General features: G+C 46.8%; 38 protein-coding genes (1 of these 38 running past the window's edge). 15 read left to right on the top strand and 23 right to left on the bottom strand.

All coding sequences use genetic code 11. The features are described from left to right. The 16 genes from PBAL39_RS16275 to PBAL39_RS16350 form a co-directional block, all read right to left on the bottom strand. Positions 1 to 3216 (bottom strand): SusC/RagA family TonB-linked outer membrane protein (locus PBAL39_RS16275; protein ID WP_039866883.1); only part of this gene is annotated, 3216 nt, incomplete at its 3' end. A 132-nt stretch (positions 3217 to 3348) separates the two neighbouring features. Next, positions 3349 to 4335, bottom strand: coding sequence for a FecR family protein (locus PBAL39_RS16280; protein ID WP_008243456.1), 987 nt, complete (start codon positions 4333 to 4335; stop codon positions 3349 to 3351). A gap of 264 nt (positions 4336 to 4599) precedes the next feature. Next, positions 4600 to 5184, bottom strand: coding sequence for a sigma-70 family RNA polymerase sigma factor (locus PBAL39_RS16285; protein WP_008243457.1), 585 nt, complete (start codon positions 5182 to 5184; stop codon positions 4600 to 4602). 398 nt (positions 5185 to 5582) lie between these two features. After that, positions 5583 to 7649 carry a glycoside hydrolase domain-containing protein gene (locus PBAL39_RS16290; protein ID WP_232282972.1) on the bottom strand — a complete coding sequence of 689 codons (2067 nt, stop codon included), beginning with the start codon at positions 7647 to 7649 and terminating at the stop codon, positions 5583 to 5585. A gap of 143 nt (positions 7650 to 7792) precedes the next feature. Beyond that, positions 7793 to 9427, bottom strand: coding sequence for a RagB/SusD family nutrient uptake outer membrane protein (locus tag PBAL39_RS16295; protein WP_008243459.1), 1635 nt, complete (start codon positions 9425 to 9427; stop codon positions 7793 to 7795). A gap of 39 nt (positions 9428 to 9466) precedes the next feature. After that, the gene (locus tag PBAL39_RS16300; protein ID WP_008243460.1) at positions 9467 to 12715 is read right to left on the bottom strand and encodes a SusC/RagA family TonB-linked outer membrane protein; all 3249 of its coding nucleotides are present in this window, start codon (positions 12713 to 12715) and stop codon (positions 9467 to 9469) included. A 184-nt stretch (positions 12716 to 12899) separates the two neighbouring features. After that, positions 12900 to 13877 carry a FecR family protein gene (locus tag PBAL39_RS16305; protein WP_008243461.1) on the bottom strand — a complete coding sequence of 326 codons (978 nt, stop codon included), beginning with the start codon at positions 13875 to 13877 and terminating at the stop codon, positions 12900 to 12902. A gap of 71 nt (positions 13878 to 13948) precedes the next feature. Next, a complete protein-coding gene (locus PBAL39_RS16310; protein WP_157274060.1) occupies positions 13949 to 14551 on the bottom strand; it encodes an RNA polymerase sigma factor in 603 nt (200 codons plus the stop codon). 85 nt (positions 14552 to 14636) lie between these two features. After that, a complete protein-coding gene (locus tag PBAL39_RS16315) occupies positions 14637 to 17318 on the bottom strand; it encodes a glycoside hydrolase family 78 protein (protein WP_157274061.1) in 2682 nt (893 codons plus the stop codon). Positions 17319 to 17356: 38 nt separating this feature from the next. Next, positions 17357 to 20119 carry a glycoside hydrolase family 78 protein gene (locus PBAL39_RS16320; RefSeq protein ID WP_008243464.1) on the bottom strand — a complete coding sequence of 921 codons (2763 nt, stop codon included), beginning with the start codon at positions 20117 to 20119 and terminating at the stop codon, positions 17357 to 17359. 64 nt (positions 20120 to 20183) lie between these two features. Continuing rightward, the gene (locus tag PBAL39_RS16325; protein WP_008243465.1) at positions 20184 to 21539 is read right to left on the bottom strand and encodes an FGGY-family carbohydrate kinase; all 1356 of its coding nucleotides are present in this window, start codon (positions 21537 to 21539) and stop codon (positions 20184 to 20186) included. Further along, positions 21536 to 22810, bottom strand: coding sequence for a TIM barrel protein (locus tag PBAL39_RS16330; protein ID WP_039866860.1), 1275 nt, complete (start codon positions 22808 to 22810; stop codon positions 21536 to 21538). The genes PBAL39_RS16325 and PBAL39_RS16330 overlap by 4 nt, the downstream gene beginning before the upstream one ends. A 16-nt stretch (positions 22811 to 22826) precedes the next feature. Then, positions 22827 to 24947, bottom strand: a complete 2121-nt coding sequence (locus PBAL39_RS16335) for a bifunctional rhamnulose-1-phosphate aldolase/short-chain dehydrogenase (protein WP_008243467.1) — start codon at positions 24945 to 24947, stop codon at positions 22827 to 22829. Positions 24948 to 24966: 19 nt separating this feature from the next. After that, complete coding sequence (rhaT, locus tag PBAL39_RS16340; RefSeq protein ID WP_008243475.1) at positions 24967 to 26046, bottom strand: L-rhamnose/proton symporter RhaT; 1080 nt, start codon at positions 26044 to 26046, stop codon at positions 24967 to 24969. A 113-nt stretch (positions 26047 to 26159) separates the two neighbouring features. Further along, positions 26160 to 27191: a GntR family transcriptional regulator gene (locus tag PBAL39_RS16345; protein WP_008243477.1), complete on the bottom strand. Its 1032-nt coding sequence runs from the start codon at positions 27189 to 27191 to the stop codon at positions 26160 to 26162. A gap of 52 nt (positions 27192 to 27243) precedes the next feature. Beyond that, entirely contained in the window at positions 27244 to 27939 is a 696-nt protein-coding gene (locus tag PBAL39_RS16350) for a type 1 glutamine amidotransferase (RefSeq protein ID WP_008243479.1), read from the bottom strand. Between the two features lie 125 nt (positions 27940 to 28064). On the opposite strand from PBAL39_RS16350, the gene PBAL39_RS16355 reads away from it, so the two are divergent. The 3 genes from PBAL39_RS16355 (at position 28065) to PBAL39_RS16365 (ending at position 30711) form a co-directional block, all read left to right on the top strand. Next, complete coding sequence (locus PBAL39_RS16355) at positions 28065 to 28622, top strand: YceI family protein (protein WP_008243481.1); 558 nt, start codon at positions 28065 to 28067, stop codon at positions 28620 to 28622. 45 nt (positions 28623 to 28667) lie between these two features. Next, entirely contained in the window at positions 28668 to 30032 is a 1365-nt protein-coding gene (locus tag PBAL39_RS16360) for a hypothetical protein (protein ID WP_008243482.1), read from the top strand. Positions 30033 to 30099: 67 nt separating this feature from the next. Continuing rightward, positions 30100 to 30711: a YceI family protein gene (locus tag PBAL39_RS16365; RefSeq protein WP_008243484.1), complete on the top strand. Its 612-nt coding sequence runs from the start codon at positions 30100 to 30102 to the stop codon at positions 30709 to 30711. 158 nt (positions 30712 to 30869) lie between these two features. On the opposite strand, the gene PBAL39_RS16370 is transcribed toward PBAL39_RS16365, so the two are convergent. Further along, positions 30870 to 31556, bottom strand: coding sequence for a LytTR family DNA-binding domain-containing protein (locus PBAL39_RS16370; protein ID WP_008243488.1), 687 nt, complete (start codon positions 31554 to 31556; stop codon positions 30870 to 30872). 9 nt (positions 31557 to 31565) lie between these two features. Next, positions 31566 to 32981, bottom strand: coding sequence for a sensor histidine kinase (locus PBAL39_RS16375; protein WP_008243490.1), 1416 nt, complete (start codon positions 32979 to 32981; stop codon positions 31566 to 31568). A gap of 140 nt (positions 32982 to 33121) precedes the next feature. Here PBAL39_RS16375 and PBAL39_RS16380 point away from each other — a divergent pair, with 140 nt between their 5' ends. Then, entirely contained in the window at positions 33122 to 33697 is a 576-nt protein-coding gene (locus PBAL39_RS16380) for an RNA polymerase sigma-70 factor (protein WP_157274062.1), read from the top strand. 53 nt (positions 33698 to 33750) lie between these two features. Beyond that, complete coding sequence (locus PBAL39_RS16385) at positions 33751 to 34395, top strand: hypothetical protein (protein ID WP_008243493.1); 645 nt, start codon at positions 33751 to 33753, stop codon at positions 34393 to 34395. Between the two features lie 121 nt (positions 34396 to 34516). Here PBAL39_RS16385 and PBAL39_RS16390 read toward each other — a convergent pair whose 3' ends face one another. From PBAL39_RS16390 to PBAL39_RS16400, 3 genes are all read right to left on the bottom strand, one after another. Next, positions 34517 to 36349, bottom strand: a complete 1833-nt coding sequence (locus tag PBAL39_RS16390) for an alkaline phosphatase (RefSeq protein WP_008243495.1) — start codon at positions 36347 to 36349, stop codon at positions 34517 to 34519. A 67-nt stretch (positions 36350 to 36416) separates the two neighbouring features. Further along, positions 36417 to 37946, bottom strand: coding sequence for a SusD/RagB family nutrient-binding outer membrane lipoprotein (locus PBAL39_RS16395; RefSeq protein ID WP_039866862.1), 1530 nt, complete (start codon positions 37944 to 37946; stop codon positions 36417 to 36419). A 44-nt stretch (positions 37947 to 37990) separates the two neighbouring features. Beyond that, complete coding sequence (locus tag PBAL39_RS16400; RefSeq protein WP_008243501.1) at positions 37991 to 41242, bottom strand: SusC/RagA family TonB-linked outer membrane protein; 3252 nt, start codon at positions 41240 to 41242, stop codon at positions 37991 to 37993. Between the two features lie 387 nt (positions 41243 to 41629). On the opposite strand from PBAL39_RS16400, the gene PBAL39_RS16405 reads away from it, so the two are divergent. The 10 genes from PBAL39_RS16405 to PBAL39_RS16450 all read left to right on the top strand — a co-directional run bounded on the left by PBAL39_RS16405 (position 41630) and on the right by PBAL39_RS16450 (position 55171). After that, complete coding sequence (locus PBAL39_RS16405; protein ID WP_008243502.1) at positions 41630 to 41833, top strand: hypothetical protein; 204 nt, start codon at positions 41630 to 41632, stop codon at positions 41831 to 41833. A gap of 49 nt (positions 41834 to 41882) precedes the next feature. Further along, complete coding sequence (locus PBAL39_RS16410; RefSeq protein WP_083801766.1) at positions 41883 to 44312, top strand: outer membrane beta-barrel family protein; 2430 nt, start codon at positions 41883 to 41885, stop codon at positions 44310 to 44312. Next, the gene (locus tag PBAL39_RS16415; protein ID WP_008243504.1) at positions 44312 to 44551 is read left to right on the top strand and encodes a transcriptional repressor; all 240 of its coding nucleotides are present in this window, start codon (positions 44312 to 44314) and stop codon (positions 44549 to 44551) included. Before PBAL39_RS16410 ends, PBAL39_RS16415 begins: the two co-directional genes overlap by 1 nt. A 78-nt stretch (positions 44552 to 44629) precedes the next feature. After that, positions 44630 to 45058 carry a VOC family protein gene (locus PBAL39_RS16420; RefSeq protein ID WP_008243505.1) on the top strand — a complete coding sequence of 143 codons (429 nt, stop codon included), beginning with the start codon at positions 44630 to 44632 and terminating at the stop codon, positions 45056 to 45058. A 63-nt stretch (positions 45059 to 45121) separates the two neighbouring features. Beyond that, a complete protein-coding gene (locus PBAL39_RS16425; RefSeq protein ID WP_008243506.1) occupies positions 45122 to 46216 on the top strand; it encodes a serine hydrolase in 1095 nt (364 codons plus the stop codon). A 103-nt stretch (positions 46217 to 46319) separates the two neighbouring features. Beyond that, positions 46320 to 46895, top strand: coding sequence for a sigma-70 family RNA polymerase sigma factor (locus PBAL39_RS16430; RefSeq protein WP_008243507.1), 576 nt, complete (start codon positions 46320 to 46322; stop codon positions 46893 to 46895). Between the two features lie 121 nt (positions 46896 to 47016). Further along, positions 47017 to 48141, top strand: a complete 1125-nt coding sequence (locus tag PBAL39_RS16435) for a FecR family protein (RefSeq protein WP_008243509.1) — start codon at positions 47017 to 47019, stop codon at positions 48139 to 48141. A gap of 252 nt (positions 48142 to 48393) precedes the next feature. Then, on the top strand, positions 48394 to 51699 hold the full coding sequence (locus PBAL39_RS16440) for a TonB-dependent receptor (protein ID WP_008243511.1): 3306 nt from the start codon (positions 48394 to 48396) through the stop codon (positions 51697 to 51699). Positions 51700 to 51737: 38 nt separating this feature from the next. After that, the gene (locus PBAL39_RS16445) at positions 51738 to 53315 is read left to right on the top strand and encodes a RagB/SusD family nutrient uptake outer membrane protein (RefSeq protein ID WP_008243512.1); all 1578 of its coding nucleotides are present in this window, start codon (positions 51738 to 51740) and stop codon (positions 53313 to 53315) included. An 11-nt stretch (positions 53316 to 53326) separates the two neighbouring features. Next, entirely contained in the window at positions 53327 to 55171 is a 1845-nt protein-coding gene (locus PBAL39_RS16450; RefSeq protein WP_008243515.1) for an alkaline phosphatase, read from the top strand. 64 nt (positions 55172 to 55235) lie between these two features. Here PBAL39_RS16450 and PBAL39_RS16455 read toward each other — a convergent pair whose 3' ends face one another. Together PBAL39_RS16455 and PBAL39_RS16460 are read right to left on the bottom strand one after the other, a co-directional pair. Continuing rightward, the gene (locus PBAL39_RS16455; protein WP_008243518.1) at positions 55236 to 57530 is read right to left on the bottom strand and encodes a GH92 family glycosyl hydrolase; all 2295 of its coding nucleotides are present in this window, start codon (positions 57528 to 57530) and stop codon (positions 55236 to 55238) included. A gap of 117 nt (positions 57531 to 57647) precedes the next feature. Continuing rightward, a protein-coding gene (locus PBAL39_RS16460) for a hypothetical protein (RefSeq protein ID WP_008243519.1) crosses the window boundary here: on the bottom strand, positions 57648 to 57671 show its end. It continues 630 nt past the right edge of the window; 24 of the gene's 654 nt are visible here — the last part of the coding sequence; its start codon lies beyond the right edge, outside the window; it ends in the stop codon at positions 57648 to 57650.

Raw genomic sequence — 57671 nt, forward strand, 5'->3', positions numbered from 1 at the left:
ATTACGCCCCACAAAACTGAGTGTCGCTCCCTTCACTACATTGTTGAATAGCTTTCCAGGAAAGGTGTAACCCAGCATTACCTGACGAAACTTAATAAAATCAGCATTGTTCACAAAGGTTCCGGAAACATTGTCGGCCAATGTTCTATAATATTCAGATGCATCGGCACCCATGCTTTCCCTGTTGACGAGCGTGCCCTGGTGGAGTCCAAGTACATATCCGTAATAATCAGTTGCCGAGAAGATCTTTGCTCCAAACTTACTGTCGATCAGGAAAGAGAGATTCAATCCTTTGTAGCTAAACTCATTGTTCCAGCCGGCCACGTACTTCGCGTAAGCAGAGCCATAGGGCTTCAGCTCGCCGCGTGCAGGCCTTCCATTCGCTTCCAATACGACATCACCATTGGCATCATACTGGTAATCGAATGCCATCACCTGACCAAATGCTTTTCCGACAATGGTCTGTGTAAAGGCATTTCCAGACCTTGAAGTTGCTCCCGGCAACGAGGTCTGTCCTTCAGCAAGCGAAAGGACCTCATTGTTATTGATGGAGCCATTCAGTGAGGTCGTCCAGCTAAAGTTTTTAGTCTTCACTGGCGTACCTGAGATAAGGGCTTCAATACCTTTATTCTGTAGCTCACCGATGTTCAGGATGGCCCCTCCATAACCTGAGGTTGCCGAAGCCGGTGCCTGTACAATCTCGTCTTTCGACTTTTTATTGTACCAGGTAAGGTCCACAGAAATGCGGTTGTCGAGAAAGCGCAGCTCTGTACCAATCTCAAACTCGGACGCAATAGATGCCACCAGTGAACTATTGGGAATATACAGATTGGAGATTACTCCAAGAGGGAGCCCATTCAGGTTGGTGGTATTGAAGCCGTAAGCCAGCTGCGTCTGGTAAGGATCTGTAGCCTGGCCCACCTGTGCAAAACCCGCCCTCAGCTTACCAAAGCTCAGCCATTTCTCCTGCACCAGCTCTGAAAACACAAAGGATCCGTTCACCGATGGATAAACGGCATTCAGCGGGTTGTCCATTCCAGGGGTAGCCAGCGTTGAATACCAGTCGTTACGCACCGACCCGCTCAGGTACAGAAAGTTTTTATAACTCAGGTCCAGTGTACCATAGATGGAAAGCACCTCACTCTCGCTAGGGGTGAACACGGGCGTGGTCTGCACGGCCGCGTTTGAGATCGTATATACATAAGGAACCGAAAAATTACTGCCGTTAAGCTGGAACATTTCCGACTTTGTCCGCCTGTAACTACCTCCGATGTTGGGTGTGATGGTAAAGTCACTTACTGCAAAGGCCTTCCCCATCAGAACATCGGTATTGATGTCCGAGAATTTCGTAGTAGACTCCTGAATGGAGCCAAGCGGACGATAAGCGGTACCTGTAGGAACAATAGCTGTATACCTGTCATTGTATGCATCGCGTCCCGCACGCCCCTGCAGAAAGGCACCATTGTCGAAATTATAGCGCAGGCTGATGGACGACAGCAACCGTTCCCTTTTGGTATCGTTTACAAACTTCCGAGCAGCAAACCAGGGATTAGTGGCGAAGGTGTTACCGGAATAGGCATACTCTGTGCCATTGTCATTGACCGTTTTTTCCAGTGTGTTCACGTCCACGCTGGTGGGCAAGAGCGTCACATTGTAGTTGGAATTTCCTGCGCCATCGCTGAGGAAGGGCCGGTTATCCGCCTGCTCCAGGATGTAGTTGGCACGAGCATCTACTGTAAGGTGTTTGTTGATGTTGTAATTGCCGTTCAGCGCAAAAGACTGTCGTTTTAAACCCGACTCAGGTGTGATGGCCTTATTGCGCAAGTCGCTTCCGGAGAACCTGACAGAACCGCCGTCGAAACTCTTGTTAAAGGCCAATGTGTTGGTGGCGGTACTACCAGTGCGATAGAAATTTTCAATATTGTTTTTTTGCGCAGTGTATGGACGCGCAACTCCGTCGAACTGAACAACATCAGTTCCATCCAGCAATCCTCCCCAGCTGGACTGTCCCGCCTGGAAAGCAGCATTAGCTGTAGCTGGCTTAATGCCATTTGCACCATTTCCATAAACATACTGCCAGTCGGTCATGTCCATCACCGTCTCCATTACGTAGTTGGAATTGAACTCTATGGAGTTGCCTTTTCCGCTTTTTGTAGTGATCAGAATTACCCCCGCCTTGCCACGGTAGCCATATAAGGCTGATGCCGCAGCACCTTTCAGTACCGATATCGTCTCAATATCATCCGGGTTAAGGTTACCAATGGCATCACCAAGATCTGGAACATTGTCCCACTGACTGCCTAAAGAGCTGTTGGGCTTATTTTCCATCGGGATACCATTCACCACATAAAGCGGCTGGTTGGTCTGGGAGATGCTTGAAATTCCCCGGATCACGACATTGGAAGAGGCTCCGACCCCGCCGGCAGTAGCGTTCACATTCATACCCGCAACCTTTCCTACCAGTGCATTGGCAATGTTATTCTCCCTTGCCTGTGTCAGCTCGTCACCTTTCACTTCTGTCACCGCATATCCCAGAGCTCTTCGTTCCTTTTTAACACCGAGCGCAGTAACTACAACCTCGCTTAAGGCCCTGGAGTCTTCATCGAGGAGAATGCTGAGTTGCGCTGGATTGGTAATGGTGACCTGCTTCGTGGCATATCCCAGATAGCTCACCACTAAAATATCACCGATATTGGCCTCAATACTGAATCTGCCACTGCTGTTGGTGGTTGTCCCGACCTGTGTTCCTTTCAGCAGGATACTGACACCGATCAGTGGCTGTCCTGTTGCATCCCGTACTACACCATCGATCTTGATCCTGCTGAGTGCTGAGCCACCGGATAAATTCAGGTTGGGCATGCTCGCCGCATTTTCTGCCACGCCGATGTAGTTACCTACCATCTTAAATTCCAGCATGGTTTTCTCACGCAGTGTTTTCAAAACCTCTGTCAGCTGCTCTTTATTAAAATTCAGCGTCAGCACCGGTAGGCTGCCCAATACAGCCTCATCGTAAACAAAAGTCACATTTGCCTGTTGCTCGATCCGCTTAAAGACCTGCTTGACGCTCGCCTTCACTACTTTAAAACTCATTTCCTGGGCATTGGTGTGGTTCGCCATCAGGAGTGTGCTACAACACACTTGTATGCCAATGATAATTGTAGAAATGCGCATGCATTTTCGGAGTAAAGGCAATACTTTGCCGTAAAAATTCGTCATATTTGTTTTGGTTTAATGTTTTAAACTACAGCCAGCTGTGTATGGGTCTCAAGCATGTATACAGTGGCTAATCTAATGCCGGGAGCATTTCCTGTTCCCGGTGTTTTCTTCCCTAGCTGCTAAGGAGAAAGGTCATTTGCTGATCTTTATGCTGTCATTGTTTTTTTCATATTTGAAGTGTTTGGTAAAGGATAGGATGTTCATGACGTTATCCAGATGCTGATCTCCAAGGGTAATGGAGATGCGCTCCTCCAGTAATGCAGGATCTTCAGCGGTAATCCGGACCTTATATTTCTTCTCGAGCACCTGGAATACATTCCCGAGGGTCTCCTGTTCGAAAACAAGCTTGCTGTTACACCAGGCATTTACGGCAACCTCAGGAGCTTTTGCCTTGATCAGGGTATGTTTCAATTCCGCCAGCACCACCTGTTGTTTCGGAAGCAGCATGACTGCCGGCTGTTGTTTTTTGTCTTTCAGAGTAATACCCACCTTTCCTGTTACTACGCTGACTTTCGTTACCTTCTCTTTTCGATACGCGCGGACATCAAAAGAAGTACCTAGCACGACCACATTAAGACGGTTTGTTTTGACGATAAATGGATGTTTAACCCGATGAACCACCTCAAAGAAAGCACGCCCGTCCAGTAAAGTCACGGTTCGGTTTTTCTCATCAAACTTTTTTGGATATTTGAATACAGAACCCGCATGCAGCCATACCTTGCTGCCGTCAGGAAGGATAAGCTCCATAATTTTATCTGCAGATACGCTGACTTGCGCTACACTTGACTCAGCTACAGGTTTTGCAAAACGTAACCAGCCAAAAAACACTATACAGAGCACTGCCGCAACCGCAGCAGTCGACCTAATGACTGTCAGCCCCCCATACTTTCGCCACTCATTGGTTGTTCCGCCCTTCTCCTCAGCATACATGTTTTCCCTGAGCTTTCCAAGTATCCGTTGTTTGACATCGTCCTCCGTTTCGGGTACCCTGGTATACACATGCTCCACCCAGCCTTCTTCCGTAGTGTCGTACCAGCTATTGAGCAACTGCTGCTCTTCCAGACTAGCCTCGCCATCGAGGTATTTCTGTGCCAGCGCTTTTAGTTCTTCTTTTTCCATCTGCCTCTTAATATGCTCATTTTTTACATAGAGCCTATCCGGCACAAAACACCCTTAGTCGAAAATGAAAAAAGTTTTTCTTTTAGTCTTTTCATCATTTGCGATCTGCAATACATCTCCTTAAGGACTTTCATTACGCTGCAAAGGCATCGTATGATCATTACAATGGCCTTGCAAACAATACCGCAGTACATTATTGCCTCGTGAAAATGTAAAAATCAATAGCTACTGCCTTGTAAAAATCTCATAAAATCGCGAAATAGATTAAGACTTACGGGACAATTCCTCCAACAAGAGCATCAGCACCGTAACATCTCCAACGTTTGCACGGATAATGCGCAATGCCTTTGTCAGATGTGCTTCCGCAGTCTTTTCAGAAATGTTAAGTTTGATCGCTACATCAGCCAGAGACTGATCCATGAGTTTATTATACTGAAATACCAGGCGGCATTTCTCTGGAAGTCTGTTCGACAATCCGGTGATGATTTCCAGCAGGATTTTATTGTCGAGGTCACTTTCTTCCGTGGCAGTAGCCATCTTCAATGCCACAGCCTGCTCCCTTTTCCTCGACAGCTGCATTTTAGAAAGATGCCGATATACTGCATACCTCGTCATCGCCGCAAGATAGGCCTGAATGCAGGCAATATTCAGCTGTTCGCGCTTCTTCCACAAAACCAGGAATACTTCCTGCACAATCTCTTCTGCAGCATCAGTATCCTTCAGCAAACGGTGTGCAACATAATAAAGTTTATCCCAGTAACGGTTATAGAGTTCATTAAACGCCAGTTCCTCGCCGTCTTTGAGCAGCTGGATGAGATCTTCGTCCGGAGTTTGATGGTTAGCGTTCACGTTTTGGCAGATGGTTAGGTCTTAAAACGAATCTAACATAAAAATAACGAAAAGTTTATTTAAAAAATAAGTTTTTGTATCAAAGTAGACCGTTTGTCCATTTTTAACATTCGGGACTGGTTTTTATTTCCGAAAACCATATAAAACAGCAAAAATCAAAAGCATCACATCAACTTATTGCCTTAACACCGTTTCATGCATAATAAGAGATTTAAAAAGACAATGAGAAGAATACCGTTTTGGATGAAATCAGCTTCAATCCATAAAAAACTGCAGTCCAGAGGAATGGTTGGCCAAATATCTGGCTCAACACAAAAAACTACTTCCTTATAAAACAAAAAAAGCTGCTTCCTGATTAGGGATAGCAGCTTTCTGATGATAGGGATGGTAAGGATTATTTATTCCGCAGCGTTGATATCGGATACCCATTGGTTGCCGGCACCAAATTTTGCATCAGCAGTAGCTGCTGCTTTGATCACGAGTTGCCCGCCGGCTAGGATTTCCTGATGCGTCAGCCAGGTTCTGTCCAGGGCTTTCCCATTTAAGGAAACTGCTTCAATATATACGTTCTGGTCGCTGAAGTGCTCTACTTTGATCTGTAATGGCTTTGCTCCTGATTTGATGGTCACAGATTCAAAAAGAGGAACGTTGAGGTAATAGATCGGTGTTCCAACACAGGCAGGCTGGATTCCCATTGCAGTCAGCACAAACCAGCCGGACATTGCTCCTGCATCATCATCCATGGTGCGGACAAAGGCCTTCGGTTCATTTTTATAAATCCTGTCTATGAAAGAGCCGACCCCACGACTGTTGTCGTTGAAATAATGCTGGATCACGGTATCTAAAGCCAGCTTATGTACCAGCGACTGGTATTTCCAGGGTTTGGCACTGCCATTATACAGCTCCTGTGTCTGCAGATCGGGCTCATTCGCTTTATTAAAATAGTCATTGTCAAAAAAGTCGTCCAGCTGCTCCGTGAATGCCTGAGCACCACCCGTCAGCTCAACCAGCCCCTTCACATCAAAAGGAACTGCCCAGCGGTACTGTCTGATGGTCCCCTGGTACAGGCTGCGCGCACCCATACGGTCCACATCTTTCTTCGACAGATCTTTGAAGTCCTTGTCCCAATACTTCTTGTAATCCATCGCCATGGTCTTATATTTTTCGCTCATGGCCGCATCACCGGACAGTTTGAACATCCCCGAAACCGCCCAGAGGTCATATGAAGCTTCTAGTGATTTATCAGGTTTGCTGAAGTCCAGTCGCTGCACCTCGGCAAGTACAGAATCCTTGATGGCAGGGAAATCAATTTTATATCCTTTTTTCATGGCGTCATACAGGACTACCATGGCGTGCTCCGTCCTTACCGTATTGGAAGGTTCGTTAGGTCCTGCGTAATCTTTCTTTCCATAAGGATAAAGGTTAGCAATGGATCCTACGATATCGCCATAACGTTTAGGATACAATACCGATAACAGCGGAAGCTGTGTTTTGTAGTTGTCCCAGATTGCCCAGCCATTGTAACGCATTTCTTTGGATTTTTGCGTACTGCCATTGATGGCTTTGTAGGTTCCATCAGGCTCCGAGATCGTGTATGGCGACTGGATTGTACGGTACAACAGGGAATAAAAAAGTCTTTCACGCTCTGCATTACCCTTTACATCCACCGAGCTCAGCAGCTCATCCCAGGCCATTGCACTATTTTTCTTTGCCTCCTCAAAGCTGAGTTTCTTTTTTGATGCCTTTACTGCATATTCCGTTGAAACCGCAGAAATGTCTACACGCAGCTGAACAGCAGTTGCATCATCCGCAGGGACAGCCACCAGACGGTGCTCCCCAAGATCTTTCCATTTCACGGACTGGTTGAATGACAACTGATAGTAAATCCGGTAAGTACCAGCATGACAAGTGGTCTTCGCAGCCACCCATCCTTTGATCACATTGCCATCAATGGTATGCGACTCATCCACCAGGGCATTGTTAAAAGTATGCCCCAGATCAATGGAGAAGCCTTTTTTTCCGGCAGGCATGATATAGTCGTGCATAGCCGTCTGTTTATTCACCACAAAACCAGCTTTAATGCCATTAGTGAAAGCAATATCATAGTATCCGGGAGCTGCGGTTTCAGAAGCCTTGACTAGGGGAAGCTCGTCATTTTCCGCCCCCAGAAAAGGTTTAACCAGGATAATTCCACCGCTGCCCTGGCAGCCTACTCCCTCAAAGCGGTTGTGTGTGAATCCAAACACTTCTTTCGCCAGGTGTTCGTAACCGGTATGCGTCATCGGATAAGTCTGTGGGGCGATACTCAATGCACTGAAAGGATAAGAAGCCGCGGGCGACATCTGTCCGTGGTCCCCGGACGAACCGAGAAAGACGTTTACAAGCTTATCTTTCCCTGTTTGTTGTGCATAAATCGTTTTATTAACCAGCAACAATAAAAAAAAAGCCAGTAAACGTAAATTCATCTTTAACATAAAAAACATTTAAAATTTCATCTGTGTGTCAAAGAGAAGGGCCGTTCCTTCTTCACAGTAACGGCCCTTCATCTAATGAAACAAAAATCAGTATTTTAATGATAATACCTGATTATTTTTTGGTAACAAATGGGTTAATTAACATATCCCGGATTTTGTACCAGATTGGTGTTATTCGCCATCTGTCTGAATGGAATAGGATAGATTTCCTTATTCACATCATTGGTTGCAGTATTATGGTCCCACCATGTTCCTTTAATAAAACGGCCAAATCTGATGATGTCGGTACGTCTTTTACCTTCAAAGATAAACTCTCGGCCTTTCTCAGCGAGCAATTCATCCATGGTCAGGCTGGCTGCAGTATATTGTGCTGCTGGCCAATCTGCATCAGTAAAAGCTCTTTTACGACTTGTATTGATCAGGTCGACAGCCTCCTGAGTTGCTATGCCACCATTTTTGCGCATGATCGCTTCCGCTTTATCAAAGTAGATTTCTGTTAAACGGTAGATCATAAATTGATTTTCACGGTAATTAACGTCAGCAGTCCTTCCGGTTTTGTATTTATTAAAACGTGCCCCGCTATTCTCTTCTCCTTTAGTCATTCCTCCTTCAGAAGTAAGGTCACCTTCGCTTTCTCTTCTGATGGTATTCACATAGACAAAAGGTTTTCCATTGTATTCCTCGGAACCCAGGATTGGTGTGGTAGTGCCAAATTTGTACTGTGGACCAAACAAGAACCACTCTTTTTTGCGAAGGTCATTCTCTGGATAAGCATTGAATGCCGTAGGAATGACCACATAACCGTTGTTACCTACATAGGACACATCCAACGCCTCACTCATATTTGTGAAGCCCATAAGAACGATCCAATCCCACACGAAACCTCCCTTATTGCTATATGCATATTGAAACAAGGCTTCAGGAGCGGTTCTGTTGGTATTGGCAAAAGTTTCAGTAAGATTTGGAGCCAGTCGGGGAGTTCCTCCAAGTCCCCCTGCTGCACCGCTCATAATCTTATCGCAAGCAGCTATACATTGATCCCACATCGGCGTACCCGCCCACTTTTCTGCATTCAGGTATAATTCTGCAAGCATTGCATAGCCACCAGTCTGCCCGATACGTCCTACAAGTTTCGCTGAATATGGCGACAACTGTGGAACATAAGTTTCCAACTCCGTTTTTATGAATTCAAATACTTCCTTACGTGGTGCCGTCGGAGGATTCTGAGGAAGACCTACCTTGGTGACAATTGGAATATTACCCCATAGATCCATCAGTTTCATATAATGAAAACCTCTGAGCACATGCAGTTCTGCAAGAATTACTTTCAACTCGGCAGGATCCATACCGATGGCAGCAGCATCCAGCTTTTCAATATCTTCAATGGCGGCATTGGTGTACCCCAATCCGGTCCACATGCCTGCCCAGGCATTTGTCAACCTGTTTTCATTGATGGTCCAGCTATGGTAATGCTGTCTGATGTGATCACCATTGTCATAGGCGTGACGACCTTTCTGGGGCCATGCCAACTGATCTGCAGACATCTCAGCATGATAATAATAACCGTCCCCGCGAATTGGTGCCAGCCATGATTGAAGGTGTGTCATCGGGCGCATTGCACCCTGTAATACTTCAGTTCTGTTTTTATAAAAGTTGTCTTTGTACAACTCGCTATATAATGTTTCATCCAGCTTGGTGCAGGCATTCAATGTCGACAATAATGTAAACACGCTGAGCAGGTATGCTGTCTTCTTGATGTTGAATTTCATTTTAATTTTTTTATTTAGTTGTGCTAAAGAAAATGCTGATTAAAAGCCGATGCTTAAGCCGGCAGTCCATGATCTTGTTCTTGGATAAAAACCTCTAGAGTCTACACCAGTCTCAAAACCGGTGTCCTGAAGCTCCGGATCAAGACCATCATAACCTGTGATGGTGAGGATGTTACGTCCTGAAACATACAGTCTCATATTTCTAACGTAACTGGTTTTTAGCTTGAAATTATAGCCAAGTGTAAGGTTATCCAGTTTTACAAAATTTCCTTTTTCCAGATAATAATCGGAATATTGCGGAGCTGCATTCAAAGCACCGTTTTCATTAAAGGCACTGTTAAATACGTTGTTTGGCAAATAGCTTTTGTTTCCGTAAAAGATCTCCTGAAGATTCAGGATATCAAAAGAAAACTTACCTCTCAGCAAGATATTGAGGTCAAAGTTTTTATAACGGAAAGTCTGGTTTAAACCAACATTATATTTTGGAACACCATTTCCGATGATGGTCTTATCTTCCTCTGTCATTTGTGCTGCTTCAGCTACCGAGCCATCGGCTTTGTAGAACAACCATGCTCCGGCGTCGTTGAATCCAGCGAAACGCTTGCCATAGAAATTTCCGATTACACCATCTTCATCCACACGGATGGCAGGTCCCATAGCCCCTGGATTCGGAATGTCTGCATAATATAAGGTGGATGCTTTAAACACATCATTGGTTAATGACTGCAGTTTATTAAACTGTGAATTGGCCGTCAAATCAATACTCCATGTAAAATCCTGCTTTTTGATAGGAACACCGCTAATCAACAACTCCACACCGTGGTTCTCAATGGTACCCACATTGGTAAAAATTGTTGAACGTACATAACCCGGTTGTTGCGCAGTGTACTCAAGGAGCAGATCTTTGGTTTTTCTTTTGTAAACATCCACAGCTCCTGAAAGTCTATTGTCAAAAAGGCTGTAGTCCAAACCAAAGTTCCATTCCATTTTTTTCTCCCAGCGAAGGTTAGGATTAGGGTTTCTGCCGGCACCATAAGTCTGATAATAGACACCTTCCTGTGGATAAACCCCACCGGTACCAAGTGTAATCAGCGACATGTAGTTTCCAATCCCCTCATTTCCAGTCACGCCATAACCTACACGAAGTTTCAGGTTGTTAATCGCCTTGATGTCTTTCAGAAACGATTCTTCACTCAGTTGCCATCCTACTGATGCTGCCGGAAAGTTTCCCCATTTGTTGTTCGTTCCAAACCTTGAAGATCCCTCGCGACGTAGGATCACCTGTGCGAGGTACTTGCCCTTAAAGGCATAATTCGCACGACCAAAGAAGGCAATCAATGTATTGTCATCTTTAAAACTTCCAATACCTGGTCTTGGCAAGGCTATATTATTATTAGCTCCGCCAGCACCAAGGTTCCAGTCCAGGAAACCATCCGTTGTTAATCCATTATTGCTCACATTAAACCGCTCCGCAGTATTGTACTGATAGCTATAACCCAGCAAACCAGTTAAGTTGTGGTCGTTGTTAATTGTTTTTTTGAAATTGATAGTAGACTCAAAGGTTTTGGTCCAGGAAAGCGAATTTTCTTTGCTCGCGTATGCCATTCCCTGATAACTGCTCTGCGGACGTTGATCCCAATCATTTTTCGAACGGAACTGCCTGTCATTGTAGTTATTGCGTTGATACGACCCAAAGGCAGATACCGAGATTTCATCAATGACGTCCACTGTGACACGTGCATCTCCCGAAAAAGTCTGCTGATTTCGTTCATTGATGCGATTGGCAAAACGTGCAATAGGATTATAGCGGTCATTCAGTTCATTCCATGTCCCATCAGGCTTTACTAAAGGAGATGTTGGATTCCAGATCACGGCCTGTTCAAAGTCGCCGCCACCTCCACCTAAAAGATTGGCTTTATTAAAGTTAGCTACCATATTCACCTGAAGGGTCAACCTGTCTTTCAACCCTTTTTGATTCACGTTAATACGTGCACCAAACTGGTTTCTGCTATTTTCTTTTGCAATACCCTGAAAATCGTTGATATATCCTGAAGCCCTGTAGTTTGTTTTATCAGTTCCGCCGGATACCGCAAGGTTATGGTACTGACTAAGGTTGTCTTTGTTGATGAGTTCATCATAAAGATCTGTAGATCCACCAAAATCCTGAGCTGCATTAATCTGCCCTGAAGCAATCCTGCTTCTCCATTCATCAGCAGAAAGGAAATCTGGTTTTTTATCTACAAAATCTTTCTGGAAATAGTTGTTGTAGTCGAATTTACCTTCCCCAGCCTGTCCTTTTTTAGTGGTAATCAAAATAACACCCGCATTACCCCTGGTACCGTAAATCGCGGCAGCGGACCCATCTTTCAGCACATCGATCGACTCAATATCATCCTGTTGAAGCAGATCCAGGTTACCGCCCGGAATACCATCAATGATGATTAAAGGTGTTGTTGTTCCCTTAATGGAAGTAATCCCGCGAAGCTGGATTGCAGCACTGGAATTCGGATTGTTCCCTTGAGTTCTGGTGATGTTCAGACCAGCTACTTTACCCTGGATCAGGTCCATTGGCGACCTTGCCGACCCCTTGTTGAAGTCCTCGGCTTTTAATGTAGCAACCGAAGAAGTTACCTCTTTACGCTTCTGCGTACCGTAACCAACTACAACGACCTCATCCAGCTTGCTCAGCTCATCTTTCATTGAAAATGCAATCTGTACAGTTTGCCCTTCAGCAACGACTACACCCGTTTTACGCTGTGTCGCAAATGAAATGTAAGTAACTTCAACCGTATAGGTACCCGGAGTAACGCTGATGCTAAACTTACCATCAGCATCTGCACTTGCCGTCCTGTTCAGTTCCACAATCTTTACACCTGCACCTACCAATGGCATCCCCTGTTCATCGACAATGCGTCCGTTAATTTTTCCCGGAGCCTGCAACTTGAACAAAGTAATGACACCATTGCTCTCCTGAAAACCGATCTGGTTTGGCGTAAGCAGTGTAGACAAGATATCTTTTAATGTTGCCTTCTCAAATTGTACTTTGTTCAAAACAATTTTGTCAAGTTTCAGGTTGTCTGTAAAAGCGAAATAGATTTTCTCTTTAGACTGTATTTCCTGGATCAGGTCATACAGATCTGTTTTCTGATAGGATACATTCAGGCGCTTTTGAAGGAGCTGACCCCTGGATATCCCGGCCCATAAAAATTGGGAAGCTGCAACAGTGATTAAACTGATGATGAGTGTAATACGCATAAGCTTCTGCAATAGCAGTAATTTGTGTTTCATTTATAAATTTGGTTGCATCCACATCTATTTCAAGCCTTTGATTTGAGGCTGGTGTTTCATAGATTTGAATAATTAGTGATTAAGTCATTTTCATTGCTAATGTTGGCAACAGTACAGCGTCCAAACTTAATGCTGCCATCACAAGCATCCGGCGCGAGCATACAGCTTCGCCGGATGTTTTTTTTTAATAGATATTTATACCATCCGGGTCCTCCTGTATATATTTCTTGTTTAAGATTTTCATCAGCATTTCCAACGCCTCTTCTGCAGGCTGACGGGAGCGTAATGTCACGTTGTATTTGAAAGATTTTACTTTATGATCTTTGGTATGGAGGGTCAGTCCATAGATATTTTTTATGTTTTGCGCCAGCTCCTCGAAGCTCGCCTTTTGCAGTACAATACGTCCTTCTGTCCATCCTGTGGTCATGGCTGGGACCATTTCCCCCAGCTCGTACTTTCCTGAATTTTTATGGTAAGTGACACCACGGCCCTTTGTGAGCAAGGCGAGCTGATGTCCCTTGCTGCTGACCTGCACCTTGCCGGAGTTGACACTTACATTCATATCGTTCAGCGTGGCATAAGCACGCACATTAAATACCGTACCGAGTACCCTTACATGAATCTCTCCTGCATCAATAATAAATGGCCTGATCGTATCTCTGCTGACTTCAAAGTGGGCTTCACCTCTTAGGCGTACACGGCGGTCCTGCTTACCAAATCCCTTCAGCAGGCTCAGGCTTGAGTTGGCATTCAGTAAGATGCTGGTGTTGTCTTTAAGATAAATGCGTTTGATCTCCTTCGGTTTCGTGGTATATACCTGCTCTTGCTGCAGGCCGACTAGGGCTTCGCTTTTGACCTGTTCCCGATCACTGAGATAGAAAAATAATGAGACAGCGGAAATCAGGATCAGAGATGCTGCCAGTTGAATCCATGACCGGCGGAGCCAGGATGGCTGTTTCAGCTCTTTTTCAGGAGTAATCAAACGACCGAGAATCCGTTGCCGTGTAGCCTCAGCTTCCGGCGCATTAGCAGCTCCAGGGATACGTTCCAGCTGATCTTCATCAAAAGAGTCGTACCATGCCTCTACCAGGTAGCGTTCGGCACTCGTTGCCGTTCCATTTTCGTACTTCCTTAACAGTCTTTTAAAAATTGAGTATCTCACTATAAGCCTTATTACAAACACATAGTGCTGTGAACAAGCCAATAGTACTTCAACAAACCGTTATTTAATTGTTAATTTAATATTAACAGCGCCAGGGCAGTGAGGAAAGATTTGTGCAGATGTGGATGTTTGGCCGACAGGATAACTTTCAGCCTTCTTAAGGCTTCCACATTATTGTTTTTTACCGTTTGTTCGGCGAGCCCTAATGCTTCGGCAATTTCGGCAACAGTATAATTTTCAGCTCGAAGCGTAAATATCCGTCGCATATTTTCCGGAAAAGTCTGTACTGCATCCTCAAAGCTTTTCTTTAGGTCGTTTGCAGCCATCGCATCTAAAATGGTATCCTCCATCTCTTCCATGCGATACAGCAAATGGGATAAAGCTTCCTTATGAAGCGTGTCGCGCCCCGCCCATTTGATGATCTTATATTTTAATGAGGTGCGCAGATAGCCTTGTAAAGAACCGGTAATTTCCAGCTGATACCGGCGGTCCCAGATGCTGGCAAAAATATCCTGGACCATATCTTCCGCTTCCGACTGATCGCGTAGGCGTTTATAGGCACGTGTATAAAGGTCCTGCCAGTGTTTGTTGAACAGATTTTCAAAGGCGCCGGGCTGGTCGGTCCGTAGTCCCTCCAGCAGCCCGGCGTCTGTATAATGTTGATCTGTTTCCATTTGATTAATTCCCTGGCCAAAGATAGGGAGTTCATTCAGCAATGCAAAGGCAACAATGTTAAGTTTTTATGAGCTGTTTATCGATTTAGTTCAGTTCAAAGGTATGCTTACCCGCGGTCAGTAAAATGCCCTTGGCAGCAAGCTCCTGCCCTTCCTGCCGCACCTTCTGCCCCTCCTTTACCGGCAGGTTCAGCGTCGCCGTTGCATTTGCGGGAATGATGACCGAATAGCTGATGCCATTACCTGTACGTTTCCAGGAAGAGGTAATCTTGCCATAAGGACCATCATGACTCGCCTCAAAATGGTCCAGACCCGTCACAAAATTCGGGTTCAGCAATACATTCTTAAAACCCGGCTGTTGCTCATCAGGCTTGATGCCCCCCAGTCCTTTAAAGAACCAGCCACCGATTTCACCAAACATCATGTGGTTTAGAGAGATGTCACGTTCGGCCTGTATGTTCCAGTTTTCATAGAGGGTAGTTGCGCCGTTGACGATCCACCAGCCCCAGCTTGGATAAGTATCCTGTGCTGCCAGCCGGTAAGCGATATCTGCCTGTCCATTTTCACTCAGTGCATTCAGCACAGCCTTTGCACCAAGAACACCCACATCCAGGTGCATATTGTCGGCCACCACTCTTCTCGCCAGGTTTTCAGCCACCTTGTTTTCCATTCCGTCCGGCACAACACCCCATTGAAGCGGCATGCTCAACTCAGTCTGTACGCCTGAGGCATAAATACCGGTTTCAGCATTGAAGTATTTTTTATTAACGGCATTTTTGATCTTAGCAGCCAGAGCAGTATAGTATTTTACATCTGCCTCTTTGCCGAACAGATGGGCAGCCTTCGCCAGGATGGTTGCATCTACATAATAGTAGATCGAAGAAGTGTATTCCAGCGAAGATGGAGATTTCACCGGAACCCAGTCGCCGCGCCCAAATGTAGTCAGGCCTTCAGGGCTGATGGACTCCACATAACCCACATACTTTTTAATATTGTCATAGCAGTCCGCCAGCAGCTTGCTGTCGCCGTAGAACAGATAAATGTTCCATGGGATAATGGCAATGGTGCTGGTCCAGTCGGTACCATTGGCGGTGCCATAACCCCATCCACCTGTAGGAATGATATCCGGCAATACGCCATTTGGCTTTTGCTCATCCCTGTGATCTGCGAGCCATTTTTCATAGACGGTGATGCCATCAAAATTATAAAGACCGGTTTCGATGGCGAAATGTCCGTCACCCGTCCAGCCGTTTTTCTCTCGCTGCGGGCAATCTGTAGGATAGCCCATTAAGTTCGACAGGTAAGAATTGTTTGTTGCCCACCATAACTTATTGATCAGCGGGTTGGAGCTGTCGAGGTTGCCCGTTGCAGGCACATCGCTGTGCATAAAGTAACCCGTAAGGCTTTCTTTTGTGAGCGTTACAGGCTGGCTGCTGCTCACTTCCACATATTGGAAGCCTTTGTAATTGAATTTAGGCATAAACTCTTCCAGGCCATTTCCGGCAAGCGTAAAGATGTCCGTTGCAAAAGGATCATTTTTATCTTTCGGCCGATAGTACACATCAATATTGGAGAGGTCCAGGCGGCCATTGGGATATAGGCGCTCACCATGCTTGATGCGCAACACGGTACCATTAGGTCCTTTCACCTTAATTTTTGTCACACCTGAAATGTTCTGCCCCAAGTCAAACAAGTAGGTTGTATCGTTGAACTTTTTGACGGACTTCACATCCAGCGTCTGCACATTGCGGATGGGATGCATCAGCTGGGTGGTAACATTTTTTGATGGCGCAGTTCTTTTCATCACCGCTTTCCATTTGGAATCATTGAACCCGGCGGTATTCCAGCCTTTTTGCTCCAGACGGGCATCATAATGCTCGGCGGTGTAGATGCTGTTCAGCGTAATCGGGCTGGCATCTGTTTTCCAATCTTTCCCCGAGGTCACCAGGGCCGTTGTGCCATCGTCGTAGGTGATCCTGATGTTCAGGCAAAAGGTTGGTCGGCCTCTCCAGGGTGCTTTGTCAAAATTCCATACTGCAATCGACTGATGGTTATACCATCCGTTGCCCAGCAATACGCCAACAGCATTCTGTCCTTTCTGGAGCTGCGTAGTTACATCGTAAGTGACATATAGGTTTCTTCTGTCGAAACGTGTGTACATAGGGTCCAGCCGGTGGTCGCCTACTTTTTTGCCATTCAGGTACAGTTCATACAATCCGGCAGCGGCAACATACGCGCGTGCTGATTTGATCTTTTTTGAGGTCGCAAAAGCCTTCCTGAAATAGGGGGCAGGCAACGCATTGATATCTTCACTGTCGCTGATCCAGTCGCCCTTCCAGTTTTCCATGCCCATCATTCCGGTTTCAAAAGAAGAAATCTGCTTTGAGGCTGCAGGCTGACCGTCCTTATCCCATAGTTCTACCTTCCAGTAATATTTTGTAAACGGCTGCAGGGCTTTACCCTGATAGGTGGTGAGGCTCAGTCCTGAGCTGGTTTTTCCAGAATCCCATGTTCCGCCCTGTCCTTTCAGGACAGCCATTGAATCGGTGTCGACCGTAATCCGGTAAGCACGTTGTGCTGCACCCTGGCTTTTATCATCCATCATCCAGCTCAGACGCGGGTGTGCTGCATCAACGCCAAGTGGCCTCACCAGATGCTCACACTGCAAGGCTACCGGCTGCTGTGCATAGGCGCTGCTGAGCAGTGATGCGCCTGTAAGCGTCAGCAAACAACATGCGTAAAAGCTATTCTTTAAGTGATCTTTCATATATGTTTCTTTCTTGTGGTTCATTGTGTTTAGCTAAATTACATTTTGTATTCAAAGTGATAAGTTCCTGAGCCTGTTTTCAGTGATAAATCTTTGCTCGCATTGGTGATGGCGGAGATGCCTGCGACCTTAATCAGCTCCATGCCTGTTTCCCGTACCTGTTTTCCTGCAGCCTTTGGCAACACAATGGTGGCCGTGGTATTCACGGGCACGACAACTTCCATCTTCATCAGTCCGTCTTCTAAACGCCAGGAAGATTTTACCAGGCCATAAGGTGTGTCAAGCCCTCCAGCCACCCTACGGATATTCCCTCCGGGCTGGGGCGCAATGACAATGGATTTATATCCCGCAGTACCTTCCGCAGGTTTGATGCCCGCCATATTTCGGTACATCCAGTCGCCAATAGCACCATAAGCATAATGATTAAAAGAGTTCATAGAAACCGTCTGGAAGGTACCATCTTCTTTAATGCCATCCCAGCGTTCCCAGATCGTCGTTGCACCTTTTTTAACAGGATACAACCATGAAGGATAGCTTTCCTGCAGCAGCAGCTGATAGGCCACATCGGTATATCCGAAGCGGCTCAGCACATGGCAGAGGTATGGCGTCCCCAAAAAACCCGTCGTCAGGTGGTTGCCGTAATCGTGTACATTATTCGCCAGCCGCTCTGCCGCCTGCGCCCTTAGGTTTTCGGGAAAGAGGTCGAACTGCAATGCCAGCACATAAGCTGTTTGTGTTCCCGATACCAGACGTCCGTTAGGTGTGGCATATTCCTTCATGAATGCGGCTTTGATACCGCTCAGCAATGCGCTGTACTTCGCAGCATCGTCTTTTTTGCCCAGCAATGTAGCCGTGCTGACCAGGATCTGCGTAGAGTGGGCGTAGAAAGTCTGTGCAATGAGATGTTTATCTGTTACCGCTGCCCTTCCGTCATTGTCATCCTCCGGACGGTAGAACAGCCAGTCGCCAAAATGAGAACCTGTATTCCAGAGCTGATCTTTTGTATGTGCAGTCATGTAATCTACCCATCCCTTCATGCTGTCATATTGTTCCTCAAGAATGCGCTGGTCACCGTAGGCGGTGTACATTCCCCAAGGGATGATCGTTGATACATCCCCCCATCCGGCAGCACCAGACCATCCCTGGCCAAGCACATTGGGGACAACATGCGTGACCGCTCCGCTCTTCAGCTGCTCTGCGCTGACATCCTTCATCCATTTGCTGAAGAAAGCAGAAACATCCATGTTGTAGGCTGCTGTCTGATAAAAAGCCTGCGCATCACCAGTCCAGCCGAGGCGTTCATCGCGTTGCGGACAATCAGTGGGCACATCCAGAAAATTGCCTTTCTGCCCCCACTGGATGTTGTGCTGCAGTTGGTTTAACAGCGGATGATCGGTGGTCAGCGTACCTGTTTCCGGCATATCAGAATAGAGTGCCACCGCGTTCAGATCGGCCAGGGCCGGTTCTTTCTCCATTCCCTCCAGCTTGATATAACGGAAGCCCTGAAAGGTAAAATGAGGTTCAAATACCTGCTCCGGGCGCCCATCAAGAATATAACTGTTCTGTTGCTTTGCAGACCTCAGGTTGGCGGTATAAAAATTACCCTCCTTGTCCAATACCTCAGCGTGACTGACCTTAATGGTCGTTCCTGCAGCACCATGGGTCTTAATCTGCAGCCATCCGACAAGGTTTTGTCCAAAGTCGGCAACCAGTTCACCTTTGGGGGTCCTGAAGATTTTCAGGGCTTTAAATACCTCATGTTTTTTTACCGGCGGACCGAGGGTGCTCGTCAGCTCGCCTTTGCTCTCATCCAGCACAGTTACGTTTTTCCAACTGGCATCTTCTACATAGGCCGCGGTTGCCCAGCCTTTTTTCTCCAGCCTGGAGTCGTACTGCTCACCGCCGTAGATGTCAGAAGAGATGATAGGTCCATAACTGGTATGCCAGCTCTCATCGGTCTGGACAAGCGCTGTGGTTCCATCCGTATATTCAATAGACAGCTGCAATAAGAGCGATCTTTTGGTACCATAAAAATTAAACTGGTTTGCAAATCCGATGTTCCCACGGTACCATCCGTCGCCCAGCACGGCACCTACAACATTGTCGCCCTTTTTTAGCAGGCTGGTAACATCATATACCTGATATTGTAGCCTTTTTGCATAACTCGTCCATCCAGGTGCAAAATAACGGTCGCCAATCTTCTGCCCATTGATGGAGGCCTCATAAAGTCCTTTGGCTGTAATGTATGCCGTTGCAGCCTTTACGGTTTTGGTGTTGCTGAAGGTCTTCCTGAATAGGGGACTATTGTGGAGCGTATCTCCATCAACTGCAGAGATCCACTTTGCCGTCCAGGAGGAAGCCTTCATTCCCATTTGCCAGAAATTTATGGCCGACCATTTGGAGGTCCTGCCGTAGTTGTCCCTCACCCGCACCTGCCAGTAATACCTACTGCCGTCCTGTAAAGGTGTTCCAGAATAGGGTATCTGTATCGATTGGCTGTCCTGCTGCAGCGTACTGTTCCAGCTGATGTTTTTGCCGGTACTCAATGTTCTTATCTCTTCCGCAACGCGAATTTCGTACGCGCGCTGTACTGTATTTCTTTTGCTAGACTGGATCTTCCAGCTTAATCTCGGCTGACGTGTTTCCAGTCCGAGCGGATTTTCAAGATACTCCACACGCAGGTCTGCAACGCTAAGCTGCGCAAAAACACTCCGCACCGAACCAAAAGTCATTAATGCAACCAGCAAAATGGAGAAAAGCACCTGAGCGCGCAGTGAAACGGAAGGGTAAGGGTTGGTCATTATAAAATTGGGGTTTAACTGATGAATGTCTGATAATTATCTGTTGCGCTGAGTGATCATATCCTTACTTTGAATAATATTTTAGTTCTATGGCATCATTTGCCATAGGGTGCATGTTCCATGATTTATGGATCGCCATGGCAGCACCAATGGCACTAGCCTGGGGCATGGAGGCTGCAAACACCTCGATGTCCGGGAATACCTGGGCCAGCATACTCATGAATACTGCATTTTTACCGAATCCTCCGGTGACGAAGATCCGCTTTACCATAGCGTCTTTCAAGACAATGCTCGTAGCGAGGTATTGTTGGTGGATCAGGCGCACCATCAATTCATAGTAGGCCTCAATGTCGTCTTTGAACTGTCCTAAATCCACCGATTCGAAGCCTGAGGCCTTACCCAGTGACTGGAACCTCTCCGGCTGGTAATACTGATGAAAATGTTCGAGATCAAAAGCGATGTTCCTGTATTTGGGCACATCCTGACCAAAATGTTGTGCAATCCGTTTCACCTGCTGTTCGTATTCCCATCCCGCAAAGAGACGCGAAGACTTTACGGGTTCGCCCCGGTACTGAAGGTAACAGAGGCAATCGTTCAACAGCTCCTCGGTAGTCAGCGGTGTGTGGTTAAAAGGATTCATGCTGATGCACCAGGTACCTGTCGACAGCAGCACAAAAGGATCTGCAAAGTTGGCCTGATAGGGAATGAGCGCCGCAGAGCTATCGTGCAGCCCGATGCCCACCACATAGTCGCCCTCCGGCGAAGCACATGGGATCACCGTATCTGCCGTCGCCAGGGGCGGAAGGCGGTCAATTACCGATTCCTTTGTGAGCCAATGATGATAATCATTGTTATTGAAATCCCACAGTCCCGTATGGCAGCCGATACTGGTGACGTCAGAGTAAAATTGCCCCGTAATCAGCGAGCTGAGGTACTGCGGGAGGTGCATTACATACTTGATCTTCGCAAAAAGCTGTGGTTTTTCATGCTTGATGCGGTAGAGCTGCAGGCCGGAATTGAGACTGCCCATTGCGGGTGAGGCGGTCTCGAGTGCAAACTGTTCTTCAGGGCCGTAGGCTTCATAAAAACGGGAGCGCAGGCCCTCAGGATATTCTTTCAGGTAGTTGTACAAGGGTGCCAGGGGTTTTCCCTGCTCATTGAGGTACACCATACTGGCCCCATAGGTAGAGAAGTTGATTGCCTTGATCTCATACTTCTCCATCGCCAGCACCTGCTGCAGAGAGTTGTAAACGGAGAACCTCAGGCTGTCGAGGTTCTCACAAGGATCATGGTCCTCATCTACGGTTTCCCTGAAACGCGCGGTCTTCTCAAAAACAATCTTATACTGCTCATCAAAGAGCAGCAGCTTCTTGTTGGTCTTACCTACATCAAAAATCGCTATGACAGGAATCTTTCTCACAATCCTGCCACTGCTGTTTTTAACCCGCGGTTACTGATCAGTTGTTTTCTAATTTCCAGGCCACGGTAACATTTTAGCGGATCCAATGCACCTCCGGCCCGTAAGCGGGCTTCGGCAACAATCGGGCGCACATCGGTACGGAAAGCATGCTGCAGGATTTCCTGGCAACGCACCACATCATTGTCGTCCTGTGCCGCCTTCAGCGCGTCCCGGTCGATGATCAGTGCCTGGGTATAAGCAATCATGATGCCCTCCACCGACTGCAACAGATCTTCCAGTGGGTCTTTTACATTATGCGAAGCATCAATCATCCAGCCCAGGTCCGTAGCATGGTTCATGCCTTTGCTGTCCATACCTTCCACCAGTTCATTGAAGATCAGGAAGAGCTGATAAGGCTTGATGCTACCTGCCGTGAGGTCATCATCAGCATATTTAGAGTCGTTGAAGTGGAAACCACCCAGTTTATCTTCCATGAGGAGGATGGACACAATCTGCTCGATGTTGGCATTCGGCAGGTGGTGGCCCAGGTCTACCAGTGTTTTGGCCTGCGGCCCCAATTTTGTTGCCGCCAGAAAAGACTGGCCCCAGTCGCCCATCGTGGTAGAATAAAAATTAGGTTCAAAAGCTTTATACTCTACAAACAGCTGCCAGTCCGATGGTAAAGCGCTATAGATTTCCCTAAGGCTCTCCAATGTATTTTCAAATGCCTTGCGGAAGTTCAGCTGCCCCGGGAAGCAGGAGCCGTCAGCGAGCCATACGGTCATGGACTTCGAGCCCAGCGCCACGCCGTGTTCAATCACTTCAATGTTGTGGTTTACCGCCTGTTTCCTCACCCGGGGGTCTACATGCTGCAGGGAACCAAACTTATAACTGTATTCCTGGTTGGCCTGATCCTGAAAAGTATTGGAATTCATGGCGTCAAAGCGAAGGCCGAAGTCCTGCGCATGGCGCTTAATGCTTTCATAGTTCTGTGGGATGTCCCATGGTATGTGCAGGGAAATGGCACCGCAGGATTTGTTCAGCGCATGCAGCAATCCAACATCTTCAATTTTTTCTTCGATGGCCACGGGCTCCCCACCTCCGGAAAAACGGCCAAAGCGGGTGCCTCCGGTTCCAAGCGCCCAGCTGGGAATCGCAATCTGAAAGTCGGTCAGCTTGCGCAGTACGCCCTCAAGGTCATGTATATCGCCGGTAAGGGCATCTAGTTTACGGGAATGAGCAGCGTGTAATTCGTCGTTGTATTCAGCTATTAAAGTTTCTTGCAATTTCATGGTTTCAAGTTTAGGTTTAACGTACAAATGCCATGGCCACACCGCCATCCACATTGATCACATTACCGGTTGATTTGTTGAGCAATCCGCCGGTTACCGCAAAACATGCATTTGCGATATCTTCAGGGAGGATCACTTCGTTCAGCAAGGTACGTTTTGCGTAAAACGATGGCAACTCTTCTACGGTAATTCCGTAGGCTTTAGCCCTTCCTTCTGCCCATGCGCCTGCCCATATTTTACTGTCAGAGATCACGGCATCAGGATTCACAACATTCACACGGATGTGATCCGCACCGAGCTCGGCAGCATTAAGCCTGCTTAAATGCAGTTGTGCGGCTTTTGCTGAGCCATAACCAGCATTATTGGGGCCCGACACGAGGGCATTTTTGCTAACGATATTGATCACATCTCCACCCAATCCCTGTTTGCGCATCACGGCCACACCAGCTTGCGTAACAAAAAACTGACCTTTCACGAGTACGTCATACAGCAGGTCCCAGTCTTTTTCGGTATGCTCCGCAATAGGTTTGGAGATGCTAAGTCCGGCGCAGTTGACAACAATATCAACTCCACCGAAGGCCAGCGCAGCTTCCGCGAAAGCAGCGTCGATATTGCCGCTACTGGTCACGTCCAGCAATGTCGACTGGTAACTGTCCTTGCCGTAGGTTGTCGCAAACCACTCGTCAGCCTCCTGCAGGCGGGCGGCATCGTTGTCGTTCACGATCACAACAGCCCCTTCATCGATAAACTTGCTGGCAATGGCTTTCCCTATCCCTCCGGCACTGCCGGTCACCAGGGCAATCCTGCCTGATAAAGCTTTTGGCTTTGGCATCCGCTGTAACTTCGCTTCTTCGAGCAGCCAGTATTCGATATTAAACGCTTCCTGTCTTGGCAGTGAGCTGTAGGATGAAATGGCTTCTGCCCCTTTCATGACATTGATGGCATTGATGTAAAACTCTGAAGCTACCCTTGTCGTCTGTTTGTCTTTAGAGAAAGAGAACATACCTACACCCGGGTAAAGGATGATGACCGGATTGGTATCCCTGATAGCAGGGCTGTTCGGGTGTTTACAGGTTTCATAATATTCGGTGTACATGGCACGATAGGCCTCAAATGCAGGTAGCAACCGTTCTTTGATGGCTGAGGCATCCGACAGGTCTTCGTCGGCAGCAAGGTCCAGTACCAAGGGGCTGATCTTCGTGCGCAGGAAGTGATCCGGGCAGCTGGTGCCCAGGGGTGCCAGGCGCTCAAGGTCATTGGAATTGATGAACTCCAGCACACGGCTATCGTCTGTAAAATGACCAATCATGGATTGTTTGCTGGAACATAAACCCCTCAATACGGGGGCAAGTGCCGCAGCCTGCTTTTTGCGGTCTGCAGCTTCCAGGCTGCCCATCTTCTGGCCACCAAATACAGGGCCCTTCTTGCTATAGTTTTCTTCGAGGTACTGCGCACACCGCTCCACCACCTCCAGGGTATTCAGATAACTTTCATAAGCCGTGTCTCCCCAGGTGAACAAACCATGGGCCCCCAGCATGATGCCTTTGATCCCAGGATTTTCATCCAGGCATTGTTTCAGCTGCAGTCCAAGGTCGAAACCTGGCTTTTGCCATTCTACCCACCCGATCTCACCATTGAACAGGTCGGCAGTGATCTGCTTTCCATCTTTCGCTGCCGCGATGGCGATGGCTGCATCAGGATGCAGGTGGTCAATATGTTTGAAGGGAAGGAACCCATGTAATGGCGTATCAATTGAAGGCGCTTTCGACTGCAGGTCGTAGATGCAGTGGTTGAAGAGCTCGACCATTTCATCTTCATGTTCAATGCCGCGGTATACCTGTTTCAGGCTACGCAGGCGGTCCACATATAGGGCAGCAAGACCACTTTTCTTCAACGTTCCGATATCGCCTCCGGATCCTTTCACCCACATTACCTCTGTCTCTTCACCTGTAAGCGGGTGGTTAGCCATGGCTTTGCAAGAAGTATTTCCACCACCGTAGTTGGTCAGCCTGAGGTCGGCACCAAGCAGGTTGGAACGATAAATTAAAAGCGCCACCTCATCACCGGCAAGTTTTGCGGCTTCCGCCTCATCCCACAGGTAGCTGACATGTTTAAATTGAATATTGGTATTCGACATATATTTGAGATTTCTATTGTTATCTTATTCCGTTGCCATAACCTACCACCATTACCGACACCATAATGATGGCAATACCGGCGATGACCGTGGCCAGCGACTTCCTTTGCACCCCCCTCCATTCACCAAGGAACAATCCCCATACATTGGCGATGAGCATGATAAATGCCATATGGAGGATCCACGAACTCGGCCCGTTGCCCAGCTTGCTCTCCCCCATTCCGTAAAAGAAAAACTGCAGAAACCAGGTAGTGCCGGCAAGCGCACAGAAGATGTAGTTTTTTAACAGAGGGGTCTGTTTATTCGTGTAGTCGCCGAAGGTTTTATTTTTCTTATTGAGGATCATGCACCAGATCAGGTTGGTGGTCAGCCCGCCCCACAACACCACCACGTAAATGACATTGTTACGGAACAGAAACTCACCTGCACCAGGGTTCGCGGCCTTCCAGATCTCGTTGGCAGTATCGGCCATCGACTTACCTGCCTCCAGTCCGAAGTTGAAACAGGCGCTCAGGATGCCGGAGACGATGGCTACCGTCAGGCCGATTTTCAGGTTATATTCCTTGTTTCCTGCGGACTGCTCGGTGCCACTGCTCAGGTCTTTCTCTTTCATCGCACCTGCTTTTCCGCAGAGGATCAATCCCAGGATGCAGAGTGCCAGTCCCATTAGTACCATTCGGCCCCAGTCGGTGCTGAGCAGCAGCGTAAAGGTATCCTTGCCTGCTTCAGGAAAAAAGTTGTAATATACAGAAGGAATCAGTGCACCAAATACCGCACAGAGTCCCAGGATGATGGTGCTGCCGAGGGAAACGCCGAGGTAGCGTACGCCAAGACCGTAGGTAAGTCCGCCGATGCCCCAGAGGACACCCAATATATAAGTCCAGGTCAGGGTAGTGCCACTGGTCTGGCTGATGATCTGCTCAAAACCCGGGATCGTGATCCAGGCGGCAAGCGGTGGAACGATCAACCAGGAGAATAGCCCTCCAACAATCCAGAAGCTTTCCCAGGACCAGCCCTTTACCTGCTTATAGGGTATATAAAAACTTCCGGAGGCAAATCCGCCGATAAAATGAAAAATGACACCTAGTATTACATGCATACGATTAAACTTTATAAATGGTTAGATTATAATTGCCTAATTTATGCAAGTTGTTTTGCTCAACTGTCATGTACCATCATGGTCTGACCCGCAAAAATGAAAAATGGGGAAGACTAGATCGAGGGCCTTCTGGTGTAGTAGAAAGGAATTTCTACATGTTTCCTTGAGTTTTCAAGGATGAGGTTTGCCGCCATCGTCCCCATAAACCTAAAGTCCGTCGAGATGGTGGTGATGCCATTGAGGATGATCTTCTTCAAGGGGGTCTCATTGTAGGAGATGACCCCTACCTCCTTGCCAATCATGAGCTTGAGCCCGATAAGCCGTTCCAAAAGCACCACAAGATCATCTTCCATCAGGCTGATGTATACCTCTCCTTTGTCGATGGGTTCCGTGGCAATACTACTGATCACCTTATGGTTGAACGCATATTGCTGACAAAAGCGGCCAAAGCCTTCCACGATTTCTTTTGGGAAATAACTTTTCCTGGGAAATATAAGTTTCAGGGTATGGTATTTACTGAGTTGCTTTCGGGCTTGTTCCAGAGCATCATAGATGTTTTGCTCAAAGTTCTCATAAGCGGCGGCATATTCCCCGTCAATGCCGGGGATCTTCTTATCCAGCAGGATCAGCTTTTCTTTGGGAAGCGCATTGATCACATCCCTGGCGTACTCTTCTCCTTCGATAAAGTGTGGAATGATGACGTAGTGACTATACTCCTCCTTCGCATTGCTGAGGAATCTTTTGAAGAGTGTAAAATCATTGTTATAAATGTAAAAGTCTACAGAAACATCATCACCGAGAGCAGCGATAAAGGAATCGTATACGATCTTTTTGTGTGCGCTGAGTTTGTTGAAGAGCAGGAAAATTTTAAGGCGCGGTTTGTAATCACTGTTGGTAATGTAGTATCCTTTACCAGGTACAGAATTGATCATGCCCACACTTTTAAGGTACTTATATCCTTTCTCTGCGGTGTCCCTGGAGATTTCAAGCTGGTAACTCAGCTCATTAATAGACGGAAGGAGGTCATCACGTTTCAGCTTTCCCAGTTCTACCGCTTTAATAATGGCGCTGGACAGCTGCAGGTATTTAGGCGTGGCAGAATAGCCATCAATATGAATAAAACTAAAAAAACTATTCTTTTTCATTTTCCGGGTGCGCTATTGTGCGGCTAAATGCTAAATATAGAACAATACGCGGTTACTGTGTTAAAAAATCATCCAGCAACTGGTGCATGGCGACATTCAGTTCCTGTACAGGCTGCTCCGGGGAGCATATGGATGTGGCATCTTGTATAAAAGCAGAGCTGACCAGCTCATGCGCCCCATTGGCGACAAAACCCTCCAATGCATCTGCCGTCACTTCTGCATGAAACTGCAGTCCCAATATACGTTTGTTCAAAAGAAATGCCTGGTGATCGTTGGCTGCCGTCCTCGCCAGGTCAACAGCTCCGATAGGAAGCTCAAAGCGGTCGCCATGCCAGTGGAAGCACATCAGGCCATCTGCAAACCATCGCTCAAACCAGGGCACCTCAGCACTCTCCCTTGTCGCGTATACCGGGAACCAGCCGATCTCCTTGTGAGGAGCGGCCCTTACTTCAGCGCCAGCGCAATGTGCAATCAGCTGGGCACCAAGGCAGATCCCCAACACATGTATACCGCTACCCATTGCTTTCCGGATAAAGTTCTTTTCCTCTGACAGCCATGGATAGTAATGTTCGTCGTAGACGCCCATTGGGCCACCCATCACTAAAAGAAAGTCTACCTCTGCCAGTTCGGGCAACTTTTCATGCTGATAAAAACGAGTATAAGTCAGCGTATGCCCCCTGGTTGCCGCCCAGAAAGCGATATCTGCGGGTCCTTCAAATTCGACGTGCTGAAAACAGTGGATCTTCATAAAAATTATTAACACACAATAATAATGAATTAGTGATCAACATCACCATTTCCGATAAGTTGTGTCATACCCCAGCCTTCCAAACCTCCCTACTTTTGGGGTATAAACAATTAATAATTACCACCATGAAACGAATAGCTCAACTCTTCACCATCGCATTAATATTTGTTGCTGCGAATTTGTCTGCACAGACTTATAAAGTCGCTGCCGGCTCAGAAATAAAAGTTCTAGGTACTTCCAACATCCACGATTGGGTGATGACTGCAACGCAACTTTCCGGAGATGCACAGTTGGTCCTTAAAGGTAATGCCTTACAAGATGTAAGCGCGTTAAACTTCAGCCTTGCAGTAAAAAACCTGAAAGCAAAAGAAAACTCAATGACCGGACGTGCGCACAAAGCAATGGACGCAGATAAATATCCAAACATCTCCTTTAAGCTGGCCAAAGCAGACGTTGCTGACCAACAGGTAAAAGCTAACGGTACCCTGACCATCGGTGGAACCAGTAAAGCGGTAGACCTGCAAGGCAAAATAACAGCCAATGCGGACGGCAGCTTCCTAATTAAAGGATCACGCAAGATCAAGATGAGCGAATATGGCATCAAACCTCCATCATACATGCTGGGTGCGATGAAAGTCTATGACGACCTGACCATTGAATACACTTTGAAACTGCAAAAATAACTCAACATTACTCATAGTACCATACATACTTAACACCATAAAATCATGAAAACGAATTACTTTACCTGGATAAAAAGAGCTACACTAGTCGTGTTACTGGCAAGCCCTGCCCTGGCACAAGCCCAGGAGGCAACAGAATTAGGCAACATCCGCCCTTACGATAAAAGAGGTATCAATGTGTTCGAAGCACCTAAAGACAGTGTCAACAAACCATTTGATAAAATCAAAGTAAACTTCGGTGCAGGTTTCACCCAGTCCTTCCAAAGTTTAAAACATGAAAACACTGCGGGTGGCCTGTACAGGATCTCACCAGGATTTAACACCGCCAATGCCAATCTGTTCATGGATGTACAATTGGGCGAAGGTATCAGGATGAACTTAACCAGCTATCTTGCAGCACGTCACCATACTGAAACATGGGTAAAAGGCGGATACATTCAATTCGATAAACTTCCATTCGAAGGACAAATCTGGGATGAGATCATGAAATATGCGACCATCAAAATTGGCCACTCTGAGATCAACTACGGTGATCAGCACTTCCGCAGAACAGATGGCGGTCAGTCACTGTACAACCCCTTTGTAGAAAACTACATCATGGATGCATTCACAACTGAGATTGGTGGTGAGGTTTACTTAAGAAAAGGCGCCCTGTTCGGTATGCTGGGAGTTGGAAGTGGTATGATCAAAGGTAACATTGACAGCCTGATTGCTACTCCTCAGGATGACAACATCCACAAATCTCCGTCTATCTATTTAAAAGGTGGTATTGACAAACAAGTGAATACAGATTTGAGAGTACGTGTTGCAGCATCTTACTATACCAACAAAAGCTCTGGCAGCAACACCCTTTATGGTGGCGACCGTACCGGTTCCAACTACTACATGGTGATGGAAAAACTAGGTGGCACTTACGCAGCCAATGCATTCTCAGGACGTTTCAACCCTGGTTTCACTAAGAAAATCGATGCCGTGATGCTGAATGGTTTCCTGAAATACAAAGGAATGGAGGTCTTCGGTACTTACGAAACTTCTAAAGGAAGGACTGCCAGAGAAATAGACACCAGAAAAGCAGAACAGATTGCGATCGAAGGTGTGTACAGATTCAGCCTTGGCAGCAAAAAATCTGAAAACCTGTTCATCGCTGCACGTTACAACACCGTATCCGCAAGACTGGCAGATGTCGCCGCTGTACCTGCAACAGGTACAACAGCAGCTATCCCTGCGATAATTTATACTGATGATGTTAAAATTGAACGTACCTCATTTGGTGCCGGCTGGTTCTTAACGAACAACATCCTTTTGAAAGGAGAGTTGGTAAATCAGAAATACAAAGACTACCCTACAACGAACTACCTCTCAGGTGGTGAATTTAAAGGATTTATGATCCAAGCCGTTGTAGGCTTTTAGGTTGATTGATGGTTAAGCCGGGGCGCGACGGATGTTGACCCGGCTTATTTTTTAAAACTCAATTGTTATGAAACACCCTATTCTATATACGCTAATTTTACTTGCTTTATATGGGTTTACACCTTCAGAAGGTCCAGGCCCCAAAACAAGTTCCACAAAATGGTTAGTATCCAAAGGTGGCTCATTAAAGGTAAACGGCAGTACCAACGTAAACAAGTTCAGCTGCGCAATTCCTAGTTATACCAGCCCAGACACACTCGTTCTTAAAAATTGTGGATCGAACGGAACCATCTCCCTGACAGGAGAGGTAAGCCTTCCGGTCAATGCTTTCAACTGCGGACGTGCCATGATGACCTCCGACCTGAGAAAGACCCTTAAGGCCACAGCGTTCCCTCACTTGAAAATCCGTTTTATATCACTCAGTGCTAACCCGATAACTGTAGTGAAACAGGACGAGTTCAAAGGAATGGTAGAGATAGAACTTGCAGGAGTTACTAAACAATTCGAGATCAGTTATACCTTCACCAGAACCAGCAAAAATGTCATCAGGATGGTCGGAGAACGCAGCATCAACTTCTCAGACTTTAACCTCACTCCTCCGAAAAGATTGGGAGGAATGGTCAAAGCAAACAACCAGCTTAGCGTTGAGTTTCAGCTCAACCTGCTTGACATCAGCTAGTCAGACAACAACAAAATTGAAATTATCAATCCTGTTTTTTATAGATTAATTGAGAAAGAACCTGCGCCAAGGTTCTTTTTTCATTTTTAGGCTGGTTATTTCGGGGAGCGCAATTGCCGAATTCAGCTTCAGGACCCTGATATAAGGGAAATATCCAATCAATGCAATTCCTGGAGGGCATTTACGTAGGTCATGCCGACAGGAATGCTGCGCTGGCCAATCTGGACCTGCGATTTATCGTACCTGCTCACTTTATCCTTAGCGACGATAAATGCACGGTGCACGCGGACAAACCTGCCTGGAGGGAGCATGGACAACATTTCGTTCAGCGGAACACGTGTACTCAGCAGCCGGTTTCCGTTGAGATGCAGCTGGGTGTAGTTACCGGAAGCCTCGATATAAAGCAGCTCATCCAGCATGACCTTGACTTGCTCATAGCCATCTTTGATAAAAATTGAGCTGATCACCCCCTCTCCTGAAGCCTGATGTCTCAGCTGAAAGAGTTCCTGTGCTTTATTGCAAGCTTTCAAAAACCGCGACAATGAGAAGGGTTTCAGGAGGTAGTCTACCGCATCCAGCTCAAAGCTCCTCACCGCATGTTCCGAATAGGCAGTGGTAAAAATCACCATCGGTGGATTCTGAAGGCTGTTTAAGAAGTCCATCCCACTGATGTCGGGCATCTTGATGTCCAGAAAGATGAGGTCCGTCTTCTGCTGCTGCAGGAAGGTAATTGCCTCAAAAGCATTCGTAAAACATGCTTTTAACTCTACAAAGGGCACTCTGGAGGCGTGGGATTTCACCACGTCAAGCGCAATAGGCTCATCATCAATAGCTATGGCAATCATATGCTAAAACTACTGATTTCCCTCCAGCTGTAAAATCAGATGGATAAAAAACTCCTTGGCATTCTGCCTGATGATGAGCTCATGCTTTTCAGGATAAAGCAGCGCCAGGCGCTGTTTGACATTCTGAAGACCAATGCCACTCTGCAGGCGCTCAGGATCGTTCTCCAACTTCAGGTGAAGGCTATTGTGTACATCGAAATAGAGTTTGTTCTCAGTTAGCTGTAATGTAATCTTAATGTGTGAAGGATTATTCAGACTGATGCCATGTTTAAAGGCATTTTCAACAAAAGGGATCAGGATCATAGGGGCAATCTGCAGGCCCTGACCATCCTGTTCGATCTGTGTTTCAATGCTGATGTCTGGGGATACAGAGGTGCGCAGCTTCTGCAGGGCGATGTAGTTATTGAGGTACTCAATGTCGCGGGACAACAGGATCTTGTCTTCAATATTCTCCTGCAGCATGAACCGCATCATGTCTCCCAGCATCTGGATGCCTTCGCCGGTCCGTTCGGCACGCTCCTGTAAGGCAGTGCCGTAAAGTGTATTCAGGGCATTGAATAGAAAATGAGGGTTAATTTGCGATTTGAGGAAGTTCAGGCTGGCATCCGATTTACCCAGCTCCGTCTGAAGTACTTTGATTTCTTCATTTCTCTTTCTGTTCCTGGTTTTGTAAATCTCCCAGGTTAGGATAGGCAGGACGACGAGTGCTGTAGCCAGGTTGAGCAGCATTGTAAAAGCGACCATCTCCTCATCCATATTGTGCTTCGTACTCAACAATAAAAACACGATCCCTAACAGCATGGAAGAAATCAGGGTGTATAATAATGAGGTACCAAATAAACTCCAGCGGCGGTTTTTCTTCATCATCACACGTGGCATCACTACATATAAAAGCTGAAGGTACATCAGGATGGCCATTGGCGCGACCAACATCAGATAGGAACGTGCCAATGCCGGCATGTCCGTCAGCAGTGCGATAGCATAAAGCAATAACCAGCCTGCAAAAAGTCTTGTGGCCTCGCCATCATAGCCCAGCTCCTTTCTTTCTTTTGCTGACCTGAAATAAATCACAAAGATCCTCATGGCCATCAGGATAGCAAAATAAACATTGACCATGCCCAGTAATAGAAACAAGCCAATCATGAAATAAATGAAATATACCGCTCCTGATCCACGTTGGTTGTCATGGACATGAATCCGCTCTACAAACAATACCAGGCTGAAATAAAGGATACAGGTGATGATGTAACTGAAGAAGAGGTTCACCCATGGCCCCATTCCCGTAAAAAAGTGAGGGATCAGGTTTTCAATATGGGGTGCATAGCTGAATGAAAAAATCAATGACAGGGAGATGACCCCTGTAAATGCCCAGAGCTCAATCTTAGTGACCTCGTTTAGTTGTTTTATTGCGGAATGTTCTTTCATGTCTGATGATTGTATTCGTAATAGAATTGATGCTGCAATAGTACTAAGCATTTTTCAGCTCTGTTTTAAAATGTGATCAACCCCTAAAAAAATGTGATGAACAGCTAATCTATTTGGATCGATTATAAATAAAACTATCTTTGCAGCTCCACGCAAGCGATAATTTGTCTGAATTACCTTCATATTCCAACGAGCCTTCACTCAAGATAGATGAAAATACATTTTTTCAGCTATATGAAAGCTATTGGGATAAACTCTATCAGATTGCATTCAAGTATCTGAATGATGGCTTTCAGGCAGAAGAGGTGGTGCAGGATTTATTCACCTCACTCTGGCAGCGTAAGGATAGCCTGTTGCTAACCGAGTCCACCATAGAAAATTACCTGGTCCGGGCAGTGCGCTTCAAGATTTCCAGAATTTACAGCGATGAAATCCGGAAAACACAGAAAATCGATGAATATAAACTGCGCCAGTCGGCCTCCAGCCACCACACGGAAAAACAGGTCTTATACAGATTTCTCAAAGAAGATGTAGACAAACTGGTCGGGATGCTGCCGGAAAGATGTAAGGATGTATATCAATTGAGCCGTATAAAGGGCATGAATAACAAGGAGATCGCGGTTAATTTGTTGATTTCCGAGAAAACGGTGGAGAATCAGCTGACAAAAGCGCTTAATTTTTTAAGGAAGGGTTTAAAAAAATACCCAAGATCTTAAATGTCGCATAGGGGAAAGGAACGTATTATGATAATATATAGTTAAAACAGGTCATGAATCCGGAATTATTGAAAAAGTGTTTGTCGGGAAATGCCTCTGATGCAGAATGGGAACGTTATCTGGTCTGGATGAGCGGAAACTCCATTGAAAACGATCTGGAGGGTACCATGCCTGCAGAAGGATCGGTGAAGATCCGTGCCTGGCAAAATATTTCACATCAGAATCTACAGGCCGACCGCAGTAAAAGAAGGCGAAAAATTGCCTTATTTACAGGCATTGCGGCCAGCATCCTGTGTGTCTGCTACTTTTCATTTATGGCACTGAGTCAAAATCGCCATCAGGCTGCGGGTGTATACACCTATGCTCCTGGTGAAGAGCAGGAAAATAACTTCAATGGCATTCTGATTAAACTGGCCAAAGACAGTCGGGTAAGCATGCATCAAAAAAAGGAAACTGCAATTGACCTGCACTTCAAAGGATCAGTAATGTTGAACAATACTACTGATGAAGACTGCTACATTGATGTCAAATCAGGTACTGGCGAAGGTGTCAAGAAAATGTGCCTGCGCAAAGGCCATTCCTACTTCCTCAGCTATTTCAATTTTAAATTTGAAGAAGTCATTATGATTGACAAGCAAAGCTTGCTCGATATCCCTCCAGCCCTTGCCATGAACATCAGTCAAAAGTTCGACCTCTAGACCGTCTCCCCCGGCGCTTTAGCTGAGACGGATTTCAGTCCGGGTTAAATCCTAAAAAAAAAATCGCCAGCATGAAATCATTTCAAGCTGACGACTCTTAATTGAGGAGCGCAATCAGGAGTTATTTTTTCAGCATTGCTTTTACTTTGTTTGGAATATCCGAGTTCTGGATAAAACCAGTGAACTGGTCTGCACCAGGACCATAACTCAGCAGTGGAACTGGCAGCCCTGTGTGGTCATTTGTGGTAAATGTCCCTGTTACCGAACCTGTCTTATAATTCCCATCATAGAGGATCAGGCCTCCGGTCTCGTGATCAGAAGTCACCAGCACCAGTGTTTCGCCATCCTGATCGGCAAACTGCAATGCCTCACCCAGCACCTTATCGAAGCTCAGGTATTCATCAATACACTGTTTGATTTTGTTGCCATGGCCACCGCCATCAATTTTAGCACCTTCGATCATCAGGAAGAATCCTTTCTTTGCATCGGTACCTAAAAATTTCACACTGGCTTCAAAGGCATGTTCAATCATGTGGAACTGTTCATCAGGACGGTCGCCATCAAAACAAATTACTTGTTTCTTTGAAGAAAGGCCATTCAGCGAGGCCAGGCCATCACCAAACTCAAAACCTTTTGCTTTCAGCTTATTGGTCAGAGCCTGGTTGTTGTCGTCAAATGTTTTATGTTTGCCAGCGATGACCAGTGCGATGGGGCTTTTCAACAGGTCGGCCGCAATGCTGTCTGCCTGATCTCTTTCCTTACGGTGTGCAAAGAATGAAGAGGGAGTAGCACCGGTAACACGGTCATTGCTCACCACCCCGCAGCGCATACCAAGGGCGGAGAGTTCCTCAACCAGTGTAGGGATCGCCTTACCTGCACTGTCCATTCCGATATACCTGTTGTTGGTTTTCTCCCCTGTGCTCATTGCCGTAGCACCAGCAGCGGAGTCAGTATTGTAATCATTCGCCGGGGCAGTATTGGAGAATCCGAGATGTCTGAAGTTTGTCGCATTCAGGAGTCCGCCGTTTGCTGTCGCTGCCGCCCATAGCTGGGAAAATCCGGCACCATCACTAATCAGCAGGATCACATTTTTAGGCTTTTTGCCTGTAACATCGCTCTTATAAGTAGGGCGGTATGGTGTATGTTTAACCGAAGCCAGGTAGTTGTTATCCGGATAGGTATTCAGGAACCTGGCCATCTCCGCAGGGGAGTCTGTATTCAGGTAATCCACTCCTAGCTTGATGAAGGCCTGCCAGCAGGTCTTGGTATCCGGGTTTCCCCAGAAACGTACCGGCTTGCCTACCTGGTGTACAGAATCGACAAACTGTTTCACCTTGCTATAGTCCTCTTCGACCATTCTTCCAAGGCCATTCCATTTACTGAAGCGTTGCAGGGGTGCACTAAAAAAAGCGATCCTTGTCAGCTGTTCCGGCGTGTAATTGAACCCAGCCTTACCGTCGAAGAAAAACAGCTCATCGTAGTTTCTGAACTGATCTGCGGGAGGCACATCACCACTAATGACCACACGCACTGCATTTGGATTGTTTTTCACATCAAAATACTGGCGTATGGGTTTTAACTTTTCCTCCAGCACCTTCATGGTCGGGGCGCCCGCAGTTTTCAGGTCGATCATCAGCTGCAGGTGATCGCCATTTTTATAAGCTTTACCATCATTGAGGTTGATTTCCCTAAGTAAGGGTTCCAGATATAACTTTTCTATTGTCCTGCGCACATCCAGTTCTGCTGAGGTGTGTGCCACCAGCAGCTCCCTGCCTTGCAGGAAAACGTCAATTTCCAAAGAGGCAAAGTGGTTGCTATGTGCAGTATAAAAGGGCTGGTTCTGCAGGTAGTCGTTGTGCGAATGCGTATTTTCATTCACCTTATATTGGGCAGTGGCAGCATGAGCTCCCAACACCATCACTGAGCCGAGCAGCGCCTTTTTTAAATTTCTCATCTTTTTTGTTTTTTGCTTGATAAAGATCCTTTGACTTGATGTAGAACTGTTGAGTGTATGGTTCCTGTTAAGGCTGGAACCATACTTTTACGTTATGTGTCGGCATCTTTCCATCCATGGTTTCATTTACCCATTGGATGAGGTTTGGATTGTTCTGCTCATTATCTGAGTATACGTAACGTACGGGAATAGGCGACAGCACAGACGGCCCTACTGCAAGCTGGGGGAACTGCAGCCTTCTCCATCCTGCCCATCCTTCAAAACCGTTCAGGAAAGAATCCATCCAAAGCTGCTCCGCGATCTGTTTAATTGGATTATCTGCAGAAAGTGCCACCCCTGCCTGATCAAAATAAGCTGTCTTCTGTGCGTCAGAGATAAAAGGAGCATCTGCCTGCACACCCGAACCTGCATTCCATTTATCGAAGGATGCTTTGATGCCATCCAGGTAAGCCGCCGCAGCTGTACCATTTACGCCCATACCACGTTGTATCGCTTCTGCCTTCAGCAACATCAGCTCTGCATAGGTCATGAGAAACGCACGGTTTTCTTTACGGATTCTTTTGCCGATTACCGAGTAATCGTCTTTGTTCAACCCAGTAGTAGTATAATCGGCATTTTGTTCAGCAGTGCTCAGACCTGCCCTTTGTCCGCGGTATACCAATGGCACCGCTGGATTGGCTTTGTTTGCCGTAAAGGAATTCTTTGTAGGCGCAGCATATATGGCCAGTCGCGGGTCGTTCTTGCTTTTCAGCAGGTCTACCATCACGTTACTTACCCTGCTATTTGCCGCAAAGTCCACACCACTACCATCAGCAGGAGGATTTTGAATGTACCAGGTGTAAAAATCAGTGCTGTTATTATACGTAAGTACTGCCTGCTGGGCAACATTTTCAAAAATCGGATATTCTGCAGGATTGTTGAAGATTGCAGCTACAGGAGCATTCACATTTACCTTTGCCGACTCCCTCATGAGGATGCGCAGCTTCAGGCCATTGGCGAACTTTCTCCAGCGTGAAGCATCACCGTTAAAAAGGATGTCCCTGCTGATAACCGTACCTGCAGGCAGGTTTTTAAGCTGTTGGTTTGCCGCTTCCAGCTCCTGCAGCATCAGGCCGTAGACCTCCTGCTGCGACTGAAAATGTGCAAATTCAAGACCACTCACATTACCCATACCTGCTTCAGCATAGGGAATATCTCCGTAAGCATCAGACATCAGCGACAGGATGTATACTTTCATGATACTGCCAATGGCTTCATACTGTGGCAGGCCGTTCGTTACTGCAATATTTTTCAGTTGATTTACATCTTTGATCAGACGCATCGGACCATTCCATTCTTCACGGTACGAGGCGCCGGTAAGGTTGTAACGTCCGTCCTCCTCGCTGGTACCACCCAGCCAGGACAGGTGTTGAACATATTGACCGGCGCGACTGCCGCTGCCATTCATGGATCCTACAGCGGCGCTTATGATTGGTGGCAGCAGCATCTCTGCCGGAACGATCGCGGGATTATTGGGGTTCACATTGATCTCTTCAAACTTACTGCATGCACTCAGCAGCACCATTATGAAGCCTATTATTATTGAAAATCTTTTCATCAGTTCGTTGTATATTTTTAAATAATGTTATCCGGGCTGCCCGATTAGAAGTTTAAATTCAGGGATAGACCAAGACTTCTCAATGAAGGCAGAGACATCGCCTCTACACCCTGGAACTGGCCATCGTATGCGGAAACCTCAGGGTCAATGTTCGGTACATCGGACCATAGGATCAGGTTCCTTCCCACAAAAGAAAGCGTTCCATTTTTTACAGCGATCTTCTTCATCAATGATGATGGTAAAGCATAGCTGAGTTTCACCTCTCTCAGTTTAACATAAGAAGCATCAAACGTCGCAATCCTGTCGTTGTTATAATAGGCTCTCCAGTAGTTACGCACCGTTACAGGCGTTGCATTCGGGTTGTTGGTGTCGATATCGATCCCCTCACCTACCATGTTCCCTGCACCATTCTCATCCCTGTTTACCAGCGATTCTTTCAAACTTCCGGCATTGATACCATCGATGTAGGTACGGGAGTGTACCACACCACCTTTTTGGATGCCGAATAACACGCTAAGTGATAGTTTTTTGTATTTGAAGTTGTTGGTGATGCCTGCGGTATAGTCCGGGTTTACGTTGCCGATGAAACCCCAGTCGCCATTTTCTTCCTGAGGAAGCCCGTTTTTAAGCGTCAGGCTACCGTCTCTGTAGATCAGGTAATCGCCATACAGGGAGCCGAAAGAGCCGTCACCTTTAGTATTCTGGGTACGCAATTCAAGAGATGCCCAGCGCTCCAGCTGACGGATCCTTGAGATGCCGATATCTTCAGCCAGCCTCAGCACTTTGTTGCGGTTCAGGCCGAAGTTCAGGGAGATGTCCCAGCTGAAGTTGCTTGATTTTAACGGGGTGGCGTTCAGCATCACCTCAATACCCTGGTTTGTCATTTTACCAACGTTCATCAGCTTGGTATCGTAACCCGCAGAAGGGTTTAGTGTCACCGGAATGATGAGGTCGGTAGTCGTACTTTTGTAGAAGGTAAAGTCCAGAGCCACGCGGTTGTTCAGGAAACGGGAGTCAAAACCAAACTCATAGGAATTTACTTTCTCCGGGCGGATGTCTGAGTTCGGATAGTTGTTGTTATGAACAGCTACAGTTTCGCCATTCCATCCCTGGGAGATCTGGAAGTTGGCTGCCGTCTGGTAAGGTTCCAGGTCACGGCGTACCGAGGAAACACTGGTCCTGAGTTTCAGGAAGCTCAGGGTGTTGCTTTGCAGGTTGAACATATCCGTTGCAACCAGACTCAGGGATGCTGAAGGATAGAAGTAAGAATTGTTTTGTTTCGGCAGTGCACTGGACCAGTCGTTACGGCCCGTCAGATCCAGGAATAAGGCATCTTTATAACCGAACTGAGTGGTTGCGTAGATGGAATTGATTTTTTTCTGCTGATACACGTTACCCGCCAGGATTGGCGTAGCATTGTTGGTCAGGTTGTACACATTTGGAATCGCCAGTCTGCCGGCAATTGCACCCAGCCTTTTCGAAGTCTGCGTCAGCAAGTTACCACCTGCAGAAGCATTGAAAGAGAATTTATCTTTAAACTTTTTATCAAAAGAGAGCAATACATCATGGTTCGTTTCCAGGAAGTAGACATCATCTTCCTGATAGTAACCGTTGACATATTGTGCTGAAGACATCGCATGTCTCATGGTACGTTTGTCGTTATAGAAGTCGCGGCCCGTACGTAACATCAGCTTCAGATTAGGCATGATGTCATAGTTCAGCTTCACATTTCCGTACACACGGTCGCGGTTGTTGCCGTTGAGGTTTTCATTGGCCACAAAAAACGGGTTGTTGAACCTGGTACCGTTGGCATTGTAGATCGGACTGTTTTGTACCTGGTTTGAAGAACCAGGTTTCCAATAGTTGCGCAGGCTTTCGATGTTCAGGTTTCTCGGCATATAAAGGAAGATCCTCATGATGGCATCATCATTTTTGGCGCCATAGCTGGCCCTGTTGTCGCTACCGCTGTTTACATAGTTCATGTTTACATCCACACGTAGTTTAGGGGTGATGGCGTACCCGGAGTTTAGACTCAGTGCATTTCTGCTGAGGTCTGTATTCTCGACAATTCCCCTTTGTTCAGTGTTGGTATATGAAAAGCGGAAGTTCAGCTTATCGTTACTTCCGGCAACAGAAAGGTTATTCGTATAGGTCTGCCCCGTTTGAAAGAAGTCCTTAAGTTGGTCAGGGTAAGCCACAAAAGGCGTAGGAATGCGGTTCCCTGTTACCGGATCAACTGGCGAGTCGAACTGAGCGATCAGTTGCCCGTTCATGGCGGGGCCCCAGTTTTCCATGATGTTATCATTGATTCCACCACCCAGACCATCTTTATAAGCATACTGGCCATCACGTCCCTGTCCGTAGGTATATTGGTAATCCGGCAACTTCAAAGGAGATTCAAAGCTCGCCTGGGAGTTGAAGGAAACGCCCACACCTTTAGTCCCTTTACCGGATTTTGTGGTGATCAGCACAACCCCATTTGAAGCACGTGCACCATACAAAGCCGCAGCATTGGGGCCTTTCAATACGGTGATGCTTTCGATATCATTAGGATCAATCTCTCCGGCGGCATTTCCATAATCCACCTCACCTTCATTGGCGGTAAGGTTAGGGTTGTTGAAATCCTGACGTCCGGTAAAGGCGCGCGTAGACTGCTCATTGTTATTACTTACAGGCACACCGTCGACGACAAACAGCGGGGAGTTGTTGTAGTTATAACCACTCACGAAGTTCTGTCCGCGGATCTGGATGTTGGAGGAGGCACCGATATTGCCGGACGCACTGGTAATCTGTACACCTGCCACACGGCCACTTAAGGTATTGAGGAGGTTAGTTTCATGAGATTCCTGAAGCACCTGTCCGTCGACCTTCTGCACTGAGAAGCCAATGGATTTTGATTCACGGGTGATTCCAAGTGCGGTCACGACCACCTCATTCAGTTGCTGATCGTCTTCCTGCAGCACGACATCCACGGAACGTCGTCCGCCAACGTTGACTTCCTGTTTGCGGAAACCGATGAAGGCAAAGACCAGTGTAGCCTCGTCGTTCGGCACAGCGATGGTGTAACGTCCGTTTTTATCTGTTACCGTGCCCGCAGCGGCGCCTTTCAGGACCACACTGGCACCGGGAATGGTTTGTTTTGTCTTGCTGTCGATGACGATACCAGTCACAGATTTCGTCTGTGCATGGCCGTAAAAAGGGCTAAAACAATTTATCAAAAAGAGTACAAAAAATAGCGAGCGTATTTTCCCGTTTCCAGGAATTAAGAAATCGAAATAGTTTGGTGGTTTTAGCATAATGGTTTTTTTTGCAAAACTATCCCCGGTGTGTTAACTCACTATTGGCTCTGTTTTACAGAAAAATGAAATACCCTACCCTTGTAATTTAATTTCCTAACGCTTTCATAATTTATTTTTATCCTGCTGGTAATAGCTGGTTAATCTTGAAAAAGTACGCGTGCGATGTATCTATTCTATCCTGATGCTAAGGATCATCTGCAGCAAAATTCCGCTTCGTGACCTTTGCAAAAAAGACCTCCGATGAGATTATTTAAAAATATTCTAAATAACGTAGGGGAAAAGCCGGAGTTGTGATAATTGATATATAGAAAAGGGTCATACAGTTCGTACCTGGATGACCCAGCCCCAAGGGGGTTTACTCCTAAATCGAAACATTTAAAAGTAATGCAAATTAAGAAAATCTTGCTTACGGGCATCTTGTGTGTCTGTATATTCTATGTGCAAGGACAGGAATCAAACAAAGGACGCATGATCGGGAAGGTCTCCGATGCGCAATCTACCTCCATCCCTTTCGCTACCATCATCCTGATTCCCCTGAACAAAACCATTGTGAGTACCGGTCACCGGATGCTACATCTGGTCGGGTAAAAGCGAAAAAAGAAAAGCCCTAAACCAGCTCCAACTACATTGTAACAAGATGAAACATTATATAATTACCCTGCTCTGCTGCTCTTCCCTCATGGCCGCAGCACAAAAGAAAATCTCAGGAAAAATTCTGGATGAGAAAGCCCAGCAAATTCCATTTGCCTCGGTCACCATCCTGCGCCATACCGACTCACTGAAAATCCATTCCCTGATGAGCGATACCGCCGGCAACTTCGCCCTTTCTGATATGAAAGAAGGAAAGTACCTGGTAAAGATCAGCTACCTGGGTTATGAAGATTATTATAGCCAGGTGGTGGAACTGACCGAAATCCGCAAACATCATCATTTTGGGGACATCAGGTTGAAGACAGACAGCCGCTTGTTGAATACGGTCACCATCAGCGGTCAGAAGCCGCTGATCGAGCAGACGCTGGACAGGACCGTGATGAACATCGAAAAGAGCATTCTTGCGGAAGGGAATACTGCATTGGAACTACTCAGTAAGGCTCCTGGCTTGACCGTGACTGAGGGGGGCGAAGTCTCCTTAAAAGGGCGCTCCGGCACGACCGTAATGATCAATGGTAAGCCCACCTACCTCTCCGGCGACCAGTTGGCAAACCTGCTCAAAGGAACCAATTCCTCATCGATCTCCAGGATCGAGATCATGTCCAACCCTACCGCACAGTTCGATGCTGCCGGCAGCGGCGGGATTGTCAATATCGTGATGAAGAAAAACACCATGACTGGCTTTAATGGAAGCATTTCCGGGAATATCGGTCGCGGCAGGGACATCCGCAATGGCGGCGGCATCAGCCTCAACTACCGCAGCAATGTCCTGAACGTTTACGGCAGCTACAACTCCAATAACCAGAACCTGGAGAGCGGAAGCAAAGCAGGAAGGCATTTTTTTGACAGCAGCAATGGTAGCGCTCCTTTGTTACTGCAAAGCATACAGCAGGAAAATAAGGAGTTTGCAAAATTGCGTTCACACAACTTCAGATTCGGGACAGACCTGAACATCAACGACAAAAATACGATTGGTTTCCTGATTAACGGGGCCATTGGCAAATACCCGACCAGTCAGGTCAGCTCCAGCATGATGAACAATCCGGATGGCAGCTTCCGCTGGAACGCCCTGACACAAACCGAAGGGGATGAACACTGGCGTGACCTGCTCTATAACCTGAATTATATCCATAAGTTCAATAAGGAAGGACATGAGCTAAAAGCGGATGTGGATTATGTTTATCATTTTTCCAGGATGAACCAGCTGCTGGACACACGTTATGTAGATGCCAGCTCTTCCCCAGTCAGGCCATCTGCGAGCCGCCGCGGTGACATCCCCTCCAACAACGACATTTACGCGACCAAGCTGGACTACACCCTGCCGCTAAGTAAAACATCGAAATTGGAGGCCGGATGGAAAGGCAGTTATGTACGTACAGAAAACAACCTGCGTTATGATACGCTGCAGACAGGTCAATATGTATATGATGCCAGTACCAGTAACCATTTTATCTATAAGGAGCACATCCAGGCGGCTTATATCAATTTCAATGCTACACTGGGCAATTATGGCATTCAGGCTGGTTTGCGTACCGAATATACCGACACCAAAGGTCATCAGCTGAGCACCGACTCCCTCTTTAAGAGAGATTATGCTGGTCTTTTCCCCAGCCTGTTCCTGACCAGGGACATTGGCGAAAACCAGAATATCAAAGCCGGTTACAGCCGGAGGATCAAACGTCCAAGCTACTGGGACCTGAATCCTTTCCGTGTGTATGATGATCCCTTTGCCTTTTATGAAGGAAACCCCTACCTGAAGCCTTCTATCGTCAATGCTTTCGAGCTCAGCTACGGATACCAGTCGCACTACTTCGCGACCCTCAGCTACAGCCATGCAGGTGATGTAATTGAAGACCAAATCGGCCGACTGAGTGATGAAAACGTCACCTTTGAACGCCCGGAGAACCTGGGGTCCTTCAGCAACTACGGACTGAGCATTACAGCCAGCACGAAGTTCTTCAAATGGTGGTCCGGCAATCAGTTTTTGAACATCTACCATAACAGGTACCGCATCAGCAGCAGCACCGGAACGGTAAACAATAATGGAAACACGCTGAGTCTAAACTCGCAGAACACCTTTGAACTGGGCAAAGGATGGAAAGCAGAGCTCAGCGCTTTTTACATCTCCGGCGAAGCCACCGGCATCACCAATATCAAGCCCTACAGCATCATCTCATCCGGTATGCAGAAAGAGGTATTGAAAGGTAAGGGCAGCATCAAGCTAATGCTGAACGACATCTTTGAAGGGTATCGCGTCCGCCGGGAGATGTCTTTTGAAAACGTCATTTTCCGCAACCGGAGGAATGCTGACAGCCGGTACGGGCTACTCTCTTTCACTTACCGTTTTGGTGGTTCAACCGCCGGCAATAGCAATGAACGTAGTACCAGCAGCGAAGAACTGAAAGGAAGAATGTAATGAACATCACGTGTAACCGGAAACTGTCTTCTAATGAACGGTTGATCCTCAAACATTTTGAGGAAACCAACAAAACGTTTGATGCCGAAGCCCTCTGGCTGGAGCTGAAGGCTGCAGGGCACCCCATCAGCATTTGTTCCACCTACAAAAATGTAAAAAGACTTGCCGACAGTGGCATCCTGAACAAGACGCAGGTGAGCTATCGAATGTTCATTTATGGTCTCAATCCCCCCCTGTAATTGTCGCAACGCAGGGGGATAATCACCATTGTTGCTTTCTAATTTTATCTCATTAAATTTATGATAAACAAAACGACAATGGCTAAAATGAATCCTTATCTGAACTTCGACGGCCAGGCCGAAGAAGCATTCAACCTTTACAAATCTGTCTTTGGTGGTGAATTTCTGATGGTCAGCAGAATGTCTGATGGCCCTGGAATGGAGAATGTACCTGAAAATGAGAAAAACCGGATCATGCACATCTCTCTTCCCATCAATGCAGACACCATATTGATGGCTTCGGATATACTGCCTTCATTCGGGCATGTGCTGAATAAAGGGAACAGCATGTACATTTCTGTACATACAGAAAGCCGCGAAGAGGCAGACCGTTTATTTAAGGGTTTGTCTGAAGGCGGAGAAATAGAGATGCCAATGGAAGATGCCTTCTGGGGAGATTACTTCGGCAGCTTTGCTGACCGTTTTGGCATCCGCTGGATGATCAATTATTCAACACAACAACATTGAATGAGATGCGCTCTCTTTCTACTTCCCATGGGATTCCGCTATATATTTCGGTAATTTGCAGGAATGAAATACCTATTCACAACGGCCTTATTTTTTCTTCTTATACAAAAGGCGACATCGCAGAACCTCGTCCAATTGGCAGACAGCATCAGAAAAAGCAATGATATTCCCGAAATAGGCTTCGCCATTTTAACATCAGAGCGTATCCTGGAGCTTCATACCATCGGCTTTCACCGCCACGGCATCACTGACCCTTCTACAAAGGCCCAGTTAACAGACTACTTCCATCTGGGTTCCAACACAAAGGCGATTACTGCTTTCATTGCCGCACATCTGGTAGAAAACAAAAAAATCCAGTGGGACACGAAGTTCTTCAGTCTTTTCCCGGAATGGAAGGAAGCCTCCAACCCCGTATATTTTAACATGACACTGGCCGAACTCCTGTCACACCGGGCCTGGATCAAACCTTACACCAGTGGTGAAGAGTTTCAGCGACTGCCGAAATTCAGCGGTTTGAAATCTGAACAACGCCGCCAGTTTGTGGAGTACCTCGTCAAACACGATGCGCTGGAGAAAAACAATGAAACCTACAACTACTCCAATGCTGGATACAGCATCGCCGCGCTGATGCTGGAAAAAGCATCCGGCAAAAACTGGGAACAGCTGGTCGACGATGTACTGTCAGCACAGCTGAAGCTCAAATATAAGTTCAGCTGGCCCAACAGGACGGACCTCAATCAACCCTGGGGCCATTGGCTGGAGGGCGACAGCCTCGTGGCGCTCCCTTCCGGTACAGCCTACAACCTGAACCTTGCCGAGCCTGCCGGAGACATCAGTATGCCGCTCCCCGACTACGCACGCTGGGTACAGATGAACCTCGCCGGGCTGACCGGAAAGGACAATTTTCTGAAAGCTGCGACTTACAACTACCTTCATTATGGTTTTGACAAGTATGCCCTCGGATGGCTGAATGTAAATGAAACAGGGAAAAACAGTTCCGAACACGCTGGATCTGCGGGCACCTTTTATTGTTATACCCTCATCAATAAGGACAAAAACCTGGCCTACATTGTCACCGCCAATAGTGCTACAGAAAAAGCCCTGGAAGGAATATTTAAGTTGCTGGAACTGATGATCCGTAAAACGGAAAGTAAATAAAGGGCAGAAAGAATAACCTATGGTCATAAAATAATAGTTGCATAATCTTGGCTTAATAGCAATGCGCTTTTTTTGTCAGGTATTGAACAACTATTATTAGATCATGCTCACAAAAGATACTTCCGGTTTTGATGAGGAATTATTATTGCTTGAACTGCGTAACAACAGCAGTCTTGCCTTTGATGCGCTATATCATAAATACTGGGACCTTGTGTATGTCAATGCTCATAAACGGCTGAGAGACCAGGATCAGGCAAAAGACATCACTCAGGAAATCTTCCTGAAGTTATGGAGCAACCGCCACAGCAGTAAAATCCGAAACCTTCCCGCTTATCTTCATACGGCCGTAAAAAATGCCGTGTTCAATCATTTCGAAAAAGAAAAGAAATACACGCCTGTCAGCACGTTGCTCTTGGAGACAGAGGCTGCGAGGGAGCAGGCAGATGCTCATTTACTGGGCAAAGAACTTTACAAAACCTACGAGTGTTTGTTAAAGACATTGAGCAATGCACAGCAAGCAATCTTTAAGATGCGTTTTCATCAGGACGAAAGCACGAGCGAAATTGCACAGAAGCTGGGGATTTCCAGAAAGACGGTTCAGAATCAATTGGGCAAAAGTCTGCTCGTACTGCGCGATGCACTGTTTCTTCTGATGACACTGCTGATCAGGTTGTTTTAGTTGTCAAAATAAATCTATTTTTCCCGCTTTCTTTTATCGCTCCGGTATGCATATCACGACACTTTAAAAGATATTTTCTTTTTCCATGGGACTTTTATCATCTGACCTGTCATGATGATATATGCCACGAAGAGAAGACATAGAAAAAGCGGAGTTTCTGGAGATCATATCCAGATACAGACAGGGGAAATCTACTCCTGAAGAGGAGGCTTTTCTTGATGCTTATTACGAAGCGCACGATATACACGAAAATATTCTTGAACAAATGAGCCCTGCCGAACAGCATCAGCTGAAAACGGAGATGCACCAGGAGATCAGGCATGAGCTCATCCAGCAGAACATCGTAAAGCGTAATTTTCAGAGAATGAAAGTCATGGCCGCCGCAGCTGCAGTGATCCTGATTTGCTCTGTTACGCTATATTTTTACCACAACGGCTCAAAAGAGAAATCGGTAATGCTAAGTCAGGCTCCCGCACATCAACAGAACGACATCTTACCTGGTGTGGACAAGGCCATCCTGACCCTGTCTGATGGCACGACCGTTAAGCTGGAAGACAAACACGACGAAGCCCTGATGTATGAAATGATCAATAAACCGGGAAGGCTTGCCAACACTTACAACTCGGTAAGCACTCCCCGCGGCACACAATATCACCTCACTTTATCCGATGGATCAGAAGTATGGCTAAACTCAGGATCTTCCATCAGCTTTCCCACAGCATTTGAAAAAGGCCCTCGCCGTGTGGAAACTACCGGAGAGGTGTATTTCGAAGTCGCAAAAAAACATCAGCCCTTTGTTGTCGTCACCGGCAACCAGGAGGTCGAGGTACTCGGAACTCATTTCAACATCAATGCTTACGAGGATGAGGATGATGTCAGGACAACCTTACTGGAAGGCAGCGTAAAGGTCAGCGGACAAGACAGAAAAGCACGGTTCCTTGTTCCCGGGCAGCAATCCGTCCTTAGTGCTTCGGGATTATTCAAAACCATAACCACTGCAGATACCGAGGGTGCTGTAGCCTGGAAAAACGGCTACTTCAAGTTTGACCGCCAGGACCTGCAGGCCATCATGCGCCAGGTTTCCAGGTGGTATGATGTCGAAATCAGCTACTCCGGAAACATACCAACGGACGAATATGTGGGTAAAATCAAACGCAGTGAAAATGTTTCCGGCGTATTGAGGATCCTTAAGCTGAGCAAAATCAATTTCAGGGTGCAAGGAAAGAAAATTATTGTAGAGAACTAAATGAAATACAGACGCTAAAATCAAAAGGAATATGAAAACATAACTACTACCACCTTTATGATCCCAAAAAAGAACCGGAAGTGCAGCGAACACCCCCGGCTCAATAAAATCCCCTTGCAGGGAATCTGGATGATCAATAATAACCCTTGACAGAAACTATCATTTTAATCCAAACAGAACAAAAGTATGCAATTTAATCCTTATGGTAAAATGGCGGTTAAGACGCCATTGATATCATTTAAAACGTTTCTAATGATGAAACTAACCGCGGTATTGGTCCTGGTTACCTGCCTTCAGCTCAGCGCGAAGGTGTATTCGCAGCGCATCAGCATAAAGGGCAGAAACATCGCCTTTGAGCAGGTACTCAGCAGCATTGAAAAGCAAAGCGGCTACTATCTTTTTTATAAATACAATGAGATCAAAATAGCGAAACCAGTGAATGTTGCGCTGAACAATGTATCCCTGGAAGTGGCCCTTCAGGAAAGCCTGAAAGGACAGCCATTTGATTTTGTTATTGAAGACAAAACCATCATCATCACCAGAAAAGGAGCTCCGGTACCAGAGAAGGTAGTATTTCTGGACATCAAAGGAAAGGTGACCGATGAAAAAGGCGCTCCCCTGCCGGGAGCCACCATCAAGGTAAAAGACCGTTCCATCGGTGCCGTTACTGATGGTAATGGTAACTTCAGCCTCCAGAATGTGAGCGACAATGCCACACTGGTTGTCTCTTACACAGGATATGTAACGCAGGAAGTTGCTGCCGATGGAAAGTCGAGCATCAGCATCGTGCTGAAGGAAGAACAGAACGACCTCAACCAGGTGGTGGTAATCGGTTACGGGTCTGTGAAAAAGCAGGATCTTTCTGCCGCTGTTGCCACCGTTCCGGATATGCAACAAATCAAAAACAGACCCGTATTAAATGTGCAGAGCATGATTCAGGGTAAAGTTCCCGGCGTTACTGTAATCAGTAGTGGTGGACACCCGAATGGCACGCCTGCCGTAACCATAAGGGGTATGGGCTCGATGAACGGAGAAAATGTACTTTATGTAGTTGACGGGGTACCCAATGCACCCTACAACCCAGCCGACGTTGAGTCCATTACCGTTCTTAAAGATGCGGCCTCAGCAGCAATCTACGGTGCCTTTTCGGGATCTGCGGGTGTCATCATGATCACTACCAGACAGGCATCCAAAGGAAAGGCGATGATTGAATATTCTGGATTCACCGGAACAAAAACTGCCTGGAAACTGCCCAAAGCACTTACGGCAGAAGAAGAAGCAAGGGTATCCAACCTGGCTTATCAAAATGCAGGCCTGACGCCATTAGATGGCTGGGACATCAGCAAGAATCCTTATGCACAACAAACACGTACGAACTGGGTTGATGAGATTTTCCGTACAGGTATCGTACAGCGTCATAACATCAGCATCAATGGAGGAACCGATCAGTTCAAAACCCTGTTACAGGGACGTTACGAACGTGAAGAAGGAACATTGTTAAACACCTATAACCAGAATATTTCTCTGCGCTTCAATACCAGCTACGAGTTCAATAAACACGTAAAACTAAGTCAGAACTTATTCTGGAACAACAATGACAACAGGGGAACAACTACTGCCGGAGGTTACACCGGCACAATTCTATCCGCCATCTATATGCCAAGCTCAGCAACTGTCTATTATCCGGATGGTTCCTTTGGTGGTGTGGGCCCGAGAGATTCACAATACCTGGGTATACATGGTGACGCCGTAAACCCAGTGGCGACACTCTTGCGCAATAAGCCTTACAATAAAGCAAACGACCTGCAGTCGATTACCGAACTGACGGTATCGGACATTGTGAAAGGATTGAACTTCATCTCCAGATTTTCATACCGCACCAACAACAACCTGTACAAAAACTTTGAGCCTAAAAGAACAGAACCAGGCAAACCGATCACTCAAAACTACCTGAATTATTCTACAGACCGTGGATATCACTACATCTGGGAAAACACGGCCAATTACAACAGACAGTTTAACAAACACGCTATTGGTGCCATGGTATCCATGACCGCCCAGGAGCAAGGTAACAAAGGTTTCAACGTAAGGGCACAGGGATTTGAAAACGAAGCCGACTGGGCACAATTTTTCTCCAATGCGGCTGAATTTGGTCTCGACCGCCCTGGATCCAATGATGTTAAAGACCGTAACCTGTCTTACGTCAGCAGGATCTCCTACAGCTGGGCAGACCGCTATTTCCTGACTGGAAGTTACCGCTATGACATCGCCGGTCGCTTTGCAGAGGTCAACCGGGGTAAAGGACTGCCTGGCGTAACTGCAGCATGGAAGTTGAGCTCTGAGCCTTTCTTCCAGGTTGAAGGCATTGATCTGTTAAAGTTCAGGGCAAGTTGGGGTAGAATAGGTAACCTCGGTATCGTACCCTATTACTATGGTTACGCAGCCCTGAGTGCAGGTTCAATCTATCAGGTTGGAAACGGGGCTCCTCAAACTCCGTCGATGTACATGGGTAGCCGCTTAAACCCGGACCTGAGCTGGGAAACTTCTGAACAGACAGATATCGGTCTGGACCTGAGCTTGATGAAATCAAGGCTCAACCTTACGGCCGATTATTTTGACAAGAAAACTTTCGACCTGATTGGCACTCAGCAAAACGAATGGCCTGCCTCTTATGGCCTTGGTTCACCTATTGTGAACCAAGGAAAAATCAGCAATAAGGGATTTGAAGTGTCAGCAAGCTGGAAAGACAAAGCCGGCGAACTTACATACGAGCTGAGTGGGAATATCGCTACCCTGAAAAACAGAATCATCTCCATTGATGACAACCCTAAATCCATTTGGCTGAATGGTGACAGCTGGAGAGGTGTATTGAGTCCTTATCGCGGAGAAATCGGTCAGTCGCTGTATTCTTACTACCTGATTGAAACTGCTGGCCTCTTCCAATCCGATGCCGAAGCTGCAGCTTACGTAAAAGATGGAAAACGCATCCAGCCAGAGGCAAAAGCCGGAGACCTTAAATTCGTTGACCTGAACAACGATGGACAGATCAACGACAGCGACCGTAAATATATGGGCAGTGCCTTCCCTAACTTTACCTACGGTTTTACGACCAATCTGAACTATAAAAACTTTGACCTGAGCATCTTCCTACAGGGTGTAAGTGGTGTAAAACTGTTCCATGCTTTCAAGGAGTCTACCCTGAACGGTGCTGAACAGGGTTACAACAGGTGGAACAAAATCCTCGAAGCATGGTCGCCGGAAAATACAGGTGGTACCATTCCACGCATCAGGGCCAACGACCCGAACAAGAACTTCCAGCAGCCCTCAGACTTCTTCCTGGAGAATGGAAATTACCTGAGGATCAAAAATGTGCTCCTGGGATATACGTTCAGGAAGCTGCCATGGAATACCAACCTGCGCGTTTTCTTTAGCGGCGACAACCTATTGACCTTCACCAAGTACTCGGGTATGGATCCTGAGGTTGGCGGAATCGGCTTCGATGGCGGTCAGTTCCCGATATCACGCACCTATTCTCTGGGTGTAAACCTTAAATTCTAAACCTGACTTCAGTTCAACAAACGAATAAGAAAAATATCATGAAATTAAAAATCAATCATATACTGGCATTACTTCCTCTCCTGCTGACGATCAGCGGCTGTCAGAAGAGTTGGGTAGATACCAAACCAAATGGCAGTCCTACTACCGCCTACTTCTGGCAAAGCGATGAGGACCTGAATAAAGCGGCGGCGGCCATCTATCAGCCGATGAAAAATGAAGCGACCTGGGGAAGGGACCTATTCTGGGTACAGAATGCAAGCGATGACCTTATTGTCGGCCGTGTTAAGGCTGACGGTGAAAATATCAAAAATTTCATCCCTACGGGACGCGAGGGATACCTGACAGGTGGCTGGAATGACCTCTACTTTATCATTAACAAGGCCAATCAGGTGATTGAAAATGCACCTACCGCCACAAATGTCTCTGAAGACGTACGCAAGCGCGTGATGGGCGAGGCCTATTTCATGAGGGGCTTTGCACATTTCTGGCTGGCGTACATCTGGGGCCATAAAAATCAGGGCGTACCTTTCGACAAGCCGGAGAATCCAGAGTTTGAAACCCGTATGCCTCCTCAGCTGCCTTCGGTAACTGACAACTATGCGCAGGTGATCATCGACCTGGAGAAAGCTGCCGACATGCTGCCCCTTTTCGAAAGTTATGGGACTGCCGACCGTGGGCGCGCACACAAAGCCGCTGCATGGGGTTATATGGTAAAAGCCTATGCCTACTGGGCCCAGTATGACGAATCCAAATGGGCCTTGATTCCTGCGTTGTGCGACAAAATCGCAAATGAAGGTGGCCGGAAGCTGATTACAGGAAAAGCCACCAGTCAGCTGAACTACCGCTCTGTATTTACGACAGAAAACAATTGGAGCTCCGAATACATCTGGTCTGTTACTTCTGGTATTCAGGGTGGTTCAGAGTTCCCCGGTGTAATCCTGGAAAACAAAGGCTGGGGCATATACAATGGTTGGGGTTACTTCCAGCCAACGGAAGAGCTCTATGAAGAGTACGAAGCAAATGACCCAAGAAGAGAGGTGACCATCCTCAAATTTGGAGATAAGTTTACTTTCTTCGGCAATGAGCGTACCTACTTTTCCACCAACAGCCTTTCAGGATTCCAGATCAACAAGTATATGGAGCCCTTTGAAAAAGGAACAGGTTCAGTAAACCCGAACGGCGATTATCCGACCACCACCCTGAACCTGCCATTGATGCGTTATGCAGAAATCCTGCTTTTCAAAGCTGAGGCTTTGATTAAACTAAACAGAAATGGCGATGCGGCTACTCCTCTTAACGAAGTACGTGCCCGTGTTGGCCTTACAGGAATTCCCTCGCCAACAATGACCGACCTGAAACACGAGCGTCGTGTGGAGCTTGCCTGTGAATGGACAGACAGGTTTGCCGACCTGAAAAGATGGGGCGACTACGCAAAGATCAATGCACCGCTGCATGGCCGTATCCATGCCACAACGACAAATCCTGCTTCACCATACACCATTCAGCAGGTATGGCCCGCAAGAAATTTCGATCCAAACAGACATATGGCATGGCCAATTAGTCCGGATGAAATTGCCAAGAGCAACAATACCTACAAGCAAACACCTGGATGGTAAAATCAATCTGAATGAAATATATATTATTTGCATGCTTCGCACTCAGCCTGTCGGCAAATGCCCAACAGGCTGGGCGCACAGCAAATTCTGGTCATAGTCATAACGACTATAACCAGAATTTTCCTTTTTTTACGGCTTATCATGCCGGCATGGGTTCTGTAGAAGCAGACATCTACCTGAAAAGTGGCAAATTGCTGGTGGCGCACAATGAAGAAGATACTGATCTCGAAAAGACACTGACGACCATGTACCTGGAACCCGCGGTAAAAGCTTTCCAAAGTCATAACGGGCATATCTATGCGGATACCAGCAAAAAAATGCAACTGGTCATCGACATCAAGGCCGATTACAAGGCGGTAATTCCTGCGCTCATCGCAGCGCTAAGGCCCCATCTGGAAGTGTTCAATCCCGGGCTGAACAAAAATGCCATACGTATGGTAATCAGCGGGGACACTCCTCCTCCGGCAGATTTCAAAAACTATCCCGACTACATCTTTTTTGATGGCAGACCCTATCATCAGTATACGGCAGACCAGCTCAGTAGAATCGCCATGATCAGCGATGAGATCAGTAATTATTCGGTCTGGAATGGGAAAGGTACGCCCAGGCCACCAGATCTGGAAAAGATGAAGGCGGTAATCGCGAAAAGCCATTCCATGAACAAACCTTTTCGCTTCTGGGCTACGAAAGACAATCCGAACAGCTGGAAGGAGCTGGAACATATGGGGGCCGATTGGATTGGAACAGACCATCCACAGCAGCTACAGGCCTATTACAACAAAAGAGATAAGGTCGAGTATGTCAACCCGAAACCTTACACCCCTTACCAGCCAACCTACAAAAATGATGGAGGGCCGGGAAAGGTCAAAAATGTAATCCTGCTGATTGGTGACGGAATGGGCCTTGCCCAGATTCAGGCTGCCTCCAGCGCTAACGGAGGCCAGCTCAATATCCTGAAGATGCAGCACATCGGCTTATCGAAAACCGAAGCCCTGAACTCCGACTTTACAGATTCCGCAGCTGGCGGAACCGCAATGGCCATCGGTAAAAAAACCAACAACAGGTATATTGGTGTAGACGGACAGGGAAAGGTCAGTGCGAGCATGCCGGATACGCTCACCGCATTCGGGATTAAAAGCGCCGTGATCAGCAGCGGCGACATTACCGATGCCACACCTGCCGCATTTTATGCACACCAGATCGACAGGTCTTTATCTGATGCAATTGCAGCTGATTTCCAACGCAGCAATGTAGACATCCTGGTAGGCTCCAACCGTAAAAGCTTCACCGAAAACAAGGATGCTGAGCTCATGACAAAGCTCTCGAAAAAAGGATATCAGTATGTGAAAAGCCTGGAAGAATTTCAAGCCTCCAAATCAGGGAAACAACTGGTATTGCTGGACGACAGTGTCACAAGACCAATACGTTCAGGTCGGGGGGAAATGCTAAAAACAGCATTCCTGAAAACTGTAGCCTTGTTGTCGCCCAACAAACAGGGATTTTTCATGATGGCTGAGGGTGCCCAGATTGATTATGGAGGACATGCAAACGACCTCCCTTATGTAGTATCAGAGTTGCATGATTTCGATAAAGTGGTTGCTGAAGCATTAAAGTTTGCGGACAGCGATGGAGAAACACTGGTGATCGTCACCGCGGATCACGAGACCGGCGGGTTGTCCTTACTGGATGCTGACTATAAAAAGAATATGGTGAGGGGAAATTTCAGCACCGATGACCATACCCATATCATGGTACCTGTCTTTGCTTATGGTCCCGGAGCAAAAGCATTCAGCGGTGTTTACCAAAACCATGAGCTCTACCATAAGGTCATTAAGGCAATGAGCCGAAAGAAATAAATTTAATCTCATTGGTTTTCAGGCTGGCAATACCCGGCCTGAAAGCCAATGAAAATTAAACCGGTTATTTAATTTTTAATTCATCTGAGAACGAATACGGCAGATCCGATTCCTGAATACCTCTGTTTTTATTGGGTGTTGCAGACATCTCAAAACTAATATTCGCACCTTTCTGGAAGTCTCCATGTGTCAGATAGTTCTTCGTATAGTCCTTACCATTCAACTGCATCGACTGCACATAACGGTTCGACAGACTATTGTTATTGGAACTGATGGTGACCTGTTTACCGTTTTCCATAGATAACTTGACAGATCTGAACAAAGGTGATCCCAGCACATACTGATCCGTTCCCGGGCATACGGTATAAAATCCAAGAGCCGAAAGCACATACCATGCAGAAGTCTGTCCATTGTCTTCATCCCCGCAATAACCATCCGGAGCTGCTGTGTACAGTTTTTCCATGATGTCCCTTGCTCTATATTGTGCCTTCCATGGCTCGCCACCATAGTTGTACATATAAACCATGTGCTGAATCGGCTGATTCCCATGTGCATACTGCCCCATGTTCATCACCTGCATTTCACGCATCTCATGGATCATCGAGCGGCTTTCCATGCCCGAAGAACCAGGAACTGCAAACACAGAATCCAGCATGGCATTAAATTCACGCTTACCGCCCATCAGCGCAATCAGCCCTTTAGGATCGTGAAATACAGACCAGCTGTAGTGCCAGCTATTGCCCTCGGTGAAGTCCCTGCTCCAGTCTACCGGATTAAATCCAGTTCTGAACTTGCCATCCTCAGATTTGCCACTCATTAATTTAAACTCCGGATGGTAGAGGTTTTTATAGTTCATTGCTCTTTTCGCGAAAATCTCAATCTCTTTTTTAGGCTTGTTCAGCGCCTTTCCCAACTGATAAATCGTCCAGTCGTCATAAGCATATTCCAGTGTTCTGGCTACATTTTGGGTGATCTTGATGTCATTAGGGATGTAACCCAGTTTGTTATACTGCTCATAACCTACACGACCTGAAGCAGGCACTTTCGGGTGCACATTATTGGCTCCATGTTTCAGTGCTTCCCATAAGGTTTCCACATCATAGCCCCGGAGTCCTTTCAAATAGGCGTCAGCAACTACAGATGCGGAGTTGTTACCTACCATGATGTTCCTGTGCCCCGGACTGGCCCATTCCGGCAGAAACCCACTTTCTTTATAAGCGTTGGCCAATCCTTCCTGCATTTTTACGCTCATAGAAGGATACATCAGGTTCAGGAATGGAAACAGGCTCCTGAAGGTATCCCAAAATCCGGTGTCAGTAAACATGTAACCGGGCAGCACTTCACCATTGTATGGGCTGTAATGTACCGGCTTGCCTGCGGCATCAATCTCATAAAAGCTACGCGGGAACAACACGGAACGGTACAAGCAAGAGTAAAATGTACGCAGGTGGTCAATGTCATCATCCTCCACAGCAATCCTGCCCAATGTTTCATTCCAGCTGTCGGCACCCTTTGCCACCAGCTGATCGAAAGTATCGCTACCCAGTTCTTTCAGGTTGAGCTCTGCCTGCTGAGCGCTGATGAAGGAGGAGGCAATACGGGCATGCACCTGTTCTCCTTTTTTTGTCGCAAACCCGATGATGGCACCTGTATGGTCTTCTTTTTTCTCCAATGCACTGGCATCAATATTTTGCCCCCCTACAGCAGCCTTATAGCTGAAGGCTTTGTCGAAAACCACAACGAAATAGTTTTTAAAGTTTTCGGGTACGCCGCCACTATTCCTGGTACTGTAGCCGATGATCTTATTTTCGCCGGGAATAATTTTGATGTAGGAGCCTTTATCAAAGGCATCTACAACGACAAAAGAAGAGTCACTCTTCGGGAAGGTAAAACGGAACATCGCCGCGCGCTCTGTAGGGGTAACCTCCGTCACAATGTCGTGATCAGCCAGGTAAACCCTATAATAATGAGGTTTTGCAACCTCCGCTTTATGAGAAAACCAGCTCGCACGTTTGTCCTCGTTGAATACGGACTTACCTGTAACCGGCATAATGGAAAACTGCCCGTAATCATTCATCCATGGGCTAGGCTGATGGGTCTGCTTAAATCCGCGGATCTTATCCGCAGCATAGGTGTACATCCATCCGTCACCCATCTTACCTGTTTGCGGAGACCAAAAATTCATCCCCCATGGACGAGCGATGGCCGGGTAAGTGTTACCCGTAGACAATTCATACTTGGAAGAGGTACCTACAAGCGTACTCACATAGTCGACCGGCGATGTCTTTTGAGCAAAGACCGTCGTGATCGAACCCATGGAAAAGGCAATGATGCCCAGGAAACGGCTGGAAAAATTCATAGTTTATCAGTTAATAAAAAGCTTTATGCCGGGATTCCTTTGAATGCACGGCTTACAAAAGCTAAATTAACATTTCTTTTAATTTTCAGAGGAACTGTAACAGCATCGTTCCACCTGCTAATTCGATTTTTTATTCTTCAG

The sequence above is a fragment of the Pedobacter sp. BAL39 genome, from assembly GCF_000170795.1.
Lineage (GTDB): Bacteria > Bacteroidota > Bacteroidia > Sphingobacteriales > Sphingobacteriaceae > Pedobacter.

Excerpts from the sequence above, each read along its gene's own strand:
- PBAL39_RS16320 (WP_008243464.1), bottom strand. The coding sequence starts at position 20,119 with ATGACCAACCCTTACCCTTCCGTTTCACTGCGCGCTCAGGTGCTTTTC.
- PBAL39_RS16345 (WP_008243477.1), bottom strand. The coding sequence starts at position 27,191 with ATGAAAAAGAATAGTTTTTTTAGTTTTATTCATATTGATGGCTATTCT.
- PBAL39_RS16430 (WP_008243507.1), top strand. The coding sequence starts at position 46,320 with ATGCTCACAAAAGATACTTCCGGTTTTGATGAGGAATTATTATTGCTT.
- PBAL39_RS16295 (WP_008243459.1), bottom strand. The coding sequence starts at position 9,427 with ATGAAATTCAACATCAAGAAGACAGCATACCTGCTCAGCGTGTTTACA.
- PBAL39_RS16445 (WP_008243512.1), top strand. The coding sequence starts at position 51,738 with ATGAAATTAAAAATCAATCATATACTGGCATTACTTCCTCTCCTGCTG.
- PBAL39_RS16450 (WP_008243515.1), top strand. The coding sequence starts at position 53,327 with ATGAAATATATATTATTTGCATGCTTCGCACTCAGCCTGTCGGCAAAT.
- rhaT (WP_008243475.1), bottom strand. The coding sequence starts at position 26,046 with ATGCATGTAATACTAGGTGTCATTTTTCATTTTATCGGCGGATTTGCC.
- PBAL39_RS16355 (WP_008243481.1), top strand. The coding sequence starts at position 28,065 with ATGAAACGAATAGCTCAACTCTTCACCATCGCATTAATATTTGTTGCT.
- PBAL39_RS16365 (WP_008243484.1), top strand. The coding sequence starts at position 30,100 with ATGAAACACCCTATTCTATATACGCTAATTTTACTTGCTTTATATGGG.
- PBAL39_RS16415 (WP_008243504.1), top strand. The coding sequence starts at position 44,312 with ATGAACATCACGTGTAACCGGAAACTGTCTTCTAATGAACGGTTGATC.
- PBAL39_RS16435 (WP_008243509.1), top strand. The coding sequence starts at position 47,017 with ATGCCACGAAGAGAAGACATAGAAAAAGCGGAGTTTCTGGAGATCATA.
- PBAL39_RS16370 (WP_008243488.1), bottom strand. The coding sequence starts at position 31,556 with ATGATTGCCATAGCTATTGATGATGAGCCTATTGCGCTTGACGTGGTG.
- PBAL39_RS16400 (WP_008243501.1), bottom strand. The coding sequence starts at position 41,242 with ATGCTAAAACCACCAAACTATTTCGATTTCTTAATTCCTGGAAACGGG.
- PBAL39_RS16385 (WP_008243493.1), top strand. The coding sequence starts at position 33,751 with ATGAATCCGGAATTATTGAAAAAGTGTTTGTCGGGAAATGCCTCTGAT.
- PBAL39_RS16410 (WP_083801766.1), top strand. The coding sequence starts at position 41,883 with ATGAAACATTATATAATTACCCTGCTCTGCTGCTCTTCCCTCATGGCC.
- PBAL39_RS16420 (WP_008243505.1), top strand. The coding sequence starts at position 44,630 with ATGGCTAAAATGAATCCTTATCTGAACTTCGACGGCCAGGCCGAAGAA.
- PBAL39_RS16350 (WP_008243479.1), bottom strand. The coding sequence starts at position 27,939 with ATGAAGATCCACTGTTTTCAGCACGTCGAATTTGAAGGACCCGCAGAT.
- PBAL39_RS16390 (WP_008243495.1), bottom strand. The coding sequence starts at position 36,349 with ATGAGAAATTTAAAAAAGGCGCTGCTCGGCTCAGTGATGGTGTTGGGA.
- PBAL39_RS16375 (WP_008243490.1), bottom strand. The coding sequence starts at position 32,981 with ATGAAAGAACATTCCGCAATAAAACAACTAAACGAGGTCACTAAGATT.
- PBAL39_RS16455 (WP_008243518.1), bottom strand. The coding sequence starts at position 57,530 with ATGAATTTTTCCAGCCGTTTCCTGGGCATCATTGCCTTTTCCATGGGT.
- PBAL39_RS16315 (WP_157274061.1), bottom strand. The coding sequence starts at position 17,318 with ATGAAAGATCACTTAAAGAATAGCTTTTACGCATGTTGTTTGCTGACG.
- PBAL39_RS16405 (WP_008243502.1), top strand. The coding sequence starts at position 41,630 with ATGCAAATTAAGAAAATCTTGCTTACGGGCATCTTGTGTGTCTGTATA.
- PBAL39_RS16425 (WP_008243506.1), top strand. The coding sequence starts at position 45,122 with ATGAAATACCTATTCACAACGGCCTTATTTTTTCTTCTTATACAAAAG.
- PBAL39_RS16300 (WP_008243460.1), bottom strand. The coding sequence starts at position 12,715 with ATGAAACACAAATTACTGCTATTGCAGAAGCTTATGCGTATTACACTC.
- PBAL39_RS16360 (WP_008243482.1), top strand. The coding sequence starts at position 28,668 with ATGAAAACGAATTACTTTACCTGGATAAAAAGAGCTACACTAGTCGTG.
- PBAL39_RS16330 (WP_039866860.1), bottom strand. The coding sequence starts at position 22,810 with ATGAAATTGCAAGAAACTTTAATAGCTGAATACAACGACGAATTACAC.
- PBAL39_RS16280 (WP_008243456.1), bottom strand. The coding sequence starts at position 4,335 with ATGGAAAAAGAAGAACTAAAAGCGCTGGCACAGAAATACCTCGATGGC.
- PBAL39_RS16395 (WP_039866862.1), bottom strand. The coding sequence starts at position 37,946 with ATGAAAAGATTTTCAATAATAATAGGCTTCATAATGGTGCTGCTGAGT.
- PBAL39_RS16335 (WP_008243467.1), bottom strand. The coding sequence starts at position 24,947 with ATGTCGAATACCAATATTCAATTTAAACATGTCAGCTACCTGTGGGAT.
- PBAL39_RS16310 (WP_157274060.1), bottom strand. The coding sequence starts at position 14,551 with ATGGAAACAGATCAACATTATACAGACGCCGGGCTGCTGGAGGGACTA.
- PBAL39_RS16290 (WP_232282972.1), bottom strand. The coding sequence starts at position 7,649 with ATGAATTTACGTTTACTGGCTTTTTTTTTATTGTTGCTGGTTAATAAA.
- PBAL39_RS16440 (WP_008243511.1), top strand. The coding sequence starts at position 48,394 with ATGATGAAACTAACCGCGGTATTGGTCCTGGTTACCTGCCTTCAGCTC.